Genomic DNA, 56935 nt, shown 5'->3' on the forward strand with positions numbered 1-56935 from the left:
GCCAGGCCAACAAGGCGATCACGCCCGAGCTCGCGATGAAGGTCGCCCAGGCGACCGGCGTCCTGTTCCAGCGCGGCGACCATCGCCACCGCGCCGTCATCGGCAAGGACACGCGCCTCTCTGGCTACATGATCGAATACGCCATGGTCGCCGGCTTTTCGTCGGTCGGCGTCGACACGCTGCTGCTCGGGCCGATGCCGACGCCGGCGGTGGCCATGCTCACCCATTCGATGCGCGCCGACGTCGGGGTGATGATCTCAGCCTCGCACAACGCTTATGAAGACAACGGCGTCAAGCTGTTCGGGCCGGACGGCTACAAGCTCTCGGACGAGGTCGAAGCCCGCATCGAGGCGATGCTCGAGGCCGACCTCGCGATGAAGCTGTCGAAGCCCGCCGACCTCGGCCGCGCGATGCGCGTCGAAGGCGACCGCGCGCGCTACGTCGAATTCGCCAAGCGCACGCTCTCGCGGTCCGTCTCGCTCGAGGGTCTGCGCATCGTCATCGACTGCGCCAATGGCGCGGCCTACAAGGTCGCTCCCGAGGCGCTGTGGGAGCTCGGCGCGGAGGTTGTCCGCATCGGCGTCGAGCCTGACGGCTTCAACATCAACCGCGAGGTCGGCTCGACGGCGCCGGCCGCGCTCATCGCCAAGGTGCGCGAGACGCGCGCCGACATCGGGATCGCGCTCGACGGGGACGGCGACCGGCTTCTCGTCGTGGACGAGACGGGCCGCGCCGTCGACGGCGACCAGCTCATCGCGGTGATCGCCGACAGCTGGCGGCGGGAGGGCCGGCTGGCGCGGCCGGGCGTCGTCGCGACGGTGATGTCGAACCTCGGGCTCGAGCGCTATCTCGAAGGCGTCGGCCTCACGCTGGCGCGCACCGCCGTAGGCGACCGCTACGTTCTCGAGCACATGCGCGCGCATAGCTATAACGTCGGCGGCGAGCAGTCCGGCCACATCATCCTTTCGGATTTCTCGACGACCGGCGACGGCCTCGTCACCGCCCTGCAGGTGCTCGCCGTGGTCAAGGAGAGCGGACGGCCGGCGAGCGAGGTGTGCCGCCGCTTCGAGCCGCTGCCGCAGATCTTAAGGAGCGTGCGCACCGGCGGCGGCGATCCGCTCGACGACCCCAAGGTCGCGCGCGCGATCGAGCTCGCCCGCGGCAAGCTCGCGGGCTCGGGTCGCCTCGTCATCCGCGCCTCGGGCACCGAGCCGGTCATCCGCGTGATGGCCGAGGGAGAGGAGCGCGAAGCGATCGAGCGCATCGTCGAGGAAATCTGCGACGCGCTGGCGCGCTCGGCGCGCGCGGCCTGACGGCTGAAGGCCGCCCCGAACGAAGCGGGGCGCTCAGCGCCCGCGCCGGAACGCCGCCTGGCAGGCCCGCGTCAGATGCGGCATGTTGCGCTCGAGGCAATGCTGGATCAGCGCATGGTCGGGGATGACGTTGCGGCAGAATTTGAACGCGTCGTCATGGCAGGCGTGGCGGGCGAGCGCCGGCCCGACGCCGGCGGTGGAGAGGACCGCGGCGAAAGCCGCCGCGAGCGTGATGGTCCGGCGCATGGTCACTTCTTCTTTTTGCCCGGGGCGACGATCGCGCGGCAGGCCGGGGAGAGATAGGCCTTGTAGCTGACGAGGCAGGCGTGGATCTTGGCCTTGTCCGGGACGTAGGGCGCGCACAGCCGCAGCGCGTCGCCTTCGCAGGCGGCCGCCTCCTGGGCTTCGGTCAGCGCGTAAGCGGGCGCGCAGAAGGCGGCCCCGGACAGAACGGCCGCCGCGAGCGCGGCGCTGAAAACCCTGCTCATCTGAAGCTCCCTGGCAATCGATTTTTCGCTGAAACGCCTCGCTCGCGCTTGGCCTTTCGTCGATAATCGATCGCCGGGGCGGCCGCAAGAGCGCCCGCGCGCGGCTCAGGCGCGCGGCTTGAGAGTGGCGTCGGCGACGACGATCGCCTTCGGCAAAAGACTCAGCTTGAAGAAAGCGTCGGCGATGGCCTGCTGGTCGGCGATCGTCTGCGCGCCGAGCGGCCCCGCGCCGAAATTCTGGCGCTTGAGGGCGATCTTGAGCACCGGAGCCGGAATCCCGGTCGACGGGGCGAGCGCCGCGGCGGCGGCGTCGGTGTCCGAATGCGTCCATTCGGTCGTTTCGTTGACCGCCGCGACGAGCGCGTCGATCGCCGCGGGATTGGCCTGCGCGAAGGCGCGCGAGCCAAGGAGAAACTGATAGTTGGGCGCGAGCCCCTGCGCCGTCGCCAGCGGCCGCGCGCCGATCGCGCTTTCCGCGGCCGCGAAGAAGGGGTCCCAGATCGCCCAGGCGTCGATCGCTCCCTTCTCGAAGGCGGCGCGCGCGTCGGCCGGCGGCAGGAAGGCGGGCTTGATGTCGCCATAGGCGACGCCCGCCGACTCCAGCGCCCGCACGAGCAGGAAGTGGACGTTCGAGCCCTTGTTGAGCCCGACCGTCTTGCCCTTGAGCTCGGCGAGCGAGCGCAGCGGGCTGTCCTTGGGGACGAGGATCGCCTCGCCCGCCGGCGAGGCCGGCTCGCTCGCGAGATAGGCGAAATCCGGGCTCGCGGCCTGCGCGAAGATCGGCGGCGCCTCGCCCGCCTGGCCGACGTGGATCGCGCCGGCGTTGAGCGCCTCGAGCATCTGCGGGCCGGCCGGAAACTCTGACCACGCCACGGCGACGCCGAGCGGGGCGAGCTTCTTCTCGAGCAGGCCGCGGCTCTTGAGCAGCACCAGCGAGCCGTATTTCTGGTAGCCGACCCTGAGCGTCGTCGCGGCGCTAAGGCGAAGCGGCGCGTTCGCCAGCGCGAGCCCGGCGAAGCCCGCGAGCGCCGCGCGGCGGCTGATGATCGTCATGTCGTTTTCTCCTTGAGGCGATGGTTAGCGCTAGGGCGTCTCGAGCAGGCGGGCGAGCACGCGCGCCTCGAGCGCCGCGGCCTGCGCGTCCTCGCGCGCGCGCGGGCGCGGCAGATCCGCCGCGACGTCGAGCGCGACGGCCCCGCGCTCGATCACGACGATGCGGTCGGCCAGCGCCACGGCCTCGGCGACGTCGTGGGTGACGAGCACGGCGGTGAAGCCGTGCTCGCGCCAGATGCGCTCGATCAGCCTCTGCATGTCGAGCCGCGTCAGGGCGTCGAGGGCGCCGAGCGGTTCGTCGAGCAACAGCAGCTTCGGACGGCTGACCAGCGCCCGGGCGAGGGCGACGCGCTGCTTCTGGCCGCCCGACAGCGTCGCAGGCCAGTCGCCCGCGCGATGGGCGAGGCCGACGTCGGCGAGCGCGGCCCTGGCGCGCTCGGCGCGCTCCGCCCCCTTGACCTCGCGCGGCAGACCGACCTCGACATTGTCGAGGACGCGGCGCCAGGGCAGAAGCCGCGGCTCCTGGAACATGATGCGCGTCGCCTGCGCCCCGGCCGAGGCGACGACGCCCTGCGAGGGCTCGTCGAGGCTCGCGAGCAGGCGCAAAAGCGTGCTCTTGCCGCAGCCGCTGCGGCCGACGACGGCGAGAAACTGGCCGGCGGGAATGTCGAGGTCGAGCCGTTCGAGGACGGTCACGGCGCCGAAGCGGCGGGCGACGCCGTGGAATCGCGCCGCCGCGCCGCGTCCTGCCGGCGCTTCCGCGCGGCGCTCAGCGCCCCGGCCCGGGGCGAGGGCGACGGCGCTCGCCTGCGCGCTCACTTGGCGTCTCCGGCGCGCTGGAACTCGGGCCGCCAGCCGAGGAACAGACCTTCGAGCGCCCGCGTCGCCACGTCGGCGACCTTGCCGAGCAGCGCGTAGATCAGGATCGCGAGCACGACGACGTCGGTCTGCAGGAATTCGCGCGCCTGCATGGCCATGTGTCCGAGCCCCGTTTCGGAGGAGATCGTCTCGGCGACGATCAGCGTCAGCCACATCACGCCGAGCGCGAAGCGCAGGCCGACGAAGACCGAGGGCAGGGCGCCCGGCAGGATCACCGTCCTGAACAGCTCGAGCCGGCCCATGCCGTAGGCGCGGCCCATCTCGACGAGCTGGGGATCGACGCTGCGCACCCCGTGCAGGGTGTTGATGTACAGAGGGAAGAACACGCCGAGCGCGACCAGGAACAGCTTCGATTCCTCGCCGATGCCGAACCACAGGATGACGAGCGGGATCAGCGCGAGATGGGGCACGTTGCGCGCCATCTGCAGCGTCGTGTCGGTGTAGCGATGCGCCGCGTCGCTGACCCCGTTGACGACGCCGAGGACGAAGCCGATCGCTCCTCCGACGACAAGCCCGGCGAAGGCGCGCGCCGCGCTCACCCACAGGTGCTGGGCGAGCTCGCCCGACCGCGCCGTCTCGATCCCGGCGGCGAGCACCGCCGAAGGCGCAGGCAGGACGTTGCCGGCGATGAGGCCGGCGCGCGACATCCCCTCCCAGACGACGAGAAGCCCGAGCGGCACGATGGCGCCGGCGGCGGCGCGCGCGAGGCCGGCGAGCGGCGCCTTGCGCCGTCGCCCTGCGCTGGTTTCGAGGCTGAGCACGGTCATCGGCCGGCGCTCACGACTGCGCCGCGGCTTGCGGCGGCCGGTCGTTGGCGATGATCTCGCCGAACGGGCCGGTGTTGACGTTCAGCTGCGCGGCGGGGCGCCCGTGCGCGAGCTTCAGCTTCGGCAGCACGAGCTCGGCGACGCGGTAAGCCTCCTCGAGGTGCGGGTAGCCGGAAAGAATGAAGGTGTCGACGCCAAGGTCCGCGTAGTCCTGCAGGCGCTCGGCGACCGTATCGCCGTCGCCGACGAGCGCCGTGCCGGCGCCGCCGCGCGCGAGGCCGACGCCGGCCCACAGATTGGGGCTGACCTCGAGCTTGTCGCGGCGCCCGCCATGCAGCTCCGACATCCGCCGCTGTCCCACGGAGTCGAGCCGCGCGAACACCTTCTGCGCCGCCGCGACGGAGTCGTCGGAGAGATGGCTGATGAGCCTGTCCGCGGCGGCCCAGGCCGCCTGCGTCGTTTCGCGGGCGATGATATGGATGCGCAGGCCGAAGCTGATCTTGCGTCCGCGCGCGGCGGCTGCGGCGCGCGCCTGCGCGATCTTGGCGGCGACTGCGGCGGGCGGCTCGCCCCATGTCAGATATTTGTCGACATGCTCGGCGGCGACGTCGATTCCGGCCGCCGACGAGCCGCCGAAGTAGATCGGCGGGGAGGGCGACTGGACGGGCTTGAAGAGGAGATGCGCGTCCTCGACGCGCAGATGCTTTCCGGCGTAGTCGACATGTTCGCCGGCGAGCAGCGCGCGGTAGATCTCGAGGAACTCGCGGGTCACCTCGTAGCGCGCGTCATGGTCGAGGAAGAGGCCGTCGGCGGCGTTCTCGGTCGGATCGCCGCCGGTGACGATGTTGATGAGGAGCCGGCCGTTCGAGACGCGATCGAGCGTCGCCGTCATGCGCGCGGCGAGGGTCGGCGAGGAAAGGCCCGGCCGCACGGCGACGAGGAAGCGCAGATCTCTGGTGAGGGGAGCGAGCGCGGAGGCGACGACCCAGGAATCCTCGCAACTGCGGCCCGTCGGCAGCAGGACGCCGTAGTAGCCGAGCGAATCGGCGGCGCGCGCGACCTGCGCGAGATAGTCGAAATCTGTGGCGCGGCCGCCGAGCGTCGTGCCGAGGTAGCGTCCGTCGCCGTGGGTCGGAATGAACCATAGCGCGTTCAGGGCCGCGGGCGCGGAGTTCATGGGCGATCCTTTCATTCGGGCCGCGCGCGTCCGCGGCTCGGCGAGGTTATCCCATAAAGTCCATAAATTGTATAGATTAAAAAGAATGCGATTTGCGGAGCGCTGCGACGCGGGCTACGCGGCTGGCGGCTTTCCGGCCGCGGCGACGAAGGGCGAAGCTGAAATCACGGGTTCTCGCGCATGTCGAAGGTGATCTCCGCCGCGAAGTCGCGCTGCGCGCCCGGCGGCGGCTTCGGAAAAGGCGCGGCCCTTGCGACCAGCGCCAGGCTCTCGACGTCGAGGTCCGCCTCGCCGCTCGAGCGCAGCAGCGACACCTTGGTGACGTCGCCGGCGTCGTTCAGCGAGAAGGTCACCACGGCCCTGCCGCGCGCCCCGCGCTCGCGCGCGCTTTCGGGATATTGCTTGGCGCGCTCGAGCATGCCGAAGACGATCACCTTGTAGCTCATCGCCTCCTCGCCGCCCTCGGTCGGCAGCGGCACGGCGACGGCGCGGAACAGAAGCGGGCCGTTGTCGAAGGGCAGGGCGAGGCCGGTCGGCGCGCGCGCGAATTTCTGCTCGGCCTGCGCCTGCTGCGCGGCCGCCGCGGCCTCCTGACGTTGCGCCTCTCTCGCGGCCTCCTTCGCCGCCGCCGCCTCTTTCGCCGCCGCCTTCTCGGCTTCTTGCCGCTGCGCGCGCGCGGCGCGTCGCTCCTCGCGCTCGGCCTGCTTCTTATCCTGCGCCGCTTTCTCCTGCGCAGCCCTTGCGTCTTCCGCCGCTCTGGCCTCTTGCGCGGCCTTTTCCCGGGCGGCCCGTTCCTGCTCCACCCTGGCTTCTTGAGCCGCCTTCTCTTGCGCGGCCTTTTCCTGCTCCGCCTTCTCCTCGGCGGCTTTCGCCTCCTGCTTCGCCTGCGCGGCCTTCGCCTCCTCGGCGGCCTTCTCAGCCGCCTTCTCCTGAGCGGCTTTCGCCTGAGCGGCCTGTTCCTGCGCGGCTTGCGCCTTGCCGGCCGCCTGCGCCTTCTCCGCCTCGGCCTTGGCTTTCGCCTGCGCCGCCGCATCCGGCTTCGGCTGCTCCATCACGACTTCGACGGGAATCTCCTGCGGCGGCGGCTCGCGCTCAGGCGCGCCGAAACCCCACACGAGGCCGAAAATTCCGGCGTGGACGGCGAGCGAGACGACGATCGCCGCCGCGACTCCGGCCTCCGCCGTCCCGGGCGCGTCGAGCGCGAGGCGATCTTCAGGCGTCGGCGCGAGCGCCGGTCCCGAAGCTATAGGATCGTCCTCGACGATCGGTTGCGGCCCTGCGGAAGTCATCCCGGCGATCGTCCATTTCCGCCTTTCGAGCCGGCGCGCAGCGCGGCGCGCCGGCGCGGGCGAGCCCGTCGCGAGATGGCGCAAGGATTTCTTAAGATAATTCGCGCGGCGCAGAAACTGCGCGCTCGACACAGCTTCGCGAAATCGGACGTCCGCCCGCGCGCTCTCTATTATAGCGCCGCGCGCGCCCGCCGGCGCGTCGCCGCCTCGACGATGGCGAGCGCCGCCTCGAACGCCGCCTCGACGTCGAGCTTGGTCGTGTCGAGCACCATGGCGTCCCCGGCGGCGCGCAACGGCGCCGCCGCGCGGCTCGAGTCGCGCTCGTCGCGCCGGCGGATGTCCTCCAGCACGGCGCCGTAATCGACCTTCTCTCCGCGCGAGCGAAGCTCCAGCGCGCGCCGCGTCGCGCGCGTCTCGGCGCTCGCGGTGACGAAGAGCTTGCAGTCGGCGTCCGGGCAGATCGCCGTGCCGATGTCGCGTCCGTCGAGCAGCGCGCCCTCGGGGCGCCGCGCGAAGCGGCGCTGCAGCTCGACGAGCGCGGCGCGCACCTCAGGAATCGCCGCGACGATCGAGGCGGCCTCGGACATTTCGCGGCTGCGCAGCGCCGCCTCGTCGAAGTCGGCGAGCGCGAGGCCGCGCGCGGCGCTGACGGCGGCGTCGCGGTCGCCGAGGCCGCGTCCGTGGTCGATGAGCGCGCGCGCGGTCGCGCGGTAGAGAAGCCCGGTGTCGAGGTGCGGCAGGCCGAGGCGTTCGGCGAGCTTGCGCGCGATCGTGCCCTTGCCGGAGGCCGCCGGCCCGTCGATCGCGATGATCATGAAAAGCGCGCCCCGAGCCGCTCCATCTCGCCGCGGAAGGTGGGAAAGCTCGTCGCGATCATCCGCGAGTCGTCGATGGCGACCCCTTCGCGCGCGGCGAGGCCCAGCACGAGGAAGCTCATGGCGATGCGGTGGTCGAGATGGGTCTTGACGAGCCCGCCGCCCCGCACGTCGCCGGCGCGCCCCTCGACGATGAGGTCGTCTCCCTCGATCCGCGGCTCGAGGCCGCAGGCGCGAAGGCCCGCCGCGACCGCTTCGAGACGGTCGGACTCCTTGACCCGCAGCTCGGCGAGGCCGCGCATCCGCGTCGTTCCGCGCGCGAAGGCGGCGGCGACGGTGAGGACCGGATATTCGTCGATCATGCTCGGCGCGCGGCCGGCCGGAACGTCGACGCCATGAAGCGCGCTCGCCCGCACGCGCAGGTCCGCGACCTCCTCGCCGCCTTCCTCGCGGCGGTCGAGGATTTCGACGTCGGCGCCCATTTCGAGAAGGGTCGTCAGCAGGCCGACGCGCAGCGGGTTCATCATCATCGCCTCGATCACGATCTCCGAGCCCGGCGCGATCAGGCCGGCGACGAGGGCGAAGGCGGCGGACGAGGGATCGCCCGGCACGACGATCGGCTTCGGGCGCAGCTCCGGGCGCCCTTCGAGCGTGATCTTGCGCCCTTCCGCGCCGAACGGCTCGACGGCGACGTCCGCGCCGAAATAGCGCAGCATCTTCTCGGTGTGGTCGCGGCTCGCCTCCGGCTCGATCACCACCGTGCGGCCCGGCGAGTTGAGCCCGGCGAGCAGGACCGCCGACTTGACCTGCGCCGAGGCGACCGGCGAGCGATATTCGATCGGCAGAGGCTCGGCCGCGCCCTTGAGCTCGATCGGGCAGCGCCCGCCCTCCGCCTGGGAAAGCGTGCGTGCGCCCATCAGCTCGAGCGGATCGAGGATGCGCCGCATCGGCCGCTTGCGCAGCGAGGCGTCGCCGTCGAAGCGGGCGGTGAGGTCATGGCCGCCGACGACGCCCATCATCAGGCGCATTCCGGTGCCGGAATTGCCGAAGTCGAGCGTCTGCGAAGGGGCGAGCAACGACCCGACGCCGCAGCCTTCGACCCGCCAGCGGCCGGGGCCAAGCCGCTCGACGCGGGCGCCGAGCGCGCGGCAGGCCTTAGCCGTGTTCAACACGTCCTCGCCTTCGAGAAGGCCTTCGATCTGCGTGACGCCGACGCTGAGCAGGCCGAAGATGAGGGCGCGGTGGGAGATCGACTTGTCGCCCGGCGGCCTGAGCCCGCCTCTGAGCGGCCCGCTCGCCTGCGCGCTGAGCCGCTCCGCCGCCCCCTCCATGATCCGCCCCGCCTGTCGTTTCGCCGCCGCGGCGGCCGAAGCCGGCTCGTTAGCATGGCGGCCTCGCGCTTGTCATCAAAAGGCCGGAGAGAACGCGGATCAGCGCGGCGAACTTCCATTTGACATGCGCCTTGGCGATCACTAACCGGACGAAACGTTGCGGAGAGGGGCAGAGCCCCGTTCCTCGAAGAGGTTCAAGTCTGTGGCCAAACCAGAACTCGGCGCCAAGCATCAGTGCCAGGCGTGCGGCGCACGTTTTTTCGATCTCAACCGCTCGCCGATCGTCTGCCCCAAGTGCGGGACGATCTTCCAGAGCGCGGCCGTCTCGCGCGCCGCGGCGCGGGCGACGGCCGCCGACGACGACGAGGAGGCGGAGGCCGGCGGCGCCGAGATCGTCTCGCTCGAGGACGCGGATGCGGAGGCTGAAAAGATCTCCGCCGCCGTCGACGAGGACGTCGAGATCGAAGTCAACGACGACGCCTTCCTCGAGGAGGAGGAGGAGGACGGCGACGACGTCGGCGACCTGATCGACGGCGACCGCGAAGAGGATGAGGAGCCCTAGAAATTTAGCCGCAATCTTTGGCTTGTGCGCCCGCTTCGATGCGGCTATACAGCGGCCCTCCCGCCGCGGCGGGCGCGAAAAGGCGGCGGTCCAGCCCAACCGGGCCGTCGGGACGATTGTAGAACGATGGGGCCATAGCTCAGTTGGGAGAGCGCTTCAATGGCATTGAAGAGGTCGTCGGTTCGATTCCGTCTGGCTCCACCATCGTCCGTTTCTGACTGAAATTCGGTCGTTTATAAGATTGAGCGCGGCGGCGCCGCCCGTCGGAACGTCGCCAATCCGACGAGAATTGATCGGCGCGCGTCATATGATGCGTCGCGGATCTTCTTCTCGTCGCTCGAGGCCGAGCGGATCGGCTTGCCGACCTGTCCATGGAGCCGGCGACATGGCGTCAATCATGTTGTTCGGGTGATGTCGATCAGCTCGTCTATGAGCCATCGAAGGCCCGCATCCTGATCCGCGCGATAATGCCATATGATCTCGACAGGCACGGTCAATGGCTCATAGGGCAGGTCGAGAATGGCCACCGACCCTGATTCAACCGCCTGACGCGCCAGCCGCTCGGGCAGGGTGGCGACCATATCCGTAGTTTGAAGCATCTGCGGAACCGCGGCGTAGTGCGGGAGGGAGACCGCGACGTGAGCGACGGCGTCCCGTTCCTCCTCGCTCGTCTCGATCAAAAGGCGATCGATCCATGTCCTGCGCCACACGCCCCGGTCATCCAGAAATCCGTCGACTCCCTGATCCTCGCTGCCGGTCAGTTCGACGACGATATAAGGGAAGGCGAGCAGGCGCTCTTTGGTCACCGCGCCTTCGGTCAATGGATGCCCGCGGCGCACCACTATCGACTCTTTCTCGACCATGAGAGTGGCTCGGCGCATCCGGTCCGGCAAACCGTCGAACCAGCCGATGACGAGATCCATGCGGCCGTCGTCGAGATGTCTGATCACGTCCGTGCGGTTGCAGGGAAATATGCGTAAGTCGATCTGCGGCGCAACTTTGGCCAACCGCGCGACCAGACTCGTGAGGATGGTGGCGGTCGTATAATCCGTAGCCGAGATCCGGAATATTCGGGTCGACTCCGACGGGACGAAAGGTCTGGCGTTGATAGCTTCCTTGATCCGTCCCAGGCCGTCGCAAACGCCAGGGGCGAGTTCAAGGGCGCGCGCAGTCGGCTCCATGCCCGCTTCCCGATAAATGAACAGCTCGTCTCCGAGAGCCTGACGTAAACGGGCCAGGGCGTGGCTCACGGCGGACGGCGTCACGCCGAGCTCCTTGCTCGCTTCGTTGACGCTGCGATGTTTGAAAACGACTTCAAATACGCGGAAAAGATTTAAGTCAAGCCGACGCAACGACATGATGTTTGCTCATTCATGGCCATGCTGGACGAGATTTGGCGATCATATCGCCATGACGCGCCGAGAACAGGGAAACCGTCGCCTGAAAAAGCTTTGACGACTTTCGTCGCGTCGAGGGCGCAGCCGCGGGAGGAAAACGGCCGCTTAAGGTTTGCGGCTTTTTTCGTTTCCGGCGGCTGCGCGCGGGGCTTCAGAACGATCCGAAGGCGCTGCCGAGTGCGATTACGGCGATGAGGGCGATGAGGGCGCCGACGATGGCGGCCATGACGATGTCGAGGTAGCTTTCCTTGTGGGTGCAGCCGCAGACGGCGAGCAGGGTGACCACGGCGCCGTTGTGCGGCAGGCTGTCGAGCGTGCCGGCGCCGATCACCGCGACGCGGTGCATCAGCTCGGGGCTGAGGCCGGTGTCGGCGGCGATCTTCATGTAGGACTCGCCGAGGGCGTCGAGGGCGATGGTGAGGCCGCCCGACGCCGAGCCGGTGAGCGAGGCGAGGATGTTGGTCGCCACCGCCAGCGAGACGAGCGGGCCGCCGCCGATGCCGAGCACCCAGTCGCGCACCGCCGCGAAGGCCGGCAGCGCCGCCACCACCGAGCCGAAGCCGACGAGGCTGGCGACGCTGAGCACGGGCAGGGTGGAGGCGTTGGCGCCGGCGTCCACAGTCGCGCGCAGCGACGGCACGCCGGGGAAGTTGAGCGCGGTCACGACGACGATCGCCGCGGCCAGCGCGGTGACGACCGCCCAGACGCCGCCGACCGCGGCGAGCGACGTCGAGCCCCATTCCGGCTGCGCCAGATAGGACGCGTCCATGCGCGGCAGCACGACGAAGGACATCAGGAGATTGACGACCACCACCACGGCGAGCGGCAGGAAGGCGACCAGCGCCGAGGGCTGGCCCTTGCGCTTCTCGCTGCGGCCGATCTCGGCCGGATCGAAGGCGCCGGCGGTCGTCGCGCGCTCGCGCACGATCGCGTCGCCGGCGGCGGCGAGCGCCGGCTCGGCGGCGAGCGGCGCGCCGCCATAGCCCTCGCCGGCGGCGTTGGCCCGGCGCGCGGCGCGCGAGAGCCACCACATGCCGAAGGCCAGCATGATCGCCGAGGCGATGATCCCAAGGCCCGGCGCGGCGAAGGGGGTGGTGCCGAAGAAGGGCATCGGAATGGCGTTCTGGATCGCCGGCGTTCCGGGCAGCGCCGACATGGTGAAGGTCGAGGTGCCGAGCGCGATCGCCGCCGGCATCAGGCGCTTGGGCACGTTCGCCGAGCGGAACAGCGCCTGGCCCATCGGCGCGAGCACGAAGAAGGCGACGAACAGGCTGACGCCGCCGTAGGTGACCAGCGCGCCGGCGAGCACGACGGCGAGGATCGAGCGCTGCGGCCCGAGCGTCCTGGTCATGTAGTCGGCGATCGCCGCGACCGAGCCCGAATCCTCCATCAGCTTGCCGAACACGGCGCCGAGCAGGAAGATCGGAAAGAACGAGACCACGAACTGGCCGGCGCTGCCCATGAAGGTCTGCGTCCAGTGCGCCAGCAGCGGCTGCGCCGAGAAGGCCGCGGCGACCAGCGCCGCTACGGGAGCGATGACGAGAATGCTCCAGCCGCGATAGGCGAGGAAGATGAGCAGCGCGAGGGCTGCGAGGATGCCGACGAGCCCCATCAGATCCTGGCCTCCAGCAGCGGGTCCATTTCGAGCGTCGAGCGCACGCCAAGGTCATGGGCGTGGGCCTGCAGGAAGGCGTCGGCGCTCTTGCGGCCCTCCTTGTGCAGCATCTCGAAGAAGGCCCATTCGGCGTTGAGCTTCGAGGAGGCGCCGAGCTCGTTCATCACGTCGCTGGCGATGCGGTGGATGCGCATCTGCGCCCACAGGCGCCCCTCCTCGTCCTTGGCGTCGGCCATGCGGCGCAGCAGCGCGCCCATGCGCAGCTCCTTGAGCAGCACCGAGTTGAAGGCGATCTCGTTGAGGCGGTTCAGGATCTCGGCGGCCGAGCGCGGCGTGGTCTTGCGCTCGACGGGATTGATCTGGATGAGGATGGTGTCCTCCGAGCGGCATTCGCGCACCAGCGGCGTGATCGCCGGATTGCCGGAGTAGCCGCCGTCCCAGTAGGGCTCGCCGTCGATCTCGATCGCCTGGAACATGGTCGGCAGGCAGGCGGAGGCGAGCAGCACGTCGGCGGTGACGTCGGCGTTGCGGAAGATGTGGCCGCGTCCGGTGTGCACGTTGGTCGCGGTGACGAACAGCCGCATCGAGGAGTCCTGCAGCCGCCTGAAGTCGATCTGCGCCTCGAGGATGTCGCGCAGCGGATTGACGCCGCGCGGATTGACGTCATAGGGCGAGAACAGCCGGCTCATCATGTCCATGGCGATGAACACGGGCGAGGAGTCGAGCGTCCAGCGCCCGAGCAGCCGGTCGAGCGGGCCGCGCCGCAGCGGGCTGAAGCGCCCGGCGTCGGCGACCGCCCGCCAGAAGCCGGCGAGCGCCTCGCGCGCGGCCGGCGCGCCGCCGCGGGTGTAGCCGTCGGCCATCACGGCGGCGTTCATCGCCCCGGCCGAGGTGCCCGAGACGCCGTCGATCTGCAGCCAGGGCTCCTCGAGCAGGCGGTCGAGCACGCCCCAGGTGAAGGCGCCATGGGCGCCGCCGCCCTGCAGCGCGAGGTCGACCAGAACCGGCCCGCGCTCAATCAGCGCCGTCGAAGTCTCCAAAGCCAAAAGAATCCTCCTTTACTTCAGGCCGCGCGCGCCTCACGCAGACGACGCGCGCTCATCCGGCGTCATGCGGAGCGAATGGACAAAAGGCCAGGCCGCGCCATCGCGCCAGGGGGTTCGATTGGCGCGACGGCGCTAGACGACGATATGCGCGCCGCCGTCGACATACACCGTTCCGCCAGTGACGTGGCGGGCGAAGGGCGTCGCGAGATAAGCGCATGCGTGGCCGACGTCCATGATGTCGGCGAGCTCCCCGACAGGCGCCTTTTTGGCCGCTTCGTTCAGCATCGCGTCGAAATCCTTGAGGCCTCCGGCTGCGCGCGTTTTCAAGGGCCCCGGCGAAATCGCATGCACCCGAATTCCGGCCGGGCCGAGCTCATAGGCGAGATAGCGGCACGACGCCTCGAGCGCGGCCTTCACCGGCCCCATGACGTTGTAATTCGGGACGACGTAATTCGCGCCAAGATAGGTCATCGCGAACATCGTTCCGCCTTCAGTCATCAGCGGAGAGGCGAGCCTCGCCATGCGAATGAAGGAGTGGCACGAAATGTCCATCGCCTTTGCGAAGCCTTCGGCCGAACAGTTCAGGAGCCCGCCCTGCAGGTCCTCTTTCGGCGCGAAGGCGACCGAGTGAACGAGAATGTCGAGCCGACCCCACCGTTCGCGAATCTCGTCGAACACGGCTTCGAGTTGAGGCTTCTTCTCGACGTCGAGCGGAGCGAAGACGTCCGCCTCAAGCGCCTCCGCGAGCGGAGCGACGAACGCGCGCGCCCTCTCGTTGACATAGGTCAGCGCGATGTCCGCCCCGGCCGCGCGAAACGCCTTTGCGCAACCGTAAGCGATGGACTCGTCATTGGCGACGCCGACGACGAGCGCTTTCTTGCCCTGCAAGACCGGTGGAACGACTGTATGCATCTTGAAACTCCGGCGAGCGGATCGCGCCGCGCGCCATTTCAGGCTGTGGCGTCTCTCGCCGCGACGAGCTGCGGCGTTCGGGCCGGTTGCGGAGCCGAGGCGGAATTTTCGCAGAAGATCGCCTCGATGCGCGCGAGGCGGCGCGCGCCCTCCGCGCTTAGCTCGCCGCTCGCAAGCACGATCCCGCGAATGGCTTCGAGCGCCGCCGCGCGATCGGCGGCCGACGCGGGAAGCAGCTTCGCCAGCGCGGCGACGGCGCGCTCCTCGTCCGTTCGCACGATCAGCATCTGGCGGCGCAGCATGTCCTTCACCTGCGACAGGCCGGGGCGCGTCTCCGGCTTCTGACGGTCGCGCAGCTGCAGCAGCGCCGCAAAGGCCCGCTCGTCAATCGAGGGCTCGCCGCGATAAACATAGACCAGCGCGCGCAGTCCCGCCTCCAGCAGTCCTCCCCGCTCCATTTCAGCGGCGAGCTCCGCGCGCAGGTTTTTCTCCGCGGCGTCCCGCGCGAGATCGCGCGCGAGCGTCTGGCGCGGCCGGACGTCTCCTGGATCGAGGCCGACGAAAGCCTGAAGAAGCGGCGCGCCGTAAACCGAAAGAAAAATCGACTCGGTCAGCGCGTCGCGCGCCTTGCTGAAAGCCTCGAGGGCGTCGGTCATCGCCTGGGAGAAGGCGCGCTCGCCGGCGAGGCAAGGATTGTCTGGCCTGACGGGCGCGCGCGCGGCGCGGACCGCTTCGGCCAGCGGTCCGACAGGCTGCATCAGCGGGTTGCGCGAGGAGAAGAAAGAGAAGCGCAGGCGGTTGCGGTCCGCGTCGCGCATGAATTCGGCCGTCGCGTCGGTGGTCGCGGCGCGCACCGCCGGAGCGAGAAACGTCTTGTAGAGCGCCTTGTTCACCTCCGAGACGCGGGCGACCGTCGCGAAGCGGCGTTCATCCTCCGCGGCGTTTTCGCCGAAAGCGCGGATGTCGGCGAGACGCCGCGGCTCGAAACGCATGAGGTGGCGCCCGGACACGAGATCGCGATTTACGGTTTCCTCTTCGAGCTCGACGATGACGGCTTCGAAAAGGCCCGGCGGCAGCAGGTCGATCGCGTCCATGCAGTTGACGAATTTATCATGCTCTTTCGTCGCCACCTTGCCCGAGACGAAAATGCCGAGATGGCCGATCGATTCATGCACGACGTAGACGATGGTTTGCCCGCCTGCGGCGAGCGCGGCGTCGGTGGCGTAAAGGTCGGTGATCCAGCCGAGCGCCTGCTGGGGCGGCGTGATGTCGTCGCCCTGCGAGCAGAAAACAATGATGGGCGCGCGGATATTGCGCAGATCGATCCCGATTCCGTCCGACGTGCGGATCTCTCCTGACGTCAGGCGATTGCCGACGAAGAGATTGTCGGCGATCCATTGCATCTCCCCCGCGTTGAGGAGAACCGGATTGCCCCACCAGGTTTCGAAATCGAGGAAGCGTTCGGCCTCCGTGTCGATCTTCGAGTAGACGTTATAGGGCTTTTTCCACCAGGTGTTCGCCGGGTTCATCCGCTCGAAGTTCTCGACGAGCGAGGCGCCGTCGAAAATCCCGGCGCCGAGATCGCCGGCGAGCGCCGTGAGCCAGGTCCCGCCGAGGAGGCCGCCGAGGTAGCGCAGCGGATTCTTGCCGCGCACGCCGGCCCAATAGGATAGCGGCGAGCCGGCGAGAATGAGCGCGCCGACCGGCTCGGGATCGACCGCCGCCGCCATGGCGATCTGCCAGCCCGCCTGGCAATTGCCGACGAGGCAGGGTTTGCTCTCCGCCTCGGGGTGCCGCGCGACGACCTCGCGAACGAAGCGCGCTTCCGCCGCGCAGACGTCCTCGATGGTTTGACCCGGCTCGGGCGTCGGCAGGAAGCCGACGAAATAGCACGGATGGCCGGCGGCGACCGCCTGGCCAATCTCGCTTTCCGCCTTCATGCCGCCGATGCCGGGCCCATGACCCGCGCGCGGGTCAAAAACGATGAACGGACGCTTTTTGGGATCGGCGGGCGCGTTCTCCGGCGGCGTGATCCGGGTCAGGACATAATTCACCGGCCGCGGAAACTCTCGGCCGTCGGCGACGACGCTCACCTTGAACTGCAGCACATGCGGCGCGCGTTCTTGCGTCCGCTCGATATAGGTGTCGCCGCGACGCCGCAGCACGTCGAGAAACAGGATGGAGCGCTGGAAAGCGTCGATCCAATAGTCCCCGGCCGGTCCCAGCGCGCAGAAGGGCGCCGCGGCGCCGGCCGCTCCGGGGAAGGGGTTCGAAGCGTCGCCTTTTGGCGCGAACGGCTTTTCGACCGGCCAGAACCGCCAGAATGCGTCGAAAAACTCCGCGGGGTTATACGCCGTTGCAGCCATTGCGATTTCCTTTCTCGCCGATGCGCGCCGGGTCTGGCGCGCGTCGACGCTCTTGCGCAAGATGTCGCGACCTCGCCGAGCGCGATCTGAGGGGGGGCGCGTGAAAATCTCCGCCTGCCGCCGTTCCCCCTCAGGATCGCGACGGGCCGTTCGGGCTCCTGGTCACCAGGTCAGAAACATTCCGACGTCGCCCGGGAAGCCTTTCGGCCAGTCGATGATCAAGGCTTTTAGCCCATAGCCGAGCGGCTGAAATTTTTCTTTCCAGATTTCATAGAACTGACGGGGCGCGCCAATGAGCGAATCCGGCCAATTCTCTTCGGGAACATTGATCGAGCGGCCCTTGTCCGTGCAAAGCTCCGACGGGAAGCGCAGGATCATCAACTCATGCTCGTTGCGTGAGGCGGCGGCTTCGACGCGGCTCCGCAAGGACTCAAGCTTCTCCCGCGTGATTTCGATCGGCTTTGAAAGCTTTGCGATGAGCTCTCTCTTGGCCTTGTCGGCCTCCTGCATCGCGGCGTCGGAATTCGAGGCCCTGGCCGTCTCGACGCGCGTCACATAGGCCTTGAGATCGCTCACCGACATGAACGTCTCGTCGACGGCGTGGGCGGTCGAATGCGCGTCTTCTTCCATCAACATCCTCCGAAATCCGCTTCTGCGCACACCTTTCCGACGTGACGGGCTATCATCAGCTCTTCATCCGTCGGAACGACCCAAACCGACACGGCGCTTTCCGGCGCGCTGATTTTGCCGACGCCGGCCTGGTTGGCGCCTTCTTCGAGAACGACGTTCAGCCAGGCGGCTCCCGCGCATACGGAGCGGCGCACAGCCGCGCTGTGCTCGCCGATGCCGGCGGTGAAGACGATCGCGTCGAGCCCGCCAAGCGCGGCGACGAGCGATCCAATCTGTCGGCCGATGTTGTAGACGAAAAGATCGATCGCAAATCGCGCTCGCGGGTCTTCGCTCGCCTCGAGGACGCGCATGTCGCTCGAAACGCCGGAAACGCCGAGCAGGCCGGATTGCTTGTAGAGAAGCCGCATGACGTCGCGCAGCTCCATCTTCAATTCGTCGAAGAGGTAAAGCACGACCCCCGGATCGAGCGCGCCTGACCGCGTGCCCATGGGCAAGCCCTCGAGCGCGGTGAAGCCCGTCGTGCAGGCGACGCTGCGTCCCGCCTCGAGCGCGCAAAGACTCGCGCCGGCGCCAAGGTGAGCGACGATCACCCTGGCGCGCGCGAGGTCCGCGTCATGTTCGGGCAGCGCCGAAGCGATATATTCGTAGGAGAGGCCGTGAAAGCCGTAACGGCGGACGCCGCGGCCGGTTATCTCGACCGGCAGCGCGAAGGCCTGGGCGAGGGCCGGCTGCGTGGAGTGAAAAGCCGTGTCGAAACAGCCGATTTGCGGGAGATTGGGGGCGATGTCGAACACCGCGCGAACCGGCGCGAGATTATGCGGCTGATGCAATGGCGCGAGCGGCGTCAGCCGCTCCAGCCTTTCGACGGCCTCGGCCGTGAGCCGGACGGGTCCGACGAATTCCTCGCCGCCATGAACGATCCTGTGCCCGATCGCTTCGACGGTGAAGCCGGCGAGACGCGCACGCATGAAATCGAGGAGATATCGCATCGCCGCGTCATGCGTGACGACTTCCGCGCTCCAGCGTTTTTCGTCGATCGTCTCCCCGCCGATCTCGCGGGCCGTGAAATGCGCCGCGTCCGTGTAGAGACCCTCGATCTGCCCTTTCAGAAAAACGCGAAGTTTCGACTGCTCCTGCTTGAACAGGGAGAATTTGATGCTTGACGAGCCGGCGTTGACGACAACGATGACGTTGACCGGCATGATCAGGAGACCGCCCTGCTGGCGTCTGTCCTGCGGCTGTCGGCGAGGAGCGACGCGACGGCGCATGACGCGAGCCGCGCAAGCACGGAATCGGCGCGGCTGGTCAAAATGATCGGAACGCGAGCGCCGAGCACGATGCCGGCGGCGTCGGCGCCGGCCAGAAAGGTGAGGCTCTTGGCGAGCATGTTGCCGGCTTCAAGATCAGGAACGAGAAGAATATTGGCGCGGCCGGCGACCGGCGACGCCAGTTTCTTGATCGCCGCGGCCTCCGGGTCGATCGCATTGTCGAGGGCGAGAGGGCCGTCGAGGATCGCGCCGACGATCTGACCGCGATCGGCCATCTTGCACAGGGCCGCGGCTTCGATCGTCGAGGGAATTTTCGGATTCACCGTTTCGACGGCGGACAGGATCGCGACGAGGACGGCGGGAAATTTCAACGCGTGCGCCAGGTCGATCGCGTTTTGGAGAATATCCACTTTATCCGCCAACGTCGGGAAAATATTCACCGCGGCGTCGGTGATTATCAGCGGATCGGCATGCCCTGGAACGTCCATCACGAAGCAATGGCTGAGCCGCCGGGCGGTGCGCAAACCCGTGTCGGCTTTCACGACGGCGCTCATCAATTCGTCCGTATGCAGACTTCCTTTCATGAGGACTTCCGCTTTGCCCGCCCTGACCAGCTCAACTGCGCGCGCGGCGGACTCATGGCTATGTTCCGTAGCCACAAGCTCGAAACCGGAAATATCGAGTCTCGCCGCGGACGCGGCGGCGCGGATTCGATCGGGAGGCCCCACCAGGATCGGATCGATCAGTCCGAGGCGCGCGCCGTCGAGCGCGCCTTCGAGCGAATTTTGCTCGCAAGGGTGGACGACGGCGACCTTCGGCGGCCGAAGCTTCTGCGCCGCGTCAATCAGCCGATCGTATTTTTCGTGGGTTCCGGATTCAACGCCTGTCATGAAGAAGCCTGGTTTGTTCGCCGGCGCCGCCGCATCCATCGCGTAGGCGGCCCGCTCCTCGGATCGCCGCCGACCCGGAAAACGTCGCGTGCTTGAATTATAGCAGGTTAATCCGACAAAGGCCGTTCCCCAGTTTACAAGCGTCGGCCGCGCCCTAGCGGTCCTGCGTCGCTGTAAAAGACAGGAGCGGCGGCAAGTTACAGCTATTGTCTAAAGCGGGAATAGAGAATAATGACATATCGATTTCTCCGCTTGTGACCGGCTAAGTTGCACGGAGGCTAAAAGCTGTCAATCAAATAGGCGATGAATTGTCTTCATGCGCCGATGAATAAAAGTCACGACGGCGACTCGCGGATTGTTGTTAACAGAGGATTTGAAAACGTTGATGAGCCTGGCGCGATAAATCGATATGGCGACTGTTCTCATTCCGGCGGGGGCGCGGGACGGGCGCGCCTGGAACGAGCGGCGCGCCGCCCATATCATCTCGCCGCGAAACGGCGTAGCTCGAGGCCGGCGCGCGCGACATTGCTTCGGCGTCCGCCGCGTCTTTCCGCGGCATGATGGGATATGAGCATGACGGCCAGCGGCGACGGAGCTGAAGATCATGGCGCGCCTCCCGTCCACGAGCGGGCGGCCGAAGTCCCTCCGGCGAAAGCGGCCGAGCGCACGACGTCCGCCGCGCGCGGCCCCGCCGTCATTGTCGCGCTGATCGTCGCGACCATCGTAGGGCTTTCGCTCTGGTACCTCGTCCAGCCGCAGCCTCTCGTCATTCAGGGCGAGGCGGCGGCGACGCGCATCGACATCGCCGCGCGCGTCGAGGGCAGGGTGGGTCGGCGGCCGGTTTCCCGCGGGGAGAACGTCGCCGCGGAGCAATTGCTGGTCGAGATCGACAATCCTCAACTTCTGACCAAGTTCAAGGAGATGGAGGCCGCGCTGGGCGTCGCCAAGGCCGAGCTCGCCCGCGTCGAGGTCGGGACGCGCGCCGAAGTCGTCGCGCAGCGCAAAGCCGCCGTCGACAGCGCGCACGCCGATCTCGTCCTTGCGCAGAAGATCTACGACAGAATCAAGGAGCTCGCGTCGCACGGCAACGCGACCTTGCAGCGTCTCGATGAAGCGACGAATTCGCTGCTCGTCTCGCAGCGCGCCTCCGATCAGGCGCGGCTCTCCTATGAGGAGGCGGTCGCCGGCCATACGCGGGAGGAGCGTGACGTCGCGCGCGCCAATGTCGAGAAAGCGCGGGCCTCGCTCGAGACGATCCGCGCGCAGGTCGACGAGCTCGAAGTCAAGGCGCCGATCGGCGGGCAGGTCTATCAGATCGGCGCCGAGGTCGGCGAATATGTCGCGCCCGGCGCGCCGCTGCTTTCGCTCGTCGACCTCGGCGACGTCTGGCTTCGCTTCGACCTGCGCGAAGACCTCGTCGCGCAGCTCAAGGTCGGCGACCGATTCGAGATGCGCGCCCCGGCGCTCGGCGATCGCAAGATCGTCGCCGAGATCAGGGTCATCGCGACGAAAGGCGAATATGCGGGATGGCGCGCGACTCGCGCCACGGGCGACTTCGACCTTCGCACCTTCGAGGTGCGCGCCTATCCGGCTACGCCGGTCCCGGAGCTTCGTCCGGGCATGAGCGTCTACGCGCAAGCGCCGGCCGGGCGGCGATGAAAAGGCTCTCGACGCCGGGCGCGCTCGCAGTCGCGACGCGCGAAATCCGCTGGATCGCGCGGGACCGCGTCGCGCTTTTCCTCATTTTCGGCGTCCCGCTGATCGCCTTCGGGCTGCTCGCCGCCACCTTCCGCGACGCCGTCATCCGCGATCTCAGGGTGAGCGTGGTGGACGCCGACCGCACGGCGATCTCGCGCGTCTATGTGCAGGCGATCGCGTCAGCGCCAAGCGTGACGGTGGCCGAGCGGTCCGGCGATCTGACGGGCGCCATGCATGCGATCCGCTCCGGCGCCGCCATCGCCGCCGTCTATATTCCGCCCGATTTCGAGCATGATTTTCTCGCGCGCAAGCATCCCCAGATCGTCGTCTTCTACAACAGGCAGTTCTTCACGCCGGGCAACAACGCCGCGAGCGCGCTGGCGAAAGCGATCGACGCGGCGACGGCGACTCTTCCGCCGCCGCCCGCAGCCGGCGCGGGCTATCGGCCCGGGCGCCTGGTCGTCGAGCAATATGTCCTCACCAACCCGGCCCTCAACTTCGCCCAATTTCTGTTGCGGGCCGTCCTCCCGACGGTTCTGCACGTCGTCGTCGCCGTCGCGGCCGGCTACAGCGTCGGCTCGGAGTTTTCCGCGCGCAGCCGGAAAGCCTGGCTGCGCGCGGCCGGCGGCAGCCCGCTCGCCGCGCTTCTCGGCAAGCTCGCGCCGCTGTTCGGCGTCTTCGTCATGATGATGGTCGTCGTCGCCGTCATCATCCACGGCCTTTATGGAATTCCTTTCCGCGGCGATTCCGTGATGATGGGCGCGGCGGCCTGTCTGCTCGTCATCGCTTATCTTTCGATCGGCGCGCTGCTCCAGCTTCTCGTGCGCAAGCTGGCGGTCGGCCTCAGCCTCACCGCTGTTTTCTGCTCGCCGGCCTTCGGTTTCGCCGGCGTCGGCTTTCCGTTGTTCGGAATGAACGGCTTCGCGCTTTTCTGGGGCTCGCTGCTGCCGCTGCGCTGGTACGTCCAGATCCTGTTCGATCAGGCTGCGCGCGGACTGCCGACATATGTCTCCGCCGAGCCTTTCGCGATTTTGGGCGCGATCGCGACGGCCGCTTTCGGGCTGGCCTGGCTGCGGCTGCGGGCGATCGCCGGGCGCCCCTCGCGGGCCGCGCCGGCCGCGCCGCGCGAACCGGCGTTCGATCCGCGCGGCGGCGTCGGAGGCGCCATGTTCGCCGAATGGCGCCGAATCCTGAACGACAGCGGCGCCTTCGCGCTCATCGTCCTCTCGCCGTTGCTTTATGGCTTCTTTTATCCGCAGCCCTATCTCGGCGAGGTGCTGCGCCGCATCCCGGTCGCCGTGGTCGACCAGGACGGCACGGAGCTCAGCCGCGAGATCGTGGCGACCCTCGACGCCGACGAGGCGGTGACGGTCGCCGCGCGGGCGACGACGATGACGCAGGCCCATGCGCTGCTTGCGCGGCGGGAAGTCTTCGCCATCCTCGCAATTCCCGAAGGGGCGCAGCGAGACGTGTTGAAAGGCGACCGCGCGCGCATCGCCGCCTATGTCGATTCCGCTTATTTTCTTCTCTACAACCGGACGCTGCAGGGATTTTCGGAGGCCGTCGCCACAGTCGGCGGCCGGATCGCGACAGGAGGCGCGCGGGACGACGGAAGCCTCGCCTACGCGGCGGCGGCGCGCCGCGCGCCCGTCGAGGTCGTCTCGCAGCCGTTGTTCAATCCCACCGGCGGCTATGCGAGCTATGTGGTCCCCGCCGCCTTCGTGCTCATCCTGCAGCAGACGCTTCTCATGGGCGTCGCCTCGCTCGGCGGCCTGGCCTTCGAGCGCGCTGGAAGCGACGGCCGCAGCCGACGCGGCGGGGCGCGCGCCATCCTTGGCCAGGGACTGGCGCACCTGTGCCTCGCGACGCCGGGCGTCGCCCTTTACCTCATCGTCCTGCCGCGCGTCTATGGCTTCTCGACGCTCGGCAAGCCGCTTGACCTCCTGCTGTTCTCAGCGCCGTTCCTGCTCGCGGTGAGCTTCCTCGCGCAATTCGCCGGCCAATGGTTCAGGCGACGCGAAAGCGCGGTGCTGCTGTTCGTCGCGACCAGCCTGCCGCTCTTTTTCACCGTCGGCGTGTCGTGGCCGCAGGAGGCGATTCCGGAAGGGATACGCCTCGCGAGCCGGCTCATGCCGAGCACGTCGGCGATCGACGGGCTGGTGCGGATCAATCAGATGGGCGCCGATCTGCATGACGTTTCACGCGATTTCATGACGCTCTGGGCGCTCGCCGGTCTTTACGGCGTGCTGGCGGCGGCGACGTCCCGCATCCTCGGCGGCGAGAGGCTTCGCCATGCGCAATAAGCGGCTCTTCCGCAAGGTTCTCGCATTCGGGCTCGCGGCGCTCGCCGCCGGCGCGTTCTCCGTCGCCTATCGAATGCGGCCCGGCGGGGCGGCGCCCCCGCGGTCGCTCGGCGTCGCGCGCGAGACGGAGATTCGCATCGCTCCCGACACGACGGGCCGGCTCGGAAGGGTCCTCGTCGAAGCCGGCCGGCGCGTGTCCAAAGGCGAAGTTCTGGCGATCCTCAGCAACCCGGAGCTCGAGGCCTCCGTCGCCGAGGCGAAAGCCGCCGCCGCCAACGCCCGCGCCGAGCGCGACAACGTCTACGCCGGCGTGCGCAAGGAGCAAGTCGAGATCGCCGCGGAGGGGGTTCGCATCGCCGAGGCGAATTTAACTTTGGCGCAGCAGCAGTTCGCCCGATCGGACGAACTCGTGCGCAAGAATTTCACGACCCAGCAAAAATATGACGAGGGCGCGGCGGAGCTCAAGAAGGCGGAGGCCGATCTGGTGTTTCGCAAGGCGGTTTACGCCCGCGCCGCGGCCGGCGCCACGGCGGAGGAACGCTCCTCGGCCGAGGCGAAGGTCGCGCTCGCGGAAGCGACGGTCGCCGACCTCGCCGCGCGGCTGCGAAAGACCGTCCTCGTCGCGCCGGTCGACGGGGTCGTGCGCTCGCTCGTCGTCACGCCGGGGGAGGTGGTCTCGTCGGGCGAACCGGTGATGACGCTCGAAGCGGGCCATGAGCGCTGGTTCACGTTCACGCTGCGCGAGGACGCGCTGAGAGGGCTCTCGATCGGCTCGAGCCTTCGTCTACGGGACGCGCACGGCGCGGCGATAGAGACGAAAGTCTCCGAACTGCGCCCGCTCGGCGAATTCGCCGTGTGGCGCGCCGCCCGTGCGGTGGGCGACCATGACCTCAACAGCTTCTTCCTGCGCGCGGACCCTGTCTCCGACGTCGAGGGGATCGAGCCCGGAATGACCGTCTGGATTGACGAGCGGGGATCGCGCGCGCCTTAAGGCGGGCTTCGGTCTGACGAAACCGGATGCGCTTCCTGAAACGGCGCGCTCGGCGGCCGCGAGGCGCTGATTGGCGTCCTCAGATCGACGCCGCTCCCATGCCGGCCGCGCGATCACGACGCAACGCCGCTTTTGTCAATGACTTGGGAATAAATATGGTCGGAGTGAGAGGATTCGAACCTCCGACCCCCTCGTCCCGAACGAGGTGCGCTACCAGGCTGCGCTACACTCCGACAGGCGACGCTCCGTATCGGGGGCGCCGCTCAACGAGGGGTCTTATAGCGGCGACCCCTCGCCCGTTCAAGCGCTGAAATCGCCTTCCGCGACGCAGCTTTATGGAAACGGAAGGGCGACGAAGCGCATCTCGCCCTGGCCATTGGCGACGAGGAGAAGGGCGGACTTCTTGCCTTCGTGCTTCAGGTCGTCGATTCGCTTGCCGACGTCGGACGGGTCTTTCACCGGCGACTGGTTGATCTCGACCACGACCTCGCCGGGCAGGATGCGCTTTTCGGCGGCGCCGGACTGCGGATCGACGTCCGTCACCACGACGCCGGACGACACGCTCGGCCGGATCGAGAACTTGCGCCTCGCGCCCTCGGTGAGGCTCGAGAACTCCATGCCGAGCGCCTTGAGGACGCTGTCGCCGGCCGGCGGCTTGGCGTCGTCGGAGCGCTTGGCGGAGAGGGAGGCGGGCTTGCGCTCATTGTCCTCGAGGCGCCCGAGCTTGACCGTCTTCGCCATCTCCTCGCCGTTGCGCAAGATGACGATCTCGACGTCCTTGCCGACCGGCGTCGCGGCGACGATCTTCGGCAGGTCGTGCGACTCCTTGATCTCGACGCCGTCGAACTTGACGATGACGTCGCCGGCCTTGAGGCCCGCGGCCTTGGCCGGGCCCTTGTCGTCCGCGCCGGCGACGAGGGCGCCGCGGGCGGCGCCGAGGTTCAGCGATTCGGCGACGGTGTCGTCGATGTTCTGGATGCGCACGCCGAGCCAGCCGCGCCGCGTCTCGCCGAAATTGCGCAACTGCTCGACGACCGGCGCGACCGTCGCCGAAGGCGTCGAGAAGCCGATGCCGATGGAGCCGCCGGACGGCGACAGGATCGCCGTGTTGACGCCGATCACGTCGCCGTCCATGTCGAACAGCGGACCGCCGGAATTGCCCTTGTTGATGGCGGCGTCGGTCTGGAAATAATTGTCGTAGGGGCCGGAATCGATGTTCCGCTTGACCGCGGAGATGATGCCGGCGGTCACCGTGCCCCCGAGGCCGAACGGATTGCCGACGGCGATCACCCAGTCGCCGACGCGCATCTTGTCGCTGTCGCCGAACTTCACCGCCTTCAGCGGCTTCTCCGGCTTCACCTTCAGGACGGCGATGTCGATCTTGGAGTCCTTGCCGACGATCTCGGCCTTGAGCTTCTGGCCGTCGGCGAAGATCACCGTCACGTCGTTGGCGTCGGCGATGACGTGGTTGTTGGTGATGATGATCCCGGCGGAATCGACGACGAAGCCCGAGCCGAGCGAATTGCTGCGGCGCTCGCGCGGCGGCCGCGCGCCGGGGCCGGCCTCGCCCTGGCGGCGGCGGAAGAACTCCTCGAACAGGTCGTCGAAGGGCGCGCCGGGCTCGGCTTGCGGCGAGGCTCCGGCGCCGCGCTTCTCGTCGATCGTCTGCGTCGCGGAGATGTTGACGACGGCGTCGCTCACCTGCGCGGCGAGGTCGGCGAGCGTGTCGGGACCCTTTCCTTTCGCCATGGCGCAATCGGGCGCCAGCGCGAGGGGCGACGCCAGCGCCCCGGCCGCGAGCAGGGCGGCGAAGGCGCGCCGTCGCGCGAAGCGTGAAATGCCCATGGCGAAAATTCCTCCGGGGAAAAGCGCGGCGGCGCCCGAGTTTTCTTAAGGTTCATTTTCGCGGGCGAACGAAAAAGGCGAGGGCCGCGCCAGCACAACTTCGTGAGCGCGCCGGGCGGAGCCGCCGGCGCGCTCGCCCGGCTATTCGACCGCCGTCGCCGCGGCCGGCGCGGCGCCCGCCGGCGCGGAAGCCGCCGCCTGCGGCGCCTCCCCCTTCGAGGAGCCGAAGAAGCGGAAGAACTCCGACTTCGGGCTCACCACCATCCGCGTGTCGGCCGCCTTGAGGCCGGCCTCGTAGGCCTGCATCGAGCGGAAGAAGGCGAAAAAGGCGGGATCCTTGCCGAAGGCCTCGGCGAAGATGCGGTTGCGCTCGGCGTCGCCTTCGCCGCGCGTCTGGTCGGCCTGGCGCTGGGCGTCGCCGCGCAGCACGACGACGTTGCGGTCGGCTGCGGCGACGATCTTCTGGGCCTGCTCGGAGCCCTGCGCGCGGAACTCCGCCGCCTCGCGCGCGCGCTCGGTCTGCATGCGGGCGTAGACGCGTTCGGAGATCTGGCGCGGCAGGTCGGCGCGGCGCAGCCGGACGTCGACCGCGGAGACGCCGAGGCGCGCGCCTTCGGCGCCGACCTGGTCGCGGATGCGCTGCATCAGCGCGGAGCGATCGTCGCGCACGATCTGGGTGAGGTTGGCCTCGCCGAGCACGCGGCGCACCGCCGAATTGAGCACGAAGCCGAGCTGGCCGTTGGCGCGCTCGACGCTGCCGACCGTCTGGTAGAACTTCAGCGGATCGACGATGCGGTAGCGCAGGAAGGAGTCGACCTCGATGCGGGTGTTGTCGGAGGCGAGCACCTCCTGCTTGGGCGCCTCGAGGTCGAGGATGCGGTTGTCGAGATAGACGACGTTCTCGATGAACGGCAGCTTGAAGTGCAGCCCCGGCTTGGTCACGAGGCCGCGGCCGGCGACGGGCTCGCCGAAGCGCAGCACGAGCGCCTGCTGCGTCTGCTGCACCGTGAAGATGGCGCCCGAGACGATGATCAGGACGAGGATCGCGACCGTCGCGACGACGAAGATGGAGACGTTCCTCACTTGCGCGTCCCCTCCTTCTGCTTGTCGGCGAGCGCGCTCAAGGGAAGGAAGGGAACGACGCCCGAGCCTTCCGCGCCCTGGTCGAGGATGATCTTGTCCATTCCGCCGAACACCCGCTCCATGGTTTCGAGATACATGCGCTCGCGGGTCACGTCCGGGGCCTTTTTGTATTCGTCGTAGATCTTCAGGAAGCGCGCCGCCTGGCCGGTCGCCTCCGCCACCGTCTGGAGACGGTAGCCTTCGGCCTCCTGGATGGTCGCGGCCGCCTTGCCGCGCGCCTCCGGGACGACGCGGTTGGCGTAGGCCTCGGCCTCGTTGCGCATGCGGTTCTGGTCCTGCTGCGCGGCGGTCACGTCGCGGAAGGCGGCGATGACTTGCTCGGGCGGGTCGACCGACTGCAGCTGCACCTGCAGCACGAGGACGCCGGCCTTGTACTCGTTGAGGATGCGCTGCATCAGCTCCTGCACGGCGGGCTCGATCACCCGCCGGTCGGCGGTCAGGATGCGCTGGATCTGGCTGCGGCCGATCACCTCGCGCATGGCGCTCTCGGCGACCGCTTTCACCGTCTCGCGCTGGTTCGCGACGTTGAAGGCGTAATCTTCCGGCCGCGAGGGGTCGATCTGCCAGATCACCACGAATTTCACGTCGGCGATGTTCTCGTCGCCGGTCAGCATCAGGCTTTCCTCGGGCAGGTCGACCGAATTGCGCCCGTCCGGGCGCCAGGCGAAGCCGACGTTGATGGTGTTGCGGTTGGTGACGGCGAGCTTCTCGACCTCGCCGATCGGGAAGGGCAGGTTGTAGTTGAGGCCCGGCCCGGTCTTGCCGGTGTAGCGCCCGAAGATCTTGTTGAGGCCGACCTCGTTCGGGCCGACGGTGTAGAAGCCGGAGACGAGCCAGACGCCGACGCCCAGCAGAAGAAGGGCGAGAGCGCCGCGCGCTCCGCCGAAGCCTCCGCCCGAGCCGGGCAGCCAGCTTTTCAGCCGGCTCTGGACGCGGCGCAGCAAATCCTCGAAGTCAGGCTGCGGCGCGCTGGGCTTCTGGCCCCAGGGGCCGCCGCCGCCGCTTGGTTTCCACGATCCGCCGCCGCCGCCGTCGCTGATCCAGGGCATAAATCCTCATTCGCGCGAGTGTTCGTGCCGCCCTTTTATAGGAAAGCGGCCTGCCCAGCACAAATGGGGACGCGGCGGCCGAACGGCAATCGTCCGCCGCGCGGCTCAAGCTTGCGCGGCGACGATTATCCTTCGGCGCGCTCGAAGCTCGCGAAGAAAGATGGCGCTTCGTCGCCCGGCGGCTGCTCCGGCGCCTCGCGGGCCGTCTCCCGCCATTGCGACCAGTCGAGCGGCGGAAAGCGGACGTCGCCCTCCGGCTCAAGATCGACGAAGGTGACATGGAGCCGCTGCGTTCGGGCAAGCAGCGCCGCGTAGAGCTGCGCGCCGCCGATGAGCGAAATCTCGTCCGCGCCCATCGCCGCGGCGCGCGCGCGCCCCAGCGCCAGGGCGTCGTCGGGCGTCGCCGCGACGAGGACGCCCGGCGCGGAGAAATCAGGAGCGCGCGTCACGACGATGGTTTCGCGGCCGGGCAGGGGACGGCCAATCGACTGGAACGTCTTGCGCCCCATCAGCATCGGCTTGCCCATGGTGAGGGCGCGGAAGCGCTTGAGGTCGCTCGGCAGCCGGAAGGGCAGGCCGCCGCCGGCGCCGATGACGCCGTTGCGCGCGATCGCCGCGACGACGGCGAGCGGGGGGGCGCTCACGAGGCGGCGAGCCTTGCGAGCGCCTCGTCCTCGACTCGGCAGATGCGCCAGTCGCGCATGAGCTTCGCTCCGAGGCTTTCATAGAAGGCGATCGACGGCGCGTTCCAGTCGAGCACCGACCATTCGAACCGGCCGAGAGTCTCCGCGACGCAGACGCCCGCGACATGGGAGATCAGAGCCTTGCCGAAGCCGCGCCCGCGGAAGGCCGGGCGCACGTAAAGGTCCTCGAGCCAGATGCCGCAGCGGCCGCGAAAGCTCGAGAAGGTGTAGAACCAGAGGGCGAAGCCGGCCGCCTCGTCGCCGTCCTGCGCGATCGCGCCGAATGCGCGCGGCGGTTCGCCGAACAGCGCCGCGCGGATGTCCGCCTCGCTCGAACGCGCCTCGTGCGAGAGCTTTTCATAGTCGGCGAGCTCCTTGACGAGCGAGAAGATCAGGGCGCCGTCGCCTTGCGCCGCGCTGCGGATGGAGAGTTTCATGGGGCGCGCCTTTCATGTGTCGTCGCGGCGGGACGGGGCCGCGGCCCGAAGAAGATGGCGAGGCCCGCCGCGACGATGAGCGCCGAGCCGAGGATGGTGCGCAGCGTCGGAACCTCGGCGAAGACGACGACGCTCGAGAGGCTCGCCCAGACGAGCGCGGTGTAGCCGAACGGCGCGACGACGTTGGCGGGGGCGGCGGCGAAGGCGCGGATGATGCAGAAATGGCTCGCCGCCCCAAGGCAGCCGAGCAGGAGCATCAGGCCGGCGGCGCTCGGCGTCGGCGCGAGCCCGACGAAGGGCAGGAACGGCAGGCAGAAGGCCGAGCCGGCGACGGCGGTGTAGAACAGCGTCGTCGCCGGCTCGTCGGCGGTGCGCAGGAAGCGCGTCGCGATCTGGTAGAGCGCGTTGGTGAGCGCCGTCAGAAGCGGCAGGACGACGAGCCAGGTCAGGGCGATTCCCGCCCCGCCGACGATCAGCCACACGCCGGCGAGGCCGACGAAGACGCTGATCCAGCCGGCGGCCGACACCTTCTCGCCGAGCAGGACGACCGAAAGCGCGGTGACGAGCACCGGCGCGACCCATACGACCGCGGAGAAATCGAGGAACGGCATGATCTTCAGCGCGTACATGCCGATGACGGTGTTGGCGCAGAGCATGGCCGAGCGCAGGATCTGCGCTCCGGGCTTGCGCGAGCGCAGAAGTTCTGGCGCGCGAAGCGCGAGAACGCCGCCGACGAGCAGAAAATGCACGAAATAGCGCACGAAGGCGACTTCGGCCGGCGGATAGTCGGCGACGAGTATGCGCGCGAGCGAATCCTGGCAGACGAACAGGAACGTCGTCAGCAGCATCCACAGAACGCCGGCGCCGATCGAGACGCCTTCGGGCGGAACGGGGAGGACGGCGAGGGCGTCGTCGTCGCGCGGGGTCGAGGTCATGAGGGCGCCATGTCGGCCGCGCGGGCGGCGGCGAGGGGCGAGCCATAGCCGATAGCGGGCGGCGAATGAACCCCGGCCGCAAACGGCCGAGCCTCAAACCGCCACTTGAGCCTTGATCGCCGGATGGGGGTCGTAGCCGACGAGGGAGAGGTCCTCGAAGCGCAGGTCGAACAGCGAGGCGCCCGGCGCGACGGAAAGGCGCGGCAGGGGACGCGGGCTGCGCGCCAGCTGCTCGCGCGCCTGCTCGACATGGTTGAGGTAGAGATGCGCGTCGCCGAGCGAATGCACGAAGTCGCCGGGCGAAAGGCCGCACTCGGCCGCAACGGCGTGGGTCAGCAGCGCGTAGCTTGCGATGTTGAACGGCACGCCGAGAAAGATGTCCGCCGAGCGCTGGTAGAGCTGGAGGTCGAGGCGGCGCGTTCCCTCGGCGTCGTCGCGCACGTTGAACTGGAACAGGCAGTGGCACGGCGCGAGCGCCATCTTCGGCACGTCGGCCGGGTTCCACGCCGAGACGACGAGCCGGCGCGAGAACGGATCGGCCTTGATCCGCGCGACGACCTCGGCGATCTGGTCGATGGTCCGCCCGTCTGGCGCGGCCCAGGAGCGCCACTGACGCCCGTAGACCGGGCCGAGGTCGCCGTCCACGCCGGCCCATTCGTCCCAGATGGTGACGCCGTTCTCGCGCAGCCAGGCGACGTTGGTGTCGCCGCGCAGGAACCAGATCAGCTCATGGGCGATCGAGCGCCAGTGCAGCTTCTTGGTGGTGAGCAGGGGAAAGCCCTGCGCGAGGTCGAAGCGCAGCTGGCGTCCGAACACGGAGCGCGCGCCGACGCCGGTGCGGTCGGACTTGCGCGTCCCGTTGCGCAGGATGTCGTCGAGAAGGGCGAGATAGGGCTGCATGGCGGCTTCCCGGCGTCGTGTCGCGCCATTCTACGACGCATGGCCTCGCGCGCGTAAGATATGGACGCTGGGGATAGCGGGCGCCGGTCCCGCCGCTTGACGCCCCTTTCAAACGGGCGGGATCGGCCCTATATTAGCTCCGCCGCCTCGTGCGGCTACGACGATAAACGGCGTCGAAATAAGCTCTTCGGACCCGGGGGCGGTACCCGGCGCCTCCACCCAAGCCCGTGCGCCGGCGTTCTCGGCGGGCGGGCTTGGGCGGGGGCGAAACAGGTTCGACGGGGAGTGTAAAGGACTGTCTTTCGTCCGGCATTGTACCGCCGTCATCGGGCTAAACCTTATAGTTGCCAACGACAACTATGCTCCGGTGGCCGTCGCCGCGTAATGCGGCTTAAGCAACCGAAATCAAGTCCTTGGGGGTAGCACTTCAAGGCGGGGCCCGGAGGCGCCTGGCAACAGAAGCCTCCACTTTCCTTCTTCAAATCGCTGTCCGAACGCTTTCGCGCCCTCTCGCCAAGCGGCGCGAATTTGGCTAAGCCATCGAGCTGTTCATGAAGACGCGGCCGGGCGCCGGGGGTTCGATGGCTGTCGATCACATCCGCTACGACATTCTCGTGCAGGACGCCTTGCGCAGCGTCGTCCGCAAGGTGCTCGCGGACATCGCGCGCGACGGCCTCGTCGGCGACCATCATTTCTACGTCACCTTCCGCACCCACGCCCGCGGCGTGCGTCTCTCCTCGCGCATGAGGAGCCTCTATCCCGAGGAGATGACGATCATCCTGCAGCACCAGTTCTGGGACCTGTCGGTCACCGACCACGCCTTCGAGGTCGGCCTGTCGTTCAAGAACGTGCCCGAGATGCTGCTCGTGCCGTTCGACTCCGTGACGCGCTTCTCCGATCCGACCGCCGGCTTCGACCTCGAGTTCAAGCACGACGACGGCGTCGAGCCGAGCGCCAACGATCCCGGCGCTCCCGAGGCCGCGGCCGCGCCCGAGCCGCCTGCGTCGGAGCCCGCCCCCAAGGCGGCCGAGGCCGCGCCGGCGGGCGACAAGATCGTGTCCATCGACGCCTTCCGCAAGAAGACCTGAACCGCCGCAAGAAGACCTGAACCGCGCCGCCCGACGGGAGAAGCGCCTTGGGTGAGATCGTCAATCTGCGCCGGGCGCGCAAGCGCAAGGCCCGCGAAGAGGACGGCGAGGCGGCCGAGGCCGCCAGGGTCCGCTCCGGGCTTTCGAAGCGCGAACGCGAGGCCGCGCGGCTTTCGCGCGAAAAGGCCGCCGCGCATCTCGACGGCTACAAGCGGGACGTCGCTGACCCGTCCGAAAAATGAGCGGGAGCGACGACGACGGCGCCGTCCTCAAGCGCTCGCTCGCGGTGGCCGGCCATCGCACCAGCATCTCCCTCGAACCCCTGTTCTGGTCCGAGCTCAAGCGCATCGCCGCGGCGCGCGGACTGTCGCTTTCGGCCTGCGTGGCGCAGATCGACGCCGCGCGCGGGCGCGCCAACCTGTCGTCCGCCGTGCGCGTCTTCGTGCTGAAGGAGGCGCTCTCCCGCCGAGGCTAGGGCTGCGCCGGCTCGGCCGGCTTCGCTCCCTCGGCGCCTTCGGCCCTGGCCTTTTCCTGCGCCGCCCTTTCGCGCTCCGCCTCGCGGCGACGGTCGAAGGCGAGGCGGCGGCGGAAGAAGGCGCGCTCGCGCAGGTCGTATTCGAACGCCTCGATGCGTGCGACCTCGCGGTCGAGCGCGCGGGCGGCGAGGGTGTTGGAGAGCGCCGTCGCGTCGACTTCGAAACCTGGCGCGGCCGGGTCGCCCTTGGCCAGGAGGGCGATCTGCGCCGGCTCGCCGCTCCAGCCTTTGGGCGGATGCGGGTCGCTCAAGGCCGCGCTCTGCGAAAAGCCGCCGCGGCGCAGGTCGAAGGTCGCGGCGAGCGCCGGCGCGCCGGGCGAGGGCGGCGGCGAGGACAGGGCGATTACGCCCGCCTTCGCCGCGAGCTCGAAGCGTCGCTCGCCGGCCTTCAGCTCGCCGCGCTTCAATTCGGCGAGGAGCGCAGCCGAAATCGCCTTCGCGCCCAGCTCCTGTCCCTCGCGGTCGAATTTCGCGACGACGCGCGAGATCGCGTCCGGGTCGGCGCGCGGCAGGGTCAGCTCGGAGAGGCGCGCGGAGCCCGCTCCGGCGAGGCCGGCGACGAGCGCCTCGGCGCTGGCGCCCGTTCCGGAAAGGTCGAAGTCGGCGTCGAGGCGCCCGCGCGCGCCCGGCAGGTTGAGGCGCGCTCCGGCGATCCCGATTTTCGCGGAAAGCGAAACCTCGACGCCCGCGCGGGCGAGCGTGAAGGCGCCGTTCGCCGCGCCTCCTGCGAGCTGGAGCGACATTCTTTCGACGGCGAGCCGCCCCGGCGCGAGCGAAAGCTGCAGCCTCGCCTCCGACGCGGTCCGCCGCGCCGGGGCGAGCGGCGGACCAAGGACGAACTCGCGGGCGCTCACCGTGAGCTGCGCGCGCGGCGGCTCGAACGCCGGGGGCGCGAAGGCGAGGCTGGACCATAGCGCGCCGGCCTTCACGGGCTCGGCCGGGCCGAGCACGAGCGCGACGAGGGAAGACGCGGTAAGGCGCTCGAAGGCGAGCGATCCCGTCCAGAGCCGAGCCTCGTCCCGGCGCAGCGCCCCGGACAGTTTCGCCTCGCCGGCCGAGCCCTTGAGCGCGTCGAGCTTCATCGCGCCGCCCTCGAAGGCCGCGTCGGCGGCGAAGGCCGCCGGAAATTTTTCCTTCGCGTCGGGCGAGGCGACGCCCGCGGCCTTGAGCAGCGGAGTCGCGTCACGCGTTGAAAAGTCGAGCGCGCCGCTTGCGGAAGGCGCGGCGAGATCTGCGCCGACCTCGCCCGAGAAATTCAGCTTCGCGTCGCCGAGCGACGCGGCCAGCGTGGCGCGCCGCCGCGCGGCCTTCGGATCGAACCGCAGGGAGGCTTCGAGCCGCGCGGGGCCTGGATCGGGCGCGCCCGGGACGCTAAGGCCGGCGAGTTGAAGCAGTGGAAGGCTTGCGCGCGAATCGGCCGAGAGCGAGACGTCGAGGGCCTCGCCGTCGGGCCGCGCGCGCGCCGACACCTTCGCCCCGGCGACTGTCCCCTGCGCGTCGAGCGCGCTGAGCGTCAGCAGGTCGCCGTCGCGGGCCGCGCCGAGCGAAACGTCGAGGTCGACCGGCGCCAGCGCGGCGAGCCGCGCCAGCGCCCGTCCTTGCGCCTCGTTTTCGACGACGGGCTCGAGCGCCCGCGCCAGCGCGCCGCCGCGGGCGATCTTCGCATGCCCCTTGAGCTCCGCGCCGGCGTCCGAAAGGCTTCCGCTCGCCTGCGCGCTCGCCCCATCCGGGCCGAGCCAGGAGAGCTCGCGCAGGCTGACGCGCCCGGCCGCTTTCTCGGCGACGAGGGCGAGGCCGCCAAGCGATCCCGAGCCTTGCGCCGCAATCTCGTCCATGCGCAGGCGCAACATTCCTTCCGCCGCGCGCAGCGGAGACGCCGCCTCGCTGCGCAAAGCCGCGACGAACGGGCCCGAGAGATCGAGGCGCGGCGTAGAGACATTAGCCTCGACGCGGGGAGCGCCTTGCGCCGGCAGGCTCAGCGCGAAATCGCCGGCGAGGCGCGTTCCGTCGACATTAAGCTCGAACCGCCGCAGCGAAAGTTCGTCCGGCGTCCATTTCGCCTGCGCCGCGAGGACGACCTCGGCGAAAGAGATTTCCGGCGCCCGCGCCTGCGGAGCGACCCGCGCGAGCCATGCGCCGAGCCAGCCGGTTTCGCGTCCCTCGGCGCGCAGCGCGCCGTCGAAGGCGGGCGAGGGGCTCCAGCGCGCCGCGCCGTCGAGCGACAGGCGCAGGCCGCGCGGCCCGCGCGCCGAGAAGCGCAGCCATCCCTTCTGCGCGCGCTCCTCCTTGAGGACGAGCGCGCCCGAAACGTCGGAGAAGGCGGCGCGCCCGAACGCGAGGCTGTCGACCCGCCAGTCGAGCGTCAGCGGGAAAGGCGGGGCGAGCGCCGGCGGCGCGGGTCCGCCGGCGGCGAAAAAGCCGTCAAGATCGAGCCGCTCGGCCGCCAGGCTTACGGCGCCTGCGGGCGGCGAGCTCATGAGATCGACATGCGCCTCGCCTTTCGCGGCGAGCGCGCCCTGACCCTCGCCCAGCGTGAGCGCGAGGTCCGAAAGGTCCGCCCGCTGCGTCGTCAGCGCGAGCGCGCCCTGCGCCCGCGCGCCGGCGCCTTCGACGCTCAGCGCGCCGGAAAGCCTCGCCTGCGGCGCGAAGGAAGCCGCGCCGTCGAAGGCGAGCGCCGCGCCGCCGGCCTGCGCGGACAGCTTGAGCGGCAAGGCGTCCCCTTCGAGGGCGCCGCCGGCGAGGCGGAAGGAGATGTCCTCGCCGCCGGCGGAGAAGGTTCCTGCGCCCCGGAACGGGCCGCGCAGCGAGTCGAGGGAGCCCTTGAGCTCGATCCTCGAGGCCGTGAAGCGGGGCGCGCCGTCGGCGTCGAACATCGCGAGCTCGCCGTCCGAGACGACGAGGGCCGGGAACCGCGCCGACATCGGCAGGCTCGGCGGCGCGCCCGCCGCGCCGTTCCTGCCGAGGCGGATTTCGACGCGCGGGCGCTCGACGCGCGCCTCGCTGAAGTCGAGCTCGCCGCGCAGCAGCGGCGCGAGGGCGAGCTCGAGGCGCATCCGCGCCGCCGAGGCGCGCCAGAACGGCCTTTCGTCCGCCGCGCCCGCTTGCGTCCTCTCCTCCTGCGCCTCTCCGACGGAGACGTCCTCGACGAGGGCGTAAGGCGCCGGCAGGAGGCGCACGTCTATGCGGCCGGCGATGGTCGTCGGCCGTCCCAGCGCCTGCGTCAGCCGCTCCTCGATCGGCGCGCGCAGGCTCGTCCAGTCGAGAAACAGCGGCGCAGCGAGCGCGACGCACAGAATGAGGCTGACGACGGCGGCGAGAATGGTGAGAGCGTCGCGCAAAGCGGGGGCGCCTTAAACAACGGCGGAAGGCAGGCATATAGGCTAGGACGGCCGGCGATTTCCTCCAAAATTTAAGTCTCGTCGCGAACGCCGCGCTCGCCGCGCCGCCGCCCGGGCTCGACAGGGCGGTCTTAAGGGGCGATATAGATGCAAGCGTCCCGTTTTGTTCTCATGAGCCGGCGGGCTGCGCCGGCGCTGCGGCGCGTTGCGGCGGAGCCGGCCCGCCCGCGCCCGGAGCAGCCCTTGACCGATCCTCTCCCGTTCGACCGCCTCGACGCCCCGCCGCCGCGCCCGGGCGGGATCGCCGCGCGCGCGCGTGCCGTCGCCGGCGTCCCGCGCTATCTCGACGGGCTCAATCCCGAGCAGCGCGCGGCGGTGGAGGCGATCGACGGCCCGGTGCTGGTGCTCGCCGGCGCCGGCACCGGCAAGACCCGCGTGCTGACGACCCGCATCGCCCACATCCTCGCGCAGGGACGGGCGCGGGCGCATGAAATCCTCGCCGTCACCTTCACCAATAAGGCGGCGCGCGAGATGAAGGACCGCGTAGCCCTGCTCGCCGGCCCGGTCGGGGAGGGCATGCCCTGGCTCGGCACCTTCCACGCCATCTCGACGAAAATCCTGCGCCGCCACGCCGAGCTCGTCGGGCTGAAGCCGAGCTTCACCATCCTCGATGCGGACGACCAGATCCGCCTCCTGAAGCAGGTGCTGCAGGCCGAGAACGTCGACGACAAGCGCTGGCCGGCGCGCTCGCTCGCCTTCCAGATCGATTCGTGGAAGAACCGCGGCCTCGACCCCGCCCATGTTCCGGCCGGGGAGGCGGCCGCCTTCGCCGGCGGCAAGGGCGCGCGGCTCTACGCGCTCTATCAGGAGCGGCTGAAGATCCTCAACGCCGCCGACTTCGGCGACCTGCTGCTCGAGACGCTGCGGCTCTTTAAAGAGAATCCCGACGTCCTGCGGCAATATCAGGAGCGCTTCAAATATATCCTCGTCGACGAATACCAGGACACCAACACCGTCCAGTATCTGTGGCTGCGCCTGATCGCGCAGGGGCGGCGCAACGTCTGCTGCGTCGGCGACGACGACCAGTCGATCTACGGCTGGCGCGGCGCGGAGGTCGACAACATCCTGCGCTTCGAGAGCGATTTTCCGGGCGCGACGGTCGTGCGGCTCGAGCGCAACTACCGCTCGACCGGACATATTCTCGCCGTCGCCGCCGGGCTCATCGCCCATAATGAAGGCCGCCTCGGCAAGACCCTGTTCACCGACGACGAGGCCGGGATCAAGCCGACCGTCTCCGGCGTGTGGGACTCCGAGGAGGAGGCGCGCGCCGTCGGCGAGGAGATCGAGCAGCTCGCGCGCAAGGGCCGCCCCTACGACGAGATGGCCATCCTCGTGCGCGCCTCGTTCCAGATGCGCGAGTTCGAGGAGCGCTTCATCACGCTGGGGCTGCCGTACAAGATCATCGGCGGCCCGCGCTTCTACGAGCGCGCCGAAATCCGCGACGCGCTCGCCTATCTGCGCTGCGTCGCCCAGCCGGCCGACGACCTCGCCTTCGAGCGTATCGTCAACACGCCGCGGCGCGGGATCGGCGAGAGCACGCTGCAGCAGCTGCACGACTACGGACGGCGCGAGCAGATCCCGCTCGCCGCCGCCGCAAGGTTCATGATCGAGACCGACGAGATCAAGCCGAAGCAGCGTCAGGCGCTGCGCGGGCTTCTCGCCGACTTCGACCGCTGGGCGGGGATGATCGAAACGAGGCCGCAGGGCGAGCTCGCCGAGGTCGTGCTGGAGGAATCCGGCTACACCGACATGTGGCGCAAGGACCGCACGGCGGAGGCCGCCGGACGGCTCGAGAACCTGAAAGAGCTCGTGCGCGCCATGGAGGAGTTCCCGAGCCTTTCCGCCTTCCTCGAGCACGTCTCCCTCGTCATGGACGCCGAGACGAAGGACGCCGGCCCGCGCGTGTCGCTGATGACGCTTCACGCGGCGAAGGGGCTCGAGTTCGAGACGGTGTTCCTGCCCGGCTGGGAGGAGGGGCTTTTCCCGCACCAGCGCTCGCTCGACGAGAACGGGCGGGCGGGGCTCGAGGAGGAGCGCCGCCTCGCCTATGTCGGCGTCACGCGGGCGCGCCGTCGCGCGAAAATCAGCTTCGCCTCGAACCGGCGCATCCACGGGCTGTGGCAGACGACGATTCCCTCCCGCTTCGTCGACGAGCTTCCCGTCGATCACGTCGAGGTCGTCGAGGCAGCTTCCGGCGCGGCCTATGGCGGCTACGCCCAGTCGCGCTTCGCCAACATGGACAGCTTCGGCTCGTCCTACGGCACGCCCGGCTGGCGGCGCGCGCAGCGCCGCGCCGAAGAGGGCGGGCGCGACGCCTCGCGCGGCGGCTTCGCGCAGGCGGCGGCGCGGCGCGGCCCCGTCGAGATCGAGGGCGAACTCGTGGCCAAGAGCTCGGCGTCCTCGGCTTTCGCCAGGGGCGCGCGCGTCTTCCACCAGAAATTCGGCTATGGCGCGGTGGCGGCGGTCGACGGCAACAAGCTCACCGTCGATTTCGACAAGGCCGGCCGCAAGATGGTGCTCGAAAGCTTTTTGCAGGCGGGTTGAGCGCCTTAACGCTTGTCCGGCAGCGCGCCGAACGGGTCGGCGGGCGGCGGCGGAACGGGCGGCAGGGCCTGCGGATATTCCTGATCGAAGCGCGGCTCCTGCCCCGGCGGGCGCGGCATGGCGCGCGCGCGGTCGCGGCGGGCGCGGATCGCCTCGACGTCCGCCCGCTGCGCGAAGACGACGGCGACGCCGGCCTCGCAGACCGCCTGATAGGACAGCGCCCGCTCGCTCTTGTCCTGCGAGAAGCGTTTCGCGCAGGAGGCGCGCGCGTTCGCGTAGGCCCGAAAGCGCGGCTCGTCGAGGGTCGGATTCAACACCTCCTCGCAGCGCTCGACGACGATCTGCGCCAGCGCGACGTCGGATTTTTCGCCCTTGCGGCAGACGTTCATCACCTCATAGGCCTGCGCGCAGCTTGGCGCGTCCCTGACCGCCTGCGTCGTCGCCTCGGCGTCGCCCGCGTCGACCGGGCATTTCTCCAGCCGCTCGGCCCGCGCCGGCGCGCCGGCGAGAAAGGCGAGGCAAAGGGCGAGACGGGCGAGCGCGCTCACAGCACCTTGCCCGGATTGAGGAGGTTCGAGGGATCGAACGCGCGCTTCACCGCGCGCATGAGGTCGAGCGCGACGGGGTCCTTCACCCTGGCGAGCAGCTCGCGCTTCATCTGGCCGATCCCGTGCTCGGCCGAGATCGAGCCGGAAAAGCGCGCGACGATCCCGTGCACGACGTCGGCGATCTCGTCCCAGCGGGCGAGGAAGGCGTCCCTGTCGGCGCCGACGGGCTGCGAGACGTTGCAATGGATGTTGCCGTCGCCGAGATGGCCGAAGGCGACCAGCCGCGCGTCGGGCGCGGCCCGCTCCAGCGCCGCCTCGACCTCGGCGAGGAAAGCCGGAACGTCGGCGACGGCGACGCTGACGTCGTGCTTGATCGAGCCGCCCTCGTGGCGCTGCGCGTCGGAAAGTTCCTCGCGCAGGCGCCAGAAGGCCTTGCGCTGCGCGCCGGAGGCGGCGACGGCGGCGTCGGCGATCACGCCGCGCTCCGCGGCCTCCCCGAGCAGCGCGAGAAGGCGTTCGCTCAGGCCTTCCGGCCGCAGCGAGGCGACTTCGATGAGGACGCGCCAGGGGGCGGGTCGCGCCAGCGGATCGCGCAAGCCTTCGCCATGCCGCAGCACGAAATCGACGCCGATCTGCGGAATGAGCTCGAAGGCGGCGATCTCGCCGCCGCATTTTCCGCGCGCGAGAGCGAGGAGTTCGAGCGCGGCGGCCGGGGAGGGCAGGCCGACGAAGGCGGTCTCGACCGCCGCCGGCCGTGGAAAGAGCTTCAGCGTGGCGGCGGTGACGATCGCCAGCGTGCCTTCGGAGCCGGCGATGAGGTCCTTGAGGTCGTAGCCGGTGTTGTCCTTGCGCAGCCTGGAGAGGCCGCGATAGACGCGCCCGTCGGCGAGCACCGCCTCGACGCCGAGCACGAGGTCGCGCATGCTCCCATAGGCGATCACCGCGACGCCGCCGGCGTTGGAGGCGATGTTGCCGCCGATCGTGCAGCTTCCCTCGGAGGCGAGCGAAAGCGGGAACAGGAGCCCGGCGCGCTCCGCCTCCGCCTGCGCCTGCGCGAGCGTCATGCCGGCCTCGACCGTCATGGAAAGAGAGGATGGGTCGATCCTGCGCAGCGACGTCATGCGCCGCAGCGACAGCGCGACGCCCTCGCCGGAGAGGTCGGGAAGCTGGCCGCCGACGAGGCCTGTGCCGCCGCCCTGCGGCGTGACCGGCGTGCGCGTCCTGGCGCAAATTTCCATGAGCGAGGCGACTTCCTCCGTCGAGCCGGGGCGCAGCACGCACAAGGCGTTGGCGCGATAAAGGCCGCGCGGCTCGACGAGATAGGGCGCCATGGCCGCGCCGACGAGGACGTTGGCGGGTCCGACGATTGCGCGAAAACGGTCGAGGCGGGCGTCCGCTCCCTCGCCGCGGCCTGCGTCCCGAGCGCTCATGCCATCGTCTTTTTCGGGAGCCCGGAACTTTAAAGACGGCGAGCCGTCAACGGCGTCGCGTGGCAGGAGAGGAGGGACTCGAACCCCCAACCCCCGGTTTTGGAGACCGGTGCTCTAACCAAATTGAGCTACACTCCTACGCGCGCCGCATCTCTAGCGTAGAGCGCGCCGCGAAATCAAGCGTCCTGCGGCCGCGCGAGCCTCACGAGCAGATCGCCTTGCCGCATTTGCGGACGTTGGCGACCTTGGCCTGCAGCTCGGCGTAGCCGACGGCGCCGACGACGACCTCGTCGCCGATCACATAGCTCGGCGTGCCGGTGATGTTGAGCTTGCGCGCCAGCGTCTCGGACTGCGTGATCGCCTCCTCGACGGCCGGACCGGCCGCGTCCTTTTCGATCTGCTCGAGGTTCGCGCCGGCGTCGCGCGCGGCCGAAAGCGCCTCCCCCTTGCCGACGGCCGCGCGCATGCCGAGCAGCCGCTGATGGAAATCCCAGTATTTCTGGCCCTTGAGCTGGACGGTCGCGGCGTTGGCGATCTTGGCCGCCTCGACCGATTCTGCGCGCAGGATCGGCAGGTCGCGCAGGATCACCCGCAGGTCGGGATTGTCGCGGATCAGCTTGCCGAGGTCGCCGAGCGCGCGCTTGCAGTAGCCGCAATTGTAGTCGAAGAACTCGACGAGCGTGATCTTGCCGTCGGGATTGCCGACGACGGCCTGATGGCTGACGTCGTTGAGCGTGTCCGCCGTTTCGCCCAGCGCCTGCTGGCGCGCCTTGGCCTCCTCGGCCCGCTCGCGCGCCTCGAGCGAGGCGGCGACCTCGCGCAGGATCTCCGGATTGTTCAGTAGATAGGCTTTGACGATCCCCTCGATCTCCGTCTTCTGCTCGGGGGAGAAGGCCTCCGCCGCCGTCGCCGGCGCGGCGGAGCCGAAGCAGGCGGCGAGCGAGAGAGCGAGGCAGGCGAGGATGGCGCGCGCGCCGCCCGCGAGGCGTTTCTGCAGCATTGAGCTACTCCTGTGGCTGGGCCGGATCGTCCAGGGCCGGATCACGGTGGCCCGCCGAACGCGCCGCGCGCAGCTATAGACAGAAAAGCGGGCGGACGCGAGACGTCCGCCCTCAAATCAACGGCCAGAATCAATGGCCAAGCGTGGCCTTGGCGCGTTGCCACCAGCCGGTGCGCTTCGGCCGGTTGGGATCGGGCTCGGCTTCGGGAAGCGGGACTGAACGGGCCGGCGCCGGCTCGACGCTCGCCGGGCTTTCGGGAGCGCCGTCGCTTGCGGACGCGTACTCCTGCGCAGGAGCTTCGGCGGGCGGGTCTTCGGCGGCCGCAGCCTCAGGAGGCGACGCTTCCGCTGCCTCAGCCGCGGGAGCGGAGGCGGCCGTCTCCGCGGCCTGCGGCTGCGGGACATTGGCCTCCTCGGCCTCGGACGCGGCCTCCGCGGCGGCGCGTTTGGGCGTACGGGCGCGGGGCGCGCGGCGCGCGCGGCGAGCCGGCGCGGGAGCGTCTTCCTCTTCGCTTTCCGGCGCCTCGGCCGTTTCGGCGCTCCCGGCGGCGGTTTCACGCGTACGGGCGCGGCGCGTGCGCCGCGGCTTCGCCGGCGCGGGTTCGGCCGCTTCGGCCTCCGCCTCGACTTCAAGCGGCGCGGTGGACGCCGGCGCCGGAGCCTCCGCCGTCGCCTCGGCTTCGATCAGGGCCGCCTCCTCCGCCGCCACGGTCTCCGACGAGGCTTCTTCAGGGGACGCGTCGACGACGTCGTCAGCGGCGAGCGCGGCCGTCTGGACGGTGGACTGGCCATCGATTTCCGCGATCGCGCCAAGGGCGTCGTCGGGCGGCTGCGGCGCATTGGCCGCGACGCCTGAGGAGTCACGGTCGCCTCCGCGGCCGCGCCTGCGCCTGCGCCTGCGACGGCGGCGGCCTTCCTCCGTATCGCCGTCCGCGCGCGAGGCGGCGTCGCCGCCGTCTTCAGACTCGCCGGCGCCGAGCGCCTCGTCGTCCTCCGTCTCGTCCAGCGCGTCGTCCGCCCCTTCATAGGTGAGATGGGCGACAGGTTCGGGCGCCGCCGCCTCGATCGGCTCATGGCCTCCGGAGGCGGGCGCGCCGCGCTCGATGGCGTGATAGACGGAGCCGATCAGGCTGTCGTCGACCTCGATGTTGACGCAGACGCCGAAGCGCCGCTCGAGGTCGCGCAGATTGGCCCGCTTCTCGTTGAGGATGTAGAGCGCGACGGGTGCGCGCGTGCGCACGACGAGGTCGTTGCCGGCGTTCTTGACCAGCGTCTCCTCGACCACGCGCAGCACGTGCAGGGCGATCGAGGCGGTCGAGCGCAGGATGCCGGACCCCGCGCAATGCGGGCAGACTTCGGTCGAGCCTTCGAGCACGCCGGTGCGGATGCGCTGGCGCGACATTTCGAGCAGGCCGAAATGCGAGATGCGGCCGATCTGGATGCGGGCGCGGTCGTTCTTCAGCGCATCCTTGAGCCGGCGCTCGACGGAGCGGTTGTTGCGGCTCTCCTCCATGTCGATGAAGTCGACGACGATGAGGCCGGCGAGGTCGCGCAGCCGCAGCTGGCGCGCCACCTCGTCGGCGGCCTCAAGGTTGGTGCGCAGCGCCGTGTCTTCGATATTGTGCTCGCGCGTCGAGCGGCCGGAGTTGACGTCGATGGCGACCAGCGCCTCGGTCTGGTTGATGACAAGATAGCCGCCCGACTTCAGCGTGACCTGGTTGACGAACAGCGCGTCGAGCTGCGACTCGACGTCCGACTTCGAGAAGATCGGCTGCGGATCGCGATAAGGCTGCACGCTGTTGACGTGGCTCGGCATCAGGAGGCGCATGAAGTCGCGCGCCTCGCGGTAGCCGCGCTCGCCGGCGACGAGGATGTCGTCGATGTCCTTGTTGTAGAGGTCGCGGATGGCGCGCTTGATCAGCGAGCCCTCTTCGTAGACGAGGGTGGGGGCGCTCGACTTCAGCGTCGTCTCGCGCACCGTCTCCCACATGCGCAGGAGATATTCGAAGTCGCGCTTGACCTCCTGCTTGGTGCGGCTCGCGCCGGCCGTGCGCAGGATCACGCCCATGCCTTCGGGCACCTCGAGATCCTGGGCGATCGACTTCAGGCGCTGGCGGTCGCCGGCGTCGGTGATCTTGCGGGAGATGCCGCCGCCGCGCGCCGTGTTCGGCATCAGCACGGAGTAGCGGCCGGCGAGCGAGAGATAGGTCGTCAGCGCCGCGCCCTTGTTGCCGCGCTCCTCCTTGACGACCTGCACGAGCAGCACCTGGCGGCGCTTGATGACTTCCTGGATCTTGTACTGCCGGCGATAGCGCGGCTGGCGATAGGGAACCTCCTCCATCGCGTCGCCGCCGAGCTGCTCGACGTGCTCCTCCTCGTCTTCGGCCTCCGCGTCCTCGTCCGGCCCGGGCGCGCTCCGGGCCTCGGGCTCGGCCTCGACTGCGGGCGGCGCGAAGGCCGCTCCCTCGTCCTCCCCCGCCGGCGCCTCGTCGCGCGGCTCCGGCTCGCGCGGCTCCTCCTGCGCGGGCGCCTCCTCGACGGGGTGGGCGCGCAGATATTCGGCCGCCGCGGCGTCCGCGCCGGCGACGAAATCCTGGGGCTCCTCGCCATAGACGGGCGGGAGCGCCTGCGGCGCCTCTTCGCTTTCGTCGCGCGGCGCGGCGTCGTCGGACGGCGTCTCGCCGTCGCGCGCGACGTCAAGGAATTCAACGTCGCCGTCGCCCCAGGCGAGGGGACGGGATCCGTCGGAGCGCTCCGCGTCCGCCTCGTTCGGGGCCTCGTCCTGCGGGGGCTCGCCTTCGCTTCCCACGGCCTCGGCCGGCTCCGGCGCGCCCTCGAAGGGCTCGGAAACGGTTTCGCCGTCCCCGCCCATGCGCTTTTCGGCGCGCCGGCCGTTGCGGTCGCGGCGGTTGCGCCGGCTGCGGCGCTGGCCGCCGCTTTCCTCCTCGTCGGCTTCGACCTGCTCGCGCGCCTCATCTTCGAGGAGCGCCTGCCGGTCGCTCATCGGAATCTGGTAATAGTCGGGATGGATCTCCGAAAAGGCGAGGAAGCCGTGCCGGTTCCCGCCGTAGTCGACGAAAGCGGCCTGAAGCGAAGGTTCGACCCGCGTGACCTTGGCGAGATAGATATTGCCGCGAAGCTGTTTCTTGCTCGCGGATTCGAAGTCAAACTCCTCGACGCGGGAGCCGCGGGTGACGACGACGCGGGTCTCCTCCGGGTGGGAGGCGTCGATAAGCATCTTGTTTGCCATGGGAAGCTCGTAGGGGCGCTGCGCGCGCGCCGGCGGCCCCGGTCTCACTCTTCGAAGAAGAAGCCGGGGTCGGGCGGCGCGCGGGCGCCTTGGATTTGAGGGAGACGGAGAAAAGACGCGGCCGGAGCAAATCCGTCGCGGAGCGGCCGATCGGACGGAGCGAGCCGTCGCGATCGTTCTGGAGGCGGCTGGAGCCTTGCGCCGAACGAATGAGGCCGGCGCGACGCGCCGCCTCGTCCGTTTCCTGAAGTCCGGCGTCTGAAGTGACGGTCTGCGCGAGACGCGTCGCGGCTAGGTCCATAGGCCTCGTAACCTGAATGAGACGGTCTTGCCCGCAAGACCGCTCGTCGCTGCTTTCCTGGCTGGACGACGCGTCGCCGGCCAAGCCGCGCCATTCAGGCGCGCAAAGCCGCTTGACCGCGAAGCCCGACGCTACCCGGCGCGAACGCGATCGTTGCTGACGGGCGGTCCCGGCGCGAGGCCGAAAGGCGCGGTGCCGAGCCGCATGCCCGCCCGGATCCGCAAAATTACGAATCCTTCGATCCACGAAAGAATTCGCTTTCATATCGGCATCCATGAAGGTTTGGCAAGTTCTTTGAACCTTCAGCCTGGCTGCGCGCGCCATTTCGCAAGCCGGCGCGAGCGCCGCGCAGCTCCCGCGCCGGCGCGCTCATGCTGTATCCGGTTCAAGACGGCGCCGGCGTAAATGCCTCATTAACTTTGCGGCGCCACGCTCGGCGGCGCATAATGGCCCCGGCGCGTCTGCGCCGCCCGTCCGCTGGGGGCAGCGCGGCCAGACGCGTCGTCCGGAGTTCGTACGCCGGAAGGAGCGAGGATGGCGTCTTCCTTCGCAGCGGGTTTCGCCGCGCTCGCGCTGGCCGCCCTGACGGGCCTCGCGCAGTGCGGCCCCGCGCGCGCGCAGGCGGCCGGCGCTCCCGTTCCGGCTGTCGACGCCGCCGCGCCGGTCGCCTCCGCCGCCGCGCTCGAAGACGACGGCGAGCGGGCGCGCCTCGTCATGACGCTGTCCGCGCCCGTATCGCCTGCGGCCTTCGTCCTCGCCGATCCCGACCGCGTCATCGTCGACGCGCCGGGGCTGCAGTTTTCGATCGAGCCGGACGTCGGCCGGCCCGCGTCCCGCAAGGGCGCGCGGGCGGGGCGGGCGAAAGGCGCGCCCTCGCCGCAGACTTCGCTTCCGCGCCCCGAAGGGTTGATCGCCTCGTTCCGCTTCGGACGGCTGGACCGGGCGCGCGGGCGCCTCGTCGTCGATCTCGGCGCGCCGGCGCGGATCGTGCGCGCCGCCTCCGAGACGGACGCCGACGGAGGCGCGAAGCTGGTCCTCGAGCTCGCGCGGACCGAGCGCGCGAAATTCCTCGCCGCCGCGCAGGCCTCGCGACAGGCGGTCGTCGAGCTGCAGCCGCCCGCGCCGGCGTCGCCGGCTCCGGCGGCGAACGGCCGCCCGGTCGTGATGATCGACCCGGGCCATGGCGGCATCGACCACGGCGCCTCCGTCAACGGCCTCGTCGAAAAGGACATCGTGCTCGACTTCGCCCAGGCGCTCGCCGAAAGGCTCAGGACGGACGGACGTTTCGAGCCCGTGCTGACGCGCTCGGACGACACGTTCGTCGCGCTCGACGAGCGCGTGCGCCTCGCGCGCGAGCGCGGCGCGGCGCTGTTCGTCTCGATCCACGCCGACACCCTCGCCGAGGCGGCCGGCGTCGCCGGAGCGACCGTCTACACCGCCGCCGAGCGGGCCTCCGACGCCGCCGCCGCGAAGCTCGCCGAAAAGGAGAACCAGGCCGACGCGCTCGCCGGCGTCGAGCGTCCCGAGGCCGGCGCGGCCGACGTCTCCGACATCCTCAACGAGCTCACCCGCCGCGAAACCCGCGTCTACGGCCACCTCTTCGCCCGCACGCTCCTGAATTACTGGAAGGTTTCGAGCCGCCTCAACAAGAATCCGCTGCGCTCCGCCGGCTTCCGCGTGCTCATGGCCCCCGACGTGCCCTCGATCCTGCTCGAGCTCGGCTATCTGTCGAACGAGCAGGACGACGCCGCGCTCCAGTCGCCGCAATGGCGCGAGGCGGCGATCGCCCGCGTCGCCGAGGCGGTCGACGCCTTCTTCGCCGAGCGCGGCGCGCCGGAGCGCTCCGCCGTGGGCTCCCTCGCGGCGGCGCCGGCAGGCAAGGACGGCGCAGGCGAGGGTCGGACGGGGCCTTAGCCGCTCGCCGGCTTTTGAAGCGTGCGCCCTAGCATGTTGCGGCGCGACAGAATAAAACCACAAAAACGCCGCAGGGGTGAGCGAAGGCTTGCCTGAGCGGGCTTGCGCGTCGGCCCGCGGAGATTGAGGCGACGCGGCGGCGCGCCGACGCGAATCCTTCGCCCGGCTGATTATTTGAAGGCATTCCATGCGGCTGATCGCCCGGTTTTTCGGCTTTCTCTTCGCGACCGCCGCCCTCCTCTTCGTGATCGGAGCGGCGGGCGTCGGGCTGGTCGTCTGGAACTTCGAAAAGGACCTGCCGGACTACACCCAGCTCAAGAACTACGAGCCGAAGGTGATGACCCGCGTGCACGCCGGCGACGGCTCGCTCGTCGCCGAATATGCGCGCGAACGCCGGCTCTACCTGCCGGGCGCGGCCATTCCGCCGCTGGTGAAAGAGGCGTTCATCTCGGCCGAGGACAAGAATTTCTACCATCACGCCGGCGTCGACCCCGAAGGCGTCGTGCGCGCGACGCTGGTGCTGCTGCAGGGCGACCGGCACGTCCAGGGCGCCTCGACGATCACCCAGCAGGTGGCCAAGAACTTCCTCCTGACAAACGAACGCTCCTTCGAGCGCAAGATCAAGGAGGCGCTGCTCGCCTTCCGCATCGAGGGCGCCTATTCCAAGGACCGCATCCTCGAGCTCTACCTCAACGAGATCTATCTCGGCCTCGGCAACTACGGCGTCGCCGCCGCCGCGCTGAACTATTTCGGCAAGTCGGTCAACGAGCTCAGCCTGGCGCAGGTGGCCTATCTCGCGGCCCTGCCCAAGGCGCCGAACAACTATCACCCGTTCAACAAGCGCGAGCGCGCGATCGAGCGCCGCAACTGGGTGATCGACCGCATGGTCGAGAACGGCTACGCCACGCGCGCCGACGGCGAGAAGGCGAAGGCCGAGCCGCTCGGCGTCAATCCGCGCGTGCTCTCGCCGAACTCCTTCGCCGCCGGCTATTTCGCCGAGGAAGTGCGCCGCGAGCTCGGCGAGCGCTACGGCGAGAAGAAGCTTTACGAGGGCGGCCTCTCCGTCCGCACCACCCTCGATCCCAAGATGCAGCTGATGGCGCGCCGCGCCCTCGTCGACGGCCTCGTGCGCTACGACGAGGCGGGCGGCTTCCGCGGCCCGATGCGGCGCATCGACATGGGCGGCGACTGGGGCGTCGCGCTCGCCGAAGTGCCGACGCTCGGCGACGTCGCGCCCTGGCGTCTCGCCGTGGTGATCGACGCCAACGAGAGCGGCGCCCGCATCGGCCTGCAGCCCAAGCGCGAGAAATCGGGCGAGATCGAGCGTGAGCGCGAGCTTGGCTGGCTCGCCAATTCGACCGGCCTCAAATGGACGCGCGGCGCGGGTTCAAGGTCCTCCCTGACGCCGGGCGACGTCGTCTACGTCGATCCGATCGAAGGCAAGCCCGGCCAGTTCCGCCTGCGCCAGATCCCGGCGGTCAGCGGCGCCATCGTCGCCATGGACCTGCACACCGGACGCGTCTTCGCCATGGTCGGCGGCTTCTCCTACGACCAGTCGGAGTTCAACCGCGCGACGCAGGCGCTGCGCCAGCCCGGCTCCTCCTTCAAGCCGATCGTCTACGCCACGGCGCTCGACAATGGCTACACGCCGTCCTCGATCGTGCTCGACGCGCCGATCGAAATCGACCAGGGCCCGGGCCTGGGAGTCTGGCGGCCCGACAATTTCGAGGGCAAGTCGAGCGGTCCGCACACGCTGCGCTACGGCGTCGAGCATTCGATCAACCAGATGACGGTGCGGCTCGCGCGCGACGTCGGCATGCCGCTGATCGCAGAATACGCCAAGCGCTTCGGCATCTACGACGACATGCCGCCCTATCTGTCGATGTCGCTCGGCTCCGGCGAGACGACCGTGCTGCGCATGGTCACCGCCTATTCGATGCTCGCCAACGGCGGCAAGCGGGTCAAGCCGACGCTGATCGACCGCATCCAGGACCGCTACGGCCACACCATCTACCGTCACGACGAGCGCATCTGCGAAGGCTGCGACGCGGCCAAATGGGACAACCAGCCCGAGCCCAGGCTGATCGACAAGCGCGAGCAGGTGCTCGATCCGCTGACCTCCTACCAGATCACCTCGATCATGGAGGGCGTCGTCCAGCGCGGCACCGGGCAGGCGGTGAAGGCGGTCGGCAAGCATCTCGCCGGCAAGACCGGCACCACCAACGACGCCAAGGACCTGTGGTTCGTCGGCTTCTCGCCTGACCTCGCCGTCGGCCTGTACATGGGCTACGACCAGCCGCGCTCGCTCGGCGACTCGGCGCAGGCCGCCCATTACGCCGCGCCGATCTTCCGCGACTTCATGATCATGGCGCTGAAGGACAAGCCGGACATGCCGTTCCGCGTGCCGCCGGGCATCAAGCTGATCTCGGTCGACGCCAGGTCGGGCCAGCGCTCGACAGGCGCGGGCTCGATCCTCGAGGCCTTCAAGCCCGGCACGGCCCCGCCCGACTCCTACGCCGCAAGCGATTCCGCGCCGCGCGCGCAGGCGGTGAACCCCGACGCCGACCGGCTGGTGGGGACGGGCACCGGCGGGCTCTACTAAGGCGCGCCCTGTCCAGGACGCGCTCCGGAACGGTCCAGCGCTTTCGCCTCGTCTCGCCGAATGTGACGGACCTTCCGTCGCGATAGTATATTCGTCGCCGTCGGCCGCGACTCTTCGCCGAATCCAGAAACCATGGAATGGACGCCGCAATGCCGCTGCTTCGAATCGACGTCGTCAAGGGACGTAGCGAAGAAGAACTGAGAACGCTGCTCCAGGCCATTCACGACGCGATGGTGGAAGTCTTTCAGGTGCCGGTCCGCGACCGGTATCAGGTGTTGACCGAGCACGAATCGTCGCGCCTCGTTCTCGAAGACACGGGCCTCGGCTTCGAACGCAGCGACAAGCGCGTGCTTATACAGATGACGACGCGCCCCCGCTCACGGGACATGAAGGAGCGTTTCTACGCCCTGGTCGTCCAGAATCTTGGCGAGCGCTTGGGCGTGCCTCCTCAGGACGTCATGATCTCCTGCGTCGACAATGCGGACGGCGACTGGAGCTTCGGCTACGGACGGGCTCAGTTTCTGACGGGAGAGCTGTGACGTCCCATAATCGCCGCCCACGTCGGGCATGCGGCGGGCGAGAGACGGCCGCCATTTACATGGCCCCGTCGCGTCCCTATGTTCCCGTCATGGTTCGGAGAGCGCGACGCGCTCTCTTTCTTTTTGAGGAAGCAGGACAGGAATGCGCGCGGAAGCCCTTTCCCTCGTCGAAGCCGTCAAGCAGTCCATGGGATTGCTGAGGAGGCATCTTTGACGTCGAAACCGCTGAACGGCGCCTCGCCGAACTGAACGCGAAGGTCGAAGACCCGAACCTCTGGAACGACGCCGAGGCCGCGCAGAAGATCATGCGCGAGCGCACCGACCTCGACGATCGGCTCTCCTCGCTCGCCCGCTTCGAGAGCGAGCTCGAGGACGCCGTCGCCCTGATCGAGCTCGCCGAGGCCGAGGGCGACGAGGCCGTCGAGCAGGAGGGGATCGACCAGCTCAAGGGCCTGAAGCTCGAGGCGGAGCGCCGCCAGATCGAGGCGCTGCTCTCCGGCGAGGCCGACGCCAACGACACCTATATCGAAGTGCATTCGGGCGCCGGCGGCACCGAGAGCTGCGACTGGGCGCGCATGCTGTTCCGCATGTACGCGCGCTGGGCCGAGCGCCACAAGTTCAAGGTCGACGTGATCGAGGAGACCTCCGGCGACGAAGCGGGCCTCAAGTCCGGCGTGCTGATGGTCAAGGGCCACAACGCCCATGGCTGGGCCAAGACCGAATCCGGCGTGCATCGCCTCGTGCGCATCTCGCCGTTCGACTCCGCCGCGCGCCGGCACACCAGCTTCGCCTCGGTATGGGTCTATCCGGTCATCGACGACCGCATCGAGATCGACGTCAAGGAAAGCGACTGCCGCATCGACACCTACCGCTCCTCGGGCGCCGGCGGCCAGCACATCAACACCACCGATTCGGCGGTGCGCATCACCCATATCCCCTCGGGGATCGTCGTCGCCTGCCAGAGCGAGCGCTCGCAGCACAAGAACCGGGCCACCGCCTGGAACATGCTGCGCGCCCGCCTTTATGAGCAGGAGCTCGAAAGGCGCGAGGCCGCGGCCAACGCCACCGAGGCGAGCAAGACCGAAATCGGCTGGGGCCACCAGATCCGCTCCTACGTGCTGCAGCCCTACCAGCTCGTGAAGGACCTGCGCACGGGGACGACTTCGGGAACCCCCGACGACGTGCTCGACGGCGATCTCGACCCCTTCATGGAGGCGGCGCTGGCGCAGCGGCTCGAGGGCGGCGCGCCGGCGGCGGTCGAGGATGTCGATTAAGGCGGAAGGCGCCCGCGCGCCGTCCCCTCACGCCGGAGGCTGACAGACGCATGGCGCCAGGCAGACAGCCGATCTTCAACGTGCCGGGCGTCGTCCTCGGCTTCGTCGTCGTCCTCGCTCTCATCCAGCTCGTCACCGACTGGATGAATCCGCTGGCGCAGTTCCGCATGCTGGCGAATTTCGCCTTCGTGCCGGGACGCTTCACCGTCGCCTACAATCCCTCGCTCGTCGCCGCCTCCTTCGACGCCGCCGCGGCGCAGAGCGAGAGCGCGGCCGAGCTCGCGACCTTCTTCCTCGGCGACGGCAAGCCGCTTTGGCACACGGCGATAACCTACGCCCTGCTGCATGGCGGCTGGGCCCATGTCGGCGTCAATTGCCTCTGGCTCGTCGCCTTCGGCTCGGCGCTGGCGCGCCGCTTCGGAACCGCGCGCTTCCTGATCTTCTGCGTCGCCTGCGCCGTCGGCGGGGCGCTCGCCCATTACCTCACCCACCGCGCCGACCTCATGCCGATGGTCGGCGCCTCGGCGGTGGTGTCCGGGGCGATGGCGGCCGTGGTGCGCTTCGCCTTCCAGCCGGGCGCTCCGCTCGACGCCGCCTTCGCCCTCGGCCGCTCGCAGCGCGCCTACACGCTGCCGGCTCTGCCGCTCTCCGAGGTCGCCTCGAACCGCACGGCGCTGTCCTTTCTGGCGGTCTGGTTCATCGCCAATTTCCTGTTCGGCGCCTTTCCGCAGACGATCGGCATGACCGACGCCTCGATCGCCTGGCAGGCCCATGTCGGCGGCTTCCTCGTCGGGCTTTTCGCCTTCAAATGGTTCGACCCGCCGGCGCGGCCCGCCCTTCCGCCATCCTGAGAGCGCCGCGCGTCAGCCGAGCAGCCGTCGCGCCTTCTTTTTCCGGCGCCGCCTGAAGCGCGCGACGATCTCGAGATGCGGCGAGTAGCGGAACTGGTCCACGGGCAGGATCTTCTCGATTTCGTAGCCGCCCGCCGTCAGGATCGCCGCGTCCCGCGCAAAGGTCTCGGCGTTGCACGACACCGCGACGACGACCGGGATCTGCGAGGCGGCGACGGCGCGCGCCTGCTCCAGCGCGCCCGCGCGCGGCGGATCGAACACGAGCCCGTCGAACTCCGACAGCTCCTGCGCCGACAGCGGCCGGCGGAACAGGTCGCGCGCCTCGACTTTCACCGCGCGCAGCCCGTTCTCTCTGGCGGCGCTGGCGAGGGCCTTGAGCGGCGCTTCCTCGTAATCAAGAGCGCGCACGCTTGAAAAGCGCGCGAGGCGAAGCGAGAAGGCGCCGCCGCCGCAGAAGAGGTCGGCGACGCGCCGCGCATTCCGCAGCGCCGCGACCGCCTCGCCCGTGAGGGCGTCCTCGCCGGCCTGCGTCGCCTGCAGAAAGGCGCCGGGCGCGATCGCCGCGTCGATTTCGCCGTGCCGCACGCGTGGCGCGCGCGCCTGCGCGACGACGACGCCATGATTGGAGAGCCGCGCGAGATCGAGGCGCAGGGCGGCGGCGACGAGGCGGCGCGTCTCGTCCTCGTTGAGCGGGCCGTGGCCGCGAAGGTCGACGTCGAGGCCGTCGAGCGTCTGCGTCACGAGGATGTCGAGCGGTTTGCCGCCGGCCGCGAGCTGGCGCGCGATCACGTGCGCGGCGCGCGGCGCGTCGGCGAGGCCCGGCGCGAGGATCGGGCAGGCGTCGACGTCGACGATCTCGTGCGAGCGCGCGGTCATGAAGCCGACCTGCAGTCCGGCCGGCGTCGCGCGGACGTGGAACGTCGCGCGCCGGCGCCCCTGCCCATGCGCGTCGAGCAGCGGCTCGCGCGGGGCTGCAAGACCGGCGCGCCGCAGCGCGTCGGCGAGCAGGCCTTCCTTCCAGCGGACGTAGGCGTCGTGGCGCAGAGTCTGCACCGCGCATCCGCCGCAGGCGCCGAAAAGGCGGCAGATCGGCGCGATCCGGTCGCGGCTCGGCGCCGTGACCTCGACGAGGCGGGCGCGCCGTCCGTCGACCTCGGCGACGATGGTTTCCCCGGGCAGCGCATAGGGCGCGGCGATCTCGCCGTCCGGCCCCGGCGCGAGCCCTTCGCCGCGCGGCCCGAGCCGCTCGATATGAAGCGTGCGGTTGAGGCTCAGCACCGCCGTGCGCCGATGAGGAACTCGCGGTTGCCGTCGCCGCCCTCGATCGGCGAGGGAATGACGCCGGCGACGCGCCAGCCGAGCGCGGCGACGTCCCGCGTCACGCACGCGCAGACGGCGGCGTGGACGGCCGGATCGCGGACGACGCCCTTGGCGACATGCGCGCGCCCGGCCTCGAACTGCGGCTTGATCAGCGCGACGAGCGCCGCGCCCGGCGCGGCGAGGGCGGCAAGCGCCGGCAGCACGAGGGCGAGCGAGATGAAGCTGACGTCGACGACGATCAGACCGGCGGGGGCGGGCAGGGCGTCGGGCCCGAGGACGCGCACGTCCGTCGCCTCGAGCGAGAGAACGCGGCGGTCGGACCGGAGCGAGGGGTGAAGCTGGCCGCGGCCGACGTCGACCGCGACGACGCTCGATGCGCCGCGCGCCAGCAGCACATGGGTGAAGCCGCCGGTCGAGGCGCCGACGTCGAGGCAGGACAGGCCCGCGGGGTCATAGCCGAAAGCGTCGAGGGCGGCCTCGAGCTTGACGCCGCCGCGCGAGACCCATGGGTAGGGGGCGGCGGCCTCGATCTCGGCGTCGGCGCGCAGCGTTTCCGAGGGTTTGGCGAGCAGGCGCCCCTGCGCCCTGACGAGGCCGGCGGCGATCGCCTCCTGCGCCTTGGCGCGGCTTTCAAACACGCCGCGCTCGACGAGCAGAACGTCGGCGCGCCGGCGCGGCGGATTGGGCGAGTCAGGCGCAGGCATGGTCGCAGAACGGCCGCGAGGGCTCGTCAGCGGGGGCGAGCCGCGCCTGGATTCGGCTCACGCGATCCGCGCGTCGAGCGCCGCGCCTTCGCGGCCTAGCAGCGACAGCGCCTTGGCGACGATGGCCTTGGCGTCGAGGCCGGCCTGGGCGTAGAGCTTCTCAGGCTTGTCCTGGTCGAGGAACACGTCGGGCAGAACCATCGAGCGGAACTTCAGCGCGCCGGAATCGAGCAGCCCGTCCTCGGCGAGTTTCTGCGCCACGAAAGAGCCGAAGCCGCCGACCGAGCCCTCCTCGATGGTGATCAGCGCGTCGTGGGTCGTCGCGAGCCGCGTCACGAGCTCCTCGTCGATAGGCTTGGCGAAGCGGGCGTCGGCGACCGTCGCGGAGACGCCGAAGCCGGCGAGCTCCTCTGCGGCCTTGAGCGCCTCGGCGAGGCGCGCGCCGAGCGAAAGGATGGCGACCTGCTTGCCCTCGCGCATCACCCGGCCGCGGCCGATCTCGAGCGGAATCCCCGCCTGCGGCATCTCGACCCCGACGCCCTCGCCGCGCGGATAGCGGAAGGCGATCGGGCCGGCGTCGTAGGCGGCGGCGGTCGCGACCATATGGACGAGCTCGGCCTCGTCGGCCGCGGCCATCACCACCATGTTCGGCACGACGCCGAGATAGGCGACGTCGAACGAGCCGGCGTGGGTCGCGCCGTCGGCGCCGACGAGGCCGGCGCGGTCGATGGCGAAGCGCACCGGCAGGTTCTGGATCGCGACGTCATGCACGAGCTGGTCGTAGCCGCGCTGCAGGAAGGTCGAATAAATGGCGCAGAAGGGCTTGAACCCTTCGCTCGCGAGGCCGGCGCAGAAGGTCACCGCGTGCTGCTCGGCGATGCCGACGTCGAAGGTGCGCTCAGGGTACGACTTCTGGAAGATGTCGAGCCCTGTTCCGCTCGGCATGGCGGCGGTGACGGCGACGATCCTGTCGTCCTTCGCGGCCTCCTTGACGAGGGCTTCGGCGAACACCGTCGTATAGGAGGGCGCGTTCGGCTTCGGCTTGACCTGCTTGCCTGTCGCGACGTCGAACATGTTGACGGCGTGGTACTTGTCGTGCGTCGCCTCGGCCGGCGCGTAGCCCTTGCCTTTCTGCGTGACGACATGGACGAGGATCGGCCCCGTCTCCTTGAAATCGCGCACGTTCTTCAGGACGGGCAGCATCTGGTCGAGGTTGTGGCCGTCGATCGGGCCGACGTAATAGATGCCGAGCTCCTCGAACAGCGTGCCGCCGGCCCAGAAGTTGCGGGCGAACTCCTCGGTCTTGCGGGCGCGGTCGTAGACGAAGCGCGGCAGCAGCCTTCCGAGCTGCTTCGCCGCCTCGCGCACGGAGCGATAGGCGCCGCCGGAGACGAGCCGGGCGAGATAGGACGACAGCGCGCCGGCCGGCGGCGCGATCGACATGTCGTTGTCGTTGAGGATGATGATGAGGCGCGAATGCATGGCGCCGGCGTTGTTCATCGCCTCATAGGCCATGCCCGCCGACATGGCGCCGTCGCCGATCACCGCGATGACGGCGCCTTCGCGTCCGGCCAGCGTGTTGGCCGCCGCCATGCCGAGGCCGGCCGAGATCGACGTCGAGGAATGGGCCGCCCCGAAAGGGTCGTAGACGCTCTCCGCGCGCTTGGTGAAGCCCGAGAGGCCGCCGCCGCGGCGCAGGGTGCGGATGCGGTCGCGCCGGCCGGTGAGGATCTTGTGCGGGTAGGCCTGATGGCCGACGTCCCAGATCAGGCGGTCGTCCGGCGTGTCGAACACATAATGCAGCGCGACGGTGAGCTCGACGACGCCGAGGCCGGCGCCGAGATGGCCGCCGGTC

46 protein-coding genes, 3 tRNA genes and 1 other RNA gene (2 of these 50 only partly in view) are annotated in these 56935 nt (G+C 69.5%); 16 read left to right on the plus strand and 34 right to left on the minus strand.

The genetic code is table 11. The features are described 5' to 3' along the window. Positions 1 to 1313, plus strand: partial view of a phosphoglucosamine mutase gene (gene glmM, locus ACE3OG_RS07025; protein WP_374307079.1) — the 3' portion only. It extends 37 nt beyond the left edge of the window; the window shows 1313 of its 1350 coding nt (coding positions 38–1350); its start codon lies off the left edge, out of view; it ends in the stop codon at positions 1311 to 1313. A 33-nt stretch (positions 1314 to 1346) separates the two neighbouring features. Here the strand turns inward: glmM and ACE3OG_RS07030 are convergent, their stop codons facing one another. The 9 genes from ACE3OG_RS07030 to aroA all read right to left on the minus strand — a co-directional run bounded on the left by ACE3OG_RS07030 (position 1347) and on the right by aroA (position 9112). Further along, on the minus strand, positions 1347 to 1559 hold the full coding sequence (locus tag ACE3OG_RS07030; protein ID WP_374307081.1) for a cysteine rich repeat-containing protein: 213 nt from the start codon (positions 1557 to 1559) through the stop codon (positions 1347 to 1349). Positions 1560 to 1561: 2 nt separating this feature from the next. After that, positions 1562 to 1801 carry a hypothetical protein gene (locus tag ACE3OG_RS07035; protein WP_374307083.1) on the minus strand — a complete coding sequence of 80 codons (240 nt, stop codon included), beginning with the start codon at positions 1799 to 1801 and terminating at the stop codon, positions 1562 to 1564. A gap of 105 nt (positions 1802 to 1906) precedes the next feature. Then, positions 1907 to 2854 (minus strand): sulfonate ABC transporter substrate-binding protein, encoded by a 948-nt coding sequence (locus ACE3OG_RS07040; RefSeq protein WP_374307085.1) that lies wholly within the window; start codon positions 2852 to 2854, stop codon positions 1907 to 1909. Between the two features lie 30 nt (positions 2855 to 2884). Continuing rightward, entirely contained in the window at positions 2885 to 3673 is a 789-nt protein-coding gene (locus tag ACE3OG_RS07045) for an ATP-binding cassette domain-containing protein (protein ID WP_374307087.1), read from the minus strand. Continuing rightward, positions 3670 to 4500: an ABC transporter permease subunit gene (locus ACE3OG_RS07050; RefSeq protein WP_374307088.1), complete on the minus strand. Its 831-nt coding sequence runs from the start codon at positions 4498 to 4500 to the stop codon at positions 3670 to 3672. The genes ACE3OG_RS07045 and ACE3OG_RS07050 overlap by 4 nt, the downstream gene beginning before the upstream one ends. 10 nt (positions 4501 to 4510) lie before the next feature. Beyond that, a complete protein-coding gene (gene ssuD / locus ACE3OG_RS07055; protein ID WP_374307090.1) occupies positions 4511 to 5677 on the minus strand; it encodes an FMNH2-dependent alkanesulfonate monooxygenase in 1167 nt (388 codons plus the stop codon). 164 nt (positions 5678 to 5841) lie between these two features. Beyond that, on the minus strand, positions 5842 to 6966 hold the full coding sequence (locus tag ACE3OG_RS07060) for an energy transducer TonB (RefSeq protein WP_374307092.1): 1125 nt from the start codon (positions 6964 to 6966) through the stop codon (positions 5842 to 5844). Positions 6967 to 7136: 170 nt separating this feature from the next. Then, entirely contained in the window at positions 7137 to 7781 is a 645-nt protein-coding gene (cmk, locus tag ACE3OG_RS07065; protein ID WP_374307094.1) for a (d)CMP kinase, read from the minus strand. After that, the gene (gene aroA, locus ACE3OG_RS07070; protein WP_374307095.1) at positions 7778 to 9112 is read right to left on the minus strand and encodes a 3-phosphoshikimate 1-carboxyvinyltransferase; all 1335 of its coding nucleotides are present in this window, start codon (positions 9110 to 9112) and stop codon (positions 7778 to 7780) included. Before aroA ends, cmk begins: the two co-directional genes overlap by 4 nt. Positions 9113 to 9314: 202 nt before the next feature. Between aroA and ACE3OG_RS07075 the strand changes: the two genes are divergently transcribed. Both ACE3OG_RS07075 and ACE3OG_RS07080 read left to right on the plus strand, forming a co-directional pair. Beyond that, positions 9315 to 9674, plus strand: coding sequence for a TIGR02300 family protein (locus tag ACE3OG_RS07075; protein ID WP_374307097.1), 360 nt, complete (start codon positions 9315 to 9317; stop codon positions 9672 to 9674). A 128-nt stretch (positions 9675 to 9802) separates the two neighbouring features. After that, positions 9803 to 9878: transfer RNA gene (locus ACE3OG_RS07080), tRNA-Ala, on the plus strand. A 191-nt stretch (positions 9879 to 10069) separates the two neighbouring features. Here the strand turns inward: ACE3OG_RS07080 and ACE3OG_RS07085 are convergent. The 8 genes from ACE3OG_RS07085 to ACE3OG_RS07120 form a co-directional block, all read right to left on the minus strand. Continuing rightward, entirely contained in the window at positions 10070 to 11032 is a 963-nt protein-coding gene (locus ACE3OG_RS07085; RefSeq protein ID WP_374307099.1) for a LysR family transcriptional regulator, read from the minus strand. 190 nt (positions 11033 to 11222) lie between these two features. Beyond that, positions 11223 to 12683: a GntP family permease gene (locus ACE3OG_RS07090; RefSeq protein ID WP_374306888.1), complete on the minus strand. Its 1461-nt coding sequence runs from the start codon at positions 12681 to 12683 to the stop codon at positions 11223 to 11225. Continuing rightward, positions 12683 to 13726 carry a patatin-like phospholipase family protein gene (locus ACE3OG_RS07095; protein ID WP_374307193.1) on the minus strand — a complete coding sequence of 348 codons (1044 nt, stop codon included), beginning with the start codon at positions 13724 to 13726 and terminating at the stop codon, positions 12683 to 12685. Before ACE3OG_RS07095 ends, ACE3OG_RS07090 begins: the two co-directional genes overlap by 1 nt. Before the next feature lie 138 nt (positions 13727 to 13864). Beyond that, positions 13865 to 14644 (minus strand): enoyl-ACP reductase FabI, encoded by a 780-nt coding sequence (gene fabI, locus ACE3OG_RS07100; RefSeq protein WP_374307101.1) that lies wholly within the window; start codon positions 14642 to 14644, stop codon positions 13865 to 13867. A gap of 38 nt (positions 14645 to 14682) precedes the next feature. Further along, positions 14683 to 17010: a DUF3141 domain-containing protein gene (locus ACE3OG_RS07105; RefSeq protein ID WP_374307102.1), complete on the minus strand. Its 2328-nt coding sequence runs from the start codon at positions 17008 to 17010 to the stop codon at positions 14683 to 14685. A 162-nt stretch (positions 17011 to 17172) separates the two neighbouring features. Further along, a complete protein-coding gene (locus ACE3OG_RS07110; RefSeq protein ID WP_374307104.1) occupies positions 17173 to 17565 on the minus strand; it encodes a hypothetical protein in 393 nt (130 codons plus the stop codon). A gap of 74 nt (positions 17566 to 17639) precedes the next feature. Next, positions 17640 to 18842 (minus strand): acetate/propionate family kinase, encoded by a 1203-nt coding sequence (locus ACE3OG_RS07115; protein ID WP_374307105.1) that lies wholly within the window; start codon positions 18840 to 18842, stop codon positions 17640 to 17642. Positions 18843 to 18844: 2 nt separating this feature from the next. Next, positions 18845 to 19798, minus strand: coding sequence for a phosphate acetyltransferase (locus tag ACE3OG_RS07120; protein WP_374307194.1), 954 nt, complete (start codon positions 19796 to 19798; stop codon positions 18845 to 18847). Positions 19799 to 20371: 573 nt separating this feature from the next. Here ACE3OG_RS07120 and ACE3OG_RS07125 point away from each other — a divergent pair. The 3 genes from ACE3OG_RS07125 to ACE3OG_RS07135 are packed head-to-tail and all read left to right on the plus strand — an operon-like array spanning position 20372 to position 24790. Next, on the plus strand, positions 20372 to 21457 hold the full coding sequence (locus tag ACE3OG_RS07125) for an HlyD family secretion protein (protein WP_374307107.1): 1086 nt from the start codon (positions 20372 to 20374) through the stop codon (positions 21455 to 21457). After that, positions 21454 to 23799, plus strand: a complete 2346-nt coding sequence (locus tag ACE3OG_RS07130; protein ID WP_374307109.1) for an ABC transporter permease — start codon at positions 21454 to 21456, stop codon at positions 23797 to 23799. Before ACE3OG_RS07125 ends, ACE3OG_RS07130 begins: the two co-directional genes overlap by 4 nt. Beyond that, entirely contained in the window at positions 23789 to 24790 is a 1002-nt protein-coding gene (locus ACE3OG_RS07135) for an HlyD family secretion protein (protein ID WP_374307111.1), read from the plus strand. Before ACE3OG_RS07130 ends, ACE3OG_RS07135 begins: the two co-directional genes overlap by 11 nt. 156 nt (positions 24791 to 24946) lie before the next feature. Here the strand turns inward: ACE3OG_RS07135 and ACE3OG_RS07140 are convergent. The 8 genes from ACE3OG_RS07140 to ACE3OG_RS07175 form a co-directional block, all read right to left on the minus strand. Continuing rightward, positions 24947 to 25023, minus strand: a tRNA-Pro gene (locus ACE3OG_RS07140). Positions 25024 to 25123: 100 nt separating this feature from the next. Continuing rightward, positions 25124 to 26635, minus strand: coding sequence for a Do family serine endopeptidase (locus ACE3OG_RS07145; protein WP_374307113.1), 1512 nt, complete (start codon positions 26633 to 26635; stop codon positions 25124 to 25126). A 141-nt stretch (positions 26636 to 26776) separates the two neighbouring features. After that, on the minus strand, positions 26777 to 27718 hold the full coding sequence (hflC, locus tag ACE3OG_RS07150; RefSeq protein ID WP_374307115.1) for a protease modulator HflC: 942 nt from the start codon (positions 27716 to 27718) through the stop codon (positions 26777 to 26779). Next, positions 27715 to 28827 carry an FtsH protease activity modulator HflK gene (gene hflK, locus ACE3OG_RS07155; RefSeq protein WP_374307117.1) on the minus strand — a complete coding sequence of 371 codons (1113 nt, stop codon included), beginning with the start codon at positions 28825 to 28827 and terminating at the stop codon, positions 27715 to 27717. The genes hflC and hflK overlap by 4 nt, the downstream gene beginning before the upstream one ends. Positions 28828 to 28952: 125 nt before the next feature. After that, a complete protein-coding gene (locus ACE3OG_RS07160; RefSeq protein ID WP_374307118.1) occupies positions 28953 to 29471 on the minus strand; it encodes a dihydrofolate reductase in 519 nt (172 codons plus the stop codon). Beyond that, positions 29468 to 29947, minus strand: a complete 480-nt coding sequence (locus tag ACE3OG_RS07165; protein ID WP_374307120.1) for an N-acetyltransferase family protein — start codon at positions 29945 to 29947, stop codon at positions 29468 to 29470. Before ACE3OG_RS07165 ends, ACE3OG_RS07160 begins: the two co-directional genes overlap by 4 nt. Further along, positions 29944 to 30882 carry a DMT family transporter gene (locus ACE3OG_RS07170; protein WP_374307121.1) on the minus strand — a complete coding sequence of 313 codons (939 nt, stop codon included), beginning with the start codon at positions 30880 to 30882 and terminating at the stop codon, positions 29944 to 29946. The genes ACE3OG_RS07165 and ACE3OG_RS07170 overlap by 4 nt, the downstream gene beginning before the upstream one ends. Before the next feature lie 93 nt (positions 30883 to 30975). Then, entirely contained in the window at positions 30976 to 31782 is an 807-nt protein-coding gene (locus tag ACE3OG_RS07175; protein ID WP_374307123.1) for a thymidylate synthase, read from the minus strand. 102 nt (positions 31783 to 31884) lie between these two features. Between ACE3OG_RS07175 and ssrA the strand changes: the two genes are divergently transcribed. The 4 genes from ssrA to ACE3OG_RS07195 all read left to right on the plus strand — a co-directional run bounded on the left by ssrA (position 31885) and on the right by ACE3OG_RS07195 (position 33345). After that, positions 31885 to 32252: a transfer-messenger RNA gene (ssrA, locus tag ACE3OG_RS07180) on the plus strand. A gap of 111 nt (positions 32253 to 32363) precedes the next feature. Further along, positions 32364 to 32870 (plus strand): SspB family protein, encoded by a 507-nt coding sequence (locus ACE3OG_RS07185; RefSeq protein ID WP_374307124.1) that lies wholly within the window; start codon positions 32364 to 32366, stop codon positions 32868 to 32870. A gap of 47 nt (positions 32871 to 32917) precedes the next feature. After that, positions 32918 to 33112: a DUF4169 family protein gene (locus ACE3OG_RS07190; protein WP_374307126.1), complete on the plus strand. Its 195-nt coding sequence runs from the start codon at positions 32918 to 32920 to the stop codon at positions 33110 to 33112. After that, positions 33109 to 33345, plus strand: coding sequence for a ribbon-helix-helix domain-containing protein (locus ACE3OG_RS07195; RefSeq protein ID WP_374307128.1), 237 nt, complete (start codon positions 33109 to 33111; stop codon positions 33343 to 33345). The genes ACE3OG_RS07190 and ACE3OG_RS07195 overlap by 4 nt, the downstream gene beginning before the upstream one ends. Here the strand turns inward: ACE3OG_RS07195 and ACE3OG_RS07200 are convergent. Next, entirely contained in the window at positions 33342 to 36743 is a 3402-nt protein-coding gene (locus ACE3OG_RS07200) for an AsmA family protein (protein WP_374307129.1), read from the minus strand. The genes ACE3OG_RS07195 and ACE3OG_RS07200 overlap by 4 nt on opposite strands. 171 nt (positions 36744 to 36914) lie before the next feature. Here ACE3OG_RS07200 and ACE3OG_RS07205 point away from each other — a divergent pair, with 171 nt between their 5' ends. Next, entirely contained in the window at positions 36915 to 39347 is a 2433-nt protein-coding gene (locus tag ACE3OG_RS07205; protein ID WP_374307131.1) for an ATP-dependent helicase, read from the plus strand. Positions 39348 to 39352: 5 nt separating this feature from the next. Here ACE3OG_RS07205 and ACE3OG_RS07210 read toward each other — a convergent pair whose 3' ends face one another. The 5 genes from ACE3OG_RS07210 to ACE3OG_RS07230 all read right to left on the minus strand — a co-directional run bounded on the left by ACE3OG_RS07210 (position 39353) and on the right by ACE3OG_RS07230 (position 45575). Next, complete coding sequence (locus ACE3OG_RS07210; protein ID WP_374307133.1) at positions 39353 to 39895, minus strand: hypothetical protein; 543 nt, start codon at positions 39893 to 39895, stop codon at positions 39353 to 39355. Next, positions 39892 to 41325, minus strand: a complete 1434-nt coding sequence (locus ACE3OG_RS07215) for an FAD-binding oxidoreductase (protein WP_374307134.1) — start codon at positions 41323 to 41325, stop codon at positions 39892 to 39894. Before ACE3OG_RS07215 ends, ACE3OG_RS07210 begins: the two co-directional genes overlap by 4 nt. A gap of 60 nt (positions 41326 to 41385) precedes the next feature. After that, a tRNA-Trp gene (locus tag ACE3OG_RS07220) sits at positions 41386 to 41463 on the minus strand. Positions 41464 to 41527: 64 nt separating this feature from the next. Beyond that, positions 41528 to 42325: a DsbA family protein gene (locus ACE3OG_RS07225; protein WP_374307136.1), complete on the minus strand. Its 798-nt coding sequence runs from the start codon at positions 42323 to 42325 to the stop codon at positions 41528 to 41530. Positions 42326 to 42455: 130 nt separating this feature from the next. Further along, a complete protein-coding gene (locus ACE3OG_RS07230) occupies positions 42456 to 45575 on the minus strand; it encodes an Rne/Rng family ribonuclease (RefSeq protein ID WP_374307138.1) in 3120 nt (1039 codons plus the stop codon). An 835-nt stretch (positions 45576 to 46410) separates the two neighbouring features. Here ACE3OG_RS07230 and ACE3OG_RS07235 point away from each other — a divergent pair. From ACE3OG_RS07235 to ACE3OG_RS07255, 5 genes are all read left to right on the plus strand, one after another. Then, a complete protein-coding gene (locus ACE3OG_RS07235; RefSeq protein ID WP_374307140.1) occupies positions 46411 to 47790 on the plus strand; it encodes an N-acetylmuramoyl-L-alanine amidase in 1380 nt (459 codons plus the stop codon). Between the two features lie 187 nt (positions 47791 to 47977). Continuing rightward, positions 47978 to 50392, plus strand: coding sequence for a penicillin-binding protein 1A (locus ACE3OG_RS07240; RefSeq protein ID WP_374307142.1), 2415 nt, complete (start codon positions 47978 to 47980; stop codon positions 50390 to 50392). Between the two features lie 149 nt (positions 50393 to 50541). Beyond that, positions 50542 to 50931 carry a tautomerase family protein gene (locus tag ACE3OG_RS07245; protein ID WP_374307196.1) on the plus strand — a complete coding sequence of 130 codons (390 nt, stop codon included), beginning with the start codon at positions 50542 to 50544 and terminating at the stop codon, positions 50929 to 50931. Positions 50932 to 51073: 142 nt separating this feature from the next. Continuing rightward, positions 51074 to 52205, plus strand: a protein-coding gene (prfB, locus tag ACE3OG_RS07250; RefSeq protein ID WP_374307144.1) for a peptide chain release factor 2 whose coding sequence is annotated in 2 segments (ribosomal slippage) — positions 51074 to 51142 and positions 51144 to 52205 — 1131 coding nt in all. Because the reading frame shifts where the segments join, the coding sequence is not laid out codon by codon here. Between the two features lie 50 nt (positions 52206 to 52255). Then, entirely contained in the window at positions 52256 to 53056 is an 801-nt protein-coding gene (locus ACE3OG_RS07255) for a rhomboid family intramembrane serine protease (protein ID WP_374307146.1), read from the plus strand. A 12-nt stretch (positions 53057 to 53068) separates the two neighbouring features. Here the strand turns inward: ACE3OG_RS07255 and ACE3OG_RS07260 are convergent, their stop codons facing one another. The 3 genes in view from ACE3OG_RS07260 to dxs are tightly spaced (at most 57 nt apart) and all read right to left on the minus strand, a layout consistent with a single transcriptional unit that may run on beyond the window. Beyond that, a complete protein-coding gene (locus tag ACE3OG_RS07260; RefSeq protein ID WP_374307148.1) occupies positions 53069 to 54334 on the minus strand; it encodes a class I SAM-dependent RNA methyltransferase in 1266 nt (421 codons plus the stop codon). Then, positions 54328 to 55080: a TlyA family RNA methyltransferase gene (locus tag ACE3OG_RS07265; RefSeq protein ID WP_374307150.1), complete on the minus strand. Its 753-nt coding sequence runs from the start codon at positions 55078 to 55080 to the stop codon at positions 54328 to 54330. The genes ACE3OG_RS07260 and ACE3OG_RS07265 overlap by 7 nt, the downstream gene beginning before the upstream one ends. A gap of 57 nt (positions 55081 to 55137) precedes the next feature. Further along, a protein-coding gene (dxs, locus tag ACE3OG_RS07270; RefSeq protein ID WP_374307152.1) for a 1-deoxy-D-xylulose-5-phosphate synthase crosses the window boundary here: on the minus strand, positions 55138 to 56935 show its 3' portion. The gene runs 146 nt beyond the window's last position; 1798 of the gene's 1944 nt are visible here — the last part of the coding sequence; the start codon falls outside the window, past its right edge; the stop codon is at positions 55138 to 55140.

Origin of the sequence: Methylocella sp., from assembly GCF_041905455.1 — a bacterium.
In the GTDB taxonomy this organism is placed as follows: Bacteria; Pseudomonadota; Alphaproteobacteria; order Rhizobiales; family Beijerinckiaceae; genus Methylocapsa.

Bases quoted from the DNA above. Each gene is read 5' to 3' on its own strand.
- ACE3OG_RS07030 (WP_374307081.1), bottom strand. From the start codon at position 1,559: ATGCGCCGGACCATCACGCTCGCGGCGGCTTTCGCCGCGGTCCTCTCC.
- ACE3OG_RS07035 (WP_374307083.1), bottom strand. From the start codon at position 1,801: ATGAGCAGGGTTTTCAGCGCCGCGCTCGCGGCGGCCGTTCTGTCCGGG.
- ACE3OG_RS07040 (WP_374307085.1), bottom strand. From the start codon at position 2,854: ATGACGATCATCAGCCGCCGCGCGGCGCTCGCGGGCTTCGCCGGGCTC.
- ACE3OG_RS07050 (WP_374307088.1), bottom strand. From the start codon at position 4,500: ATGACCGTGCTCAGCCTCGAAACCAGCGCAGGGCGACGGCGCAAGGCG.
- ssuD (WP_374307090.1), bottom strand. From the start codon at position 5,677: ATGAACTCCGCGCCCGCGGCCCTGAACGCGCTATGGTTCATTCCGACC.
- ACE3OG_RS07060 (WP_374307092.1), bottom strand. From the start codon at position 6,966: ATGACTTCCGCAGGGCCGCAACCGATCGTCGAGGACGATCCTATAGCT.
- cmk (WP_374307094.1), bottom strand. From the start codon at position 7,781: ATGATCATCGCGATCGACGGGCCGGCGGCCTCCGGCAAGGGCACGATC.
- aroA (WP_374307095.1), bottom strand. From the start codon at position 9,112: ATGGAGGGGGCGGCGGAGCGGCTCAGCGCGCAGGCGAGCGGGCCGCTC.
- ACE3OG_RS07085 (WP_374307099.1), bottom strand. From the start codon at position 11,032: ATGTCGTTGCGTCGGCTTGACTTAAATCTTTTCCGCGTATTTGAAGTC.
- ACE3OG_RS07090 (WP_374306888.1), bottom strand. From the start codon at position 12,683: ATGGGGCTCGTCGGCATCCTCGCAGCCCTCGCGCTGCTCATCTTCCTC.
- fabI (WP_374307101.1), bottom strand. From the start codon at position 14,644: ATGCATACAGTCGTTCCACCGGTCTTGCAGGGCAAGAAAGCGCTCGTC.
- ACE3OG_RS07105 (WP_374307102.1), bottom strand. From the start codon at position 17,010: ATGGCTGCAACGGCGTATAACCCCGCGGAGTTTTTCGACGCATTCTGG.
- ACE3OG_RS07115 (WP_374307105.1), bottom strand. From the start codon at position 18,842: ATGCCGGTCAACGTCATCGTTGTCGTCAACGCCGGCTCGTCAAGCATC.
- ACE3OG_RS07120 (WP_374307194.1), bottom strand. From the start codon at position 19,798: ATGACAGGCGTTGAATCCGGAACCCACGAAAAATACGATCGGCTGATT.
- ACE3OG_RS07125 (WP_374307107.1), top strand. From the start codon at position 20,372: ATGACGGCCAGCGGCGACGGAGCTGAAGATCATGGCGCGCCTCCCGTC.
- ACE3OG_RS07130 (WP_374307109.1), top strand. From the start codon at position 21,454: ATGAAAAGGCTCTCGACGCCGGGCGCGCTCGCAGTCGCGACGCGCGAA.
- ACE3OG_RS07135 (WP_374307111.1), top strand. From the start codon at position 23,789: ATGCGCAATAAGCGGCTCTTCCGCAAGGTTCTCGCATTCGGGCTCGCG.
- ACE3OG_RS07145 (WP_374307113.1), bottom strand. From the start codon at position 26,635: ATGGGCATTTCACGCTTCGCGCGACGGCGCGCCTTCGCCGCCCTGCTC.
- hflK (WP_374307117.1), bottom strand. From the start codon at position 28,827: ATGCCCTGGATCAGCGACGGCGGCGGCGGCGGATCGTGGAAACCAAGC.
- ACE3OG_RS07165 (WP_374307120.1), bottom strand. From the start codon at position 29,947: ATGAAACTCTCCATCCGCAGCGCGGCGCAAGGCGACGGCGCCCTGATC.
- ACE3OG_RS07170 (WP_374307121.1), bottom strand. From the start codon at position 30,882: ATGACCTCGACCCCGCGCGACGACGACGCCCTCGCCGTCCTCCCCGTT.
- ACE3OG_RS07175 (WP_374307123.1), bottom strand. From the start codon at position 31,782: ATGCAGCCCTATCTCGCCCTTCTCGACGACATCCTGCGCAACGGGACG.
- ACE3OG_RS07185 (WP_374307124.1), top strand. From the start codon at position 32,364: ATGGCTGTCGATCACATCCGCTACGACATTCTCGTGCAGGACGCCTTG.
- ACE3OG_RS07195 (WP_374307128.1), top strand. From the start codon at position 33,109: ATGAGCGGGAGCGACGACGACGGCGCCGTCCTCAAGCGCTCGCTCGCG.
- ACE3OG_RS07205 (WP_374307131.1), top strand. From the start codon at position 36,915: ATGAGCCGGCGGGCTGCGCCGGCGCTGCGGCGCGTTGCGGCGGAGCCG.
- ACE3OG_RS07215 (WP_374307134.1), bottom strand. From the start codon at position 41,325: ATGAGCGCTCGGGACGCAGGCCGCGGCGAGGGAGCGGACGCCCGCCTC.
- ACE3OG_RS07225 (WP_374307136.1), bottom strand. From the start codon at position 42,325: ATGCTGCAGAAACGCCTCGCGGGCGGCGCGCGCGCCATCCTCGCCTGC.
- ACE3OG_RS07230 (WP_374307138.1), bottom strand. From the start codon at position 45,575: ATGGCAAACAAGATGCTTATCGACGCCTCCCACCCGGAGGAGACCCGC.
- ACE3OG_RS07235 (WP_374307140.1), top strand. From the start codon at position 46,411: ATGGCGTCTTCCTTCGCAGCGGGTTTCGCCGCGCTCGCGCTGGCCGCC.
- ACE3OG_RS07240 (WP_374307142.1), top strand. From the start codon at position 47,978: ATGCGGCTGATCGCCCGGTTTTTCGGCTTTCTCTTCGCGACCGCCGCC.
- ACE3OG_RS07245 (WP_374307196.1), top strand. From the start codon at position 50,542: ATGCCGCTGCTTCGAATCGACGTCGTCAAGGGACGTAGCGAAGAAGAA.
- ACE3OG_RS07255 (WP_374307146.1), top strand. From the start codon at position 52,256: ATGGCGCCAGGCAGACAGCCGATCTTCAACGTGCCGGGCGTCGTCCTC.
- ACE3OG_RS07265 (WP_374307150.1), bottom strand. From the start codon at position 55,080: ATGCCTGCGCCTGACTCGCCCAATCCGCCGCGCCGGCGCGCCGACGTT.